At 35.7% G+C, this 57,671-nt stretch carries 54 protein-coding genes (1 of these 54 only partly in view); 46 read left to right on the forward strand and 8 right to left on the reverse strand.

From position 1 onward, the window contains the following. Positions 1-1,429 (reverse strand): hypothetical protein (locus tag B176_RS19960; RefSeq protein ID WP_193372317.1); only part of this gene is annotated, 1,429 nt, incomplete at its 3' end. 574 nt (positions 1,430-2,003) lie between these two features. Here B176_RS19960 and B176_RS19965 point away from each other — a divergent pair. From B176_RS19965 to B176_RS0118005, 40 genes are all read left to right on the forward strand, one after another. Then, positions 2,004-2,513, forward strand: a complete 510-nt coding sequence (locus B176_RS19965) for a helix-turn-helix transcriptional regulator (protein ID WP_017260197.1) — start codon at positions 2,004-2,006, stop codon at positions 2,511-2,513. Positions 2,514-2,683: 170 nt separating this feature from the next. Beyond that, positions 2,684-3,469: a polysaccharide biosynthesis/export family protein gene (locus tag B176_RS0117815; protein ID WP_017260198.1), complete on the forward strand. Its 786-nt coding sequence runs from the start codon at positions 2,684-2,686 to the stop codon at positions 3,467-3,469. A gap of 6 nt (positions 3,470-3,475) precedes the next feature. Then, positions 3,476-5,908: a GumC family protein gene (locus B176_RS19970; protein ID WP_017260199.1), complete on the forward strand. Its 2,433-nt coding sequence runs from the start codon at positions 3,476-3,478 to the stop codon at positions 5,906-5,908. Positions 5,909-6,015: 107 nt separating this feature from the next. Next, a complete protein-coding gene (gene asnB / locus B176_RS0117825) occupies positions 6,016-8,907 on the forward strand; it encodes an asparagine synthase (glutamine-hydrolyzing) (protein WP_083852758.1) in 2,892 nt (963 codons plus the stop codon). Next, a complete protein-coding gene (locus B176_RS0117830) occupies positions 8,908-9,771 on the forward strand; it encodes an ABC transporter permease (protein WP_017260201.1) in 864 nt (287 codons plus the stop codon). It abuts the gene before it with no gap. A gap of 8 nt (positions 9,772-9,779) precedes the next feature. Continuing rightward, positions 9,780-10,541 (forward strand): FkbM family methyltransferase, encoded by a 762-nt coding sequence (locus B176_RS20490; protein WP_017260202.1) that lies wholly within the window; start codon positions 9,780-9,782, stop codon positions 10,539-10,541. Positions 10,542-10,726: 185 nt separating this feature from the next. Beyond that, on the forward strand, positions 10,727-10,948 hold the full coding sequence (locus B176_RS0117840; RefSeq protein WP_017260203.1) for a hypothetical protein: 222 nt from the start codon (positions 10,727-10,729) through the stop codon (positions 10,946-10,948). Then, entirely contained in the window at positions 10,939-12,216 is a 1,278-nt protein-coding gene (locus B176_RS0117845; RefSeq protein ID WP_017260204.1) for an ABC transporter ATP-binding protein, read from the forward strand. The genes B176_RS0117840 and B176_RS0117845 overlap by 10 nt, the downstream gene beginning before the upstream one ends. Beyond that, complete coding sequence (locus B176_RS0117850) at positions 12,213-12,911, forward strand: WbqC family protein (protein ID WP_017260205.1); 699 nt, start codon at positions 12,213-12,215, stop codon at positions 12,909-12,911. Before B176_RS0117845 ends, B176_RS0117850 begins: the two co-directional genes overlap by 4 nt. After that, complete coding sequence (locus tag B176_RS0117855) at positions 12,904-13,518, forward strand: class I SAM-dependent methyltransferase (RefSeq protein WP_017260206.1); 615 nt, start codon at positions 12,904-12,906, stop codon at positions 13,516-13,518. The genes B176_RS0117850 and B176_RS0117855 overlap by 8 nt, the downstream gene beginning before the upstream one ends. 3 nt (positions 13,519-13,521) lie before the next feature. Then, the gene (locus tag B176_RS0117860) at positions 13,522-14,181 is read left to right on the forward strand and encodes an acetyltransferase (RefSeq protein ID WP_017260207.1); all 660 of its coding nucleotides are present in this window, start codon (positions 13,522-13,524) and stop codon (positions 14,179-14,181) included. A 201-nt stretch (positions 14,182-14,382) separates the two neighbouring features. Beyond that, positions 14,383-15,192 carry a phytanoyl-CoA dioxygenase family protein gene (locus B176_RS0117865; RefSeq protein WP_017260208.1) on the forward strand — a complete coding sequence of 270 codons (810 nt, stop codon included), beginning with the start codon at positions 14,383-14,385 and terminating at the stop codon, positions 15,190-15,192. Positions 15,193-15,267: 75 nt separating this feature from the next. After that, positions 15,268-16,167: a glycoside hydrolase family protein gene (locus B176_RS0117870; protein ID WP_017260209.1), complete on the forward strand. Its 900-nt coding sequence runs from the start codon at positions 15,268-15,270 to the stop codon at positions 16,165-16,167. A 1-nt stretch (position 16,168) separates the two neighbouring features. After that, the gene (gene rffA / locus B176_RS0117875) at positions 16,169-17,305 is read left to right on the forward strand and encodes a dTDP-4-amino-4,6-dideoxygalactose transaminase (protein WP_017260210.1); all 1,137 of its coding nucleotides are present in this window, start codon (positions 16,169-16,171) and stop codon (positions 17,303-17,305) included. A 1-nt stretch (position 17,306) separates the two neighbouring features. Beyond that, positions 17,307-18,443 (forward strand): glycosyltransferase family protein, encoded by a 1,137-nt coding sequence (locus B176_RS0117880; RefSeq protein ID WP_154648039.1) that lies wholly within the window; start codon positions 17,307-17,309, stop codon positions 18,441-18,443. 283 nt (positions 18,444-18,726) lie between these two features. After that, the gene (locus B176_RS0117885) at positions 18,727-19,830 is read left to right on the forward strand and encodes a glycosyltransferase (RefSeq protein ID WP_017260212.1); all 1,104 of its coding nucleotides are present in this window, start codon (positions 18,727-18,729) and stop codon (positions 19,828-19,830) included. A gap of 51 nt (positions 19,831-19,881) precedes the next feature. Then, complete coding sequence (locus tag B176_RS0117890; RefSeq protein WP_017260213.1) at positions 19,882-20,892, forward strand: glycosyltransferase family 61 protein; 1,011 nt, start codon at positions 19,882-19,884, stop codon at positions 20,890-20,892. A 112-nt stretch (positions 20,893-21,004) separates the two neighbouring features. Beyond that, positions 21,005-21,871 (forward strand): glycosyltransferase family 2 protein, encoded by an 867-nt coding sequence (locus B176_RS19980; RefSeq protein WP_154648040.1) that lies wholly within the window; start codon positions 21,005-21,007, stop codon positions 21,869-21,871. A gap of 53 nt (positions 21,872-21,924) precedes the next feature. Beyond that, positions 21,925-22,521 (forward strand): acyltransferase, encoded by a 597-nt coding sequence (locus B176_RS0117900; protein WP_017260215.1) that lies wholly within the window; start codon positions 21,925-21,927, stop codon positions 22,519-22,521. Further along, complete coding sequence (locus B176_RS21545) at positions 22,505-23,125, forward strand: acyltransferase (protein ID WP_017260216.1); 621 nt, start codon at positions 22,505-22,507, stop codon at positions 23,123-23,125. The genes B176_RS0117900 and B176_RS21545 overlap by 17 nt, the downstream gene beginning before the upstream one ends. Further along, positions 23,122-24,021 (forward strand): NAD-dependent epimerase/dehydratase family protein, encoded by a 900-nt coding sequence (locus tag B176_RS0117910; protein ID WP_017260217.1) that lies wholly within the window; start codon positions 23,122-23,124, stop codon positions 24,019-24,021. The genes B176_RS21545 and B176_RS0117910 overlap by 4 nt, the downstream gene beginning before the upstream one ends. Further along, positions 24,000-25,148, forward strand: coding sequence for a glycosyltransferase (locus B176_RS0117915; protein WP_017260218.1), 1,149 nt, complete (start codon positions 24,000-24,002; stop codon positions 25,146-25,148). The genes B176_RS0117910 and B176_RS0117915 overlap by 22 nt, the downstream gene beginning before the upstream one ends. Before the next feature lie 115 nt (positions 25,149-25,263). Further along, positions 25,264-26,151 carry a glycosyltransferase family 2 protein gene (locus B176_RS20495; protein WP_017260219.1) on the forward strand — a complete coding sequence of 296 codons (888 nt, stop codon included), beginning with the start codon at positions 25,264-25,266 and terminating at the stop codon, positions 26,149-26,151. A 168-nt stretch (positions 26,152-26,319) separates the two neighbouring features. After that, the gene (locus tag B176_RS20500; protein ID WP_083852762.1) at positions 26,320-27,174 is read left to right on the forward strand and encodes a glycosyltransferase family 2 protein; all 855 of its coding nucleotides are present in this window, start codon (positions 26,320-26,322) and stop codon (positions 27,172-27,174) included. 113 nt (positions 27,175-27,287) lie between these two features. Then, positions 27,288-27,722 carry an acyltransferase gene (locus B176_RS0117930; protein ID WP_017260221.1) on the forward strand — a complete coding sequence of 145 codons (435 nt, stop codon included), beginning with the start codon at positions 27,288-27,290 and terminating at the stop codon, positions 27,720-27,722. An 11-nt stretch (positions 27,723-27,733) separates the two neighbouring features. Then, complete coding sequence (locus tag B176_RS0117935; protein WP_017260222.1) at positions 27,734-28,642, forward strand: hypothetical protein; 909 nt, start codon at positions 27,734-27,736, stop codon at positions 28,640-28,642. Beyond that, positions 28,639-28,896, forward strand: coding sequence for a hypothetical protein (locus B176_RS0117940; RefSeq protein WP_017260223.1), 258 nt, complete (start codon positions 28,639-28,641; stop codon positions 28,894-28,896). The genes B176_RS0117935 and B176_RS0117940 overlap by 4 nt, the downstream gene beginning before the upstream one ends. A gap of 96 nt (positions 28,897-28,992) precedes the next feature. After that, positions 28,993-29,907: a glycosyltransferase family 2 protein gene (locus B176_RS0117945; protein ID WP_017260224.1), complete on the forward strand. Its 915-nt coding sequence runs from the start codon at positions 28,993-28,995 to the stop codon at positions 29,905-29,907. A gap of 9 nt (positions 29,908-29,916) precedes the next feature. Beyond that, complete coding sequence (locus B176_RS0117950; protein ID WP_017260225.1) at positions 29,917-31,017, forward strand: glycosyltransferase family 4 protein; 1,101 nt, start codon at positions 29,917-29,919, stop codon at positions 31,015-31,017. A gap of 4 nt (positions 31,018-31,021) precedes the next feature. Next, a complete protein-coding gene (locus B176_RS0117955) occupies positions 31,022-32,038 on the forward strand; it encodes a glycosyltransferase family 4 protein (protein ID WP_017260226.1) in 1,017 nt (338 codons plus the stop codon). A 6-nt stretch (positions 32,039-32,044) separates the two neighbouring features. Further along, positions 32,045-33,331: a hypothetical protein gene (locus tag B176_RS0117960; protein WP_154648041.1), complete on the forward strand. Its 1,287-nt coding sequence runs from the start codon at positions 32,045-32,047 to the stop codon at positions 33,329-33,331. Next, the gene (locus B176_RS0117965) at positions 33,332-34,621 is read left to right on the forward strand and encodes a glycosyltransferase family 4 protein (protein WP_017260228.1); all 1,290 of its coding nucleotides are present in this window, start codon (positions 33,332-33,334) and stop codon (positions 34,619-34,621) included. Next, positions 34,618-35,796 carry a glycosyltransferase family 4 protein gene (locus B176_RS0117970; RefSeq protein ID WP_017260229.1) on the forward strand — a complete coding sequence of 393 codons (1,179 nt, stop codon included), beginning with the start codon at positions 34,618-34,620 and terminating at the stop codon, positions 35,794-35,796. Before B176_RS0117965 ends, B176_RS0117970 begins: the two co-directional genes overlap by 4 nt. Before the next feature lie 23 nt (positions 35,797-35,819). Then, the gene (locus B176_RS0117975) at positions 35,820-37,115 is read left to right on the forward strand and encodes an XrtY-associated glycosyltransferase XYAG1 (RefSeq protein ID WP_017260230.1); all 1,296 of its coding nucleotides are present in this window, start codon (positions 35,820-35,822) and stop codon (positions 37,113-37,115) included. Then, a complete protein-coding gene (locus tag B176_RS0117980) occupies positions 37,102-37,725 on the forward strand; it encodes a class I SAM-dependent methyltransferase (RefSeq protein ID WP_017260231.1) in 624 nt (207 codons plus the stop codon). Before B176_RS0117975 ends, B176_RS0117980 begins: the two co-directional genes overlap by 14 nt. Further along, entirely contained in the window at positions 37,719-38,741 is a 1,023-nt protein-coding gene (locus B176_RS21650; protein ID WP_017260232.1) for an acyltransferase family protein, read from the forward strand. Before B176_RS0117980 ends, B176_RS21650 begins: the two co-directional genes overlap by 7 nt. After that, positions 38,738-39,574, forward strand: coding sequence for a glycosyltransferase family 2 protein (locus B176_RS0117990; protein WP_017260233.1), 837 nt, complete (start codon positions 38,738-38,740; stop codon positions 39,572-39,574). The genes B176_RS21650 and B176_RS0117990 overlap by 4 nt, the downstream gene beginning before the upstream one ends. Positions 39,575-39,716: 142 nt before the next feature. Next, the gene (locus B176_RS0117995; RefSeq protein WP_017260234.1) at positions 39,717-39,959 is read left to right on the forward strand and encodes a UPF0175 family protein; all 243 of its coding nucleotides are present in this window, start codon (positions 39,717-39,719) and stop codon (positions 39,957-39,959) included. Further along, positions 39,937-40,395 carry a DUF3368 domain-containing protein gene (locus tag B176_RS0118000; RefSeq protein ID WP_017260235.1) on the forward strand — a complete coding sequence of 153 codons (459 nt, stop codon included), beginning with the start codon at positions 39,937-39,939 and terminating at the stop codon, positions 40,393-40,395. The genes B176_RS0117995 and B176_RS0118000 overlap by 23 nt, the downstream gene beginning before the upstream one ends. A gap of 8 nt (positions 40,396-40,403) precedes the next feature. Beyond that, a complete protein-coding gene (locus B176_RS0118005) occupies positions 40,404-42,131 on the forward strand; it encodes a carbamoyltransferase family protein (RefSeq protein ID WP_017260236.1) in 1,728 nt (575 codons plus the stop codon). Between the two features lie 20 nt (positions 42,132-42,151). On the opposite strand, the gene B176_RS21090 is transcribed toward B176_RS0118005, so the two are convergent. The 5 genes from B176_RS21090 to htpG form a co-directional block, all read right to left on the reverse strand. After that, positions 42,152-42,511: a hypothetical protein gene (locus B176_RS21090; RefSeq protein WP_026063439.1), complete on the reverse strand. Its 360-nt coding sequence runs from the start codon at positions 42,509-42,511 to the stop codon at positions 42,152-42,154. Between the two features lie 123 nt (positions 42,512-42,634). After that, a complete protein-coding gene (locus B176_RS0118015; protein WP_017260237.1) occupies positions 42,635-43,933 on the reverse strand; it encodes a M28 family metallopeptidase in 1,299 nt (432 codons plus the stop codon). Between the two features lie 1,107 nt (positions 43,934-45,040). Beyond that, the gene (gene radA / locus B176_RS0118035) at positions 45,041-46,420 is read right to left on the reverse strand and encodes a DNA repair protein RadA (protein ID WP_017260241.1); all 1,380 of its coding nucleotides are present in this window, start codon (positions 46,418-46,420) and stop codon (positions 45,041-45,043) included. A gap of 448 nt (positions 46,421-46,868) precedes the next feature. Then, positions 46,869-47,438, reverse strand: a complete 570-nt coding sequence (locus B176_RS0118045) for a transposase (RefSeq protein ID WP_017260243.1) — start codon at positions 47,436-47,438, stop codon at positions 46,869-46,871. Positions 47,439-48,396: 958 nt separating this feature from the next. After that, positions 48,397-50,280, reverse strand: coding sequence for a molecular chaperone HtpG (gene htpG, locus B176_RS0118055; protein ID WP_026063440.1), 1,884 nt, complete (start codon positions 50,278-50,280; stop codon positions 48,397-48,399). Positions 50,281-50,714: 434 nt separating this feature from the next. Here htpG and B176_RS0118060 point away from each other — a divergent pair, with 434 nt between their 5' ends. The 6 genes from B176_RS0118060 (at position 50,715) to B176_RS0118085 (ending at position 55,644) form a co-directional block, all read left to right on the forward strand. Beyond that, entirely contained in the window at positions 50,715-51,854 is a 1,140-nt protein-coding gene (locus tag B176_RS0118060) for a putative sensor domain DACNV-containing protein (protein ID WP_017260246.1), read from the forward strand. Between the two features lie 80 nt (positions 51,855-51,934). Beyond that, a complete protein-coding gene (locus B176_RS0118065) occupies positions 51,935-52,639 on the forward strand; it encodes a peptidylprolyl isomerase (RefSeq protein ID WP_017260247.1) in 705 nt (234 codons plus the stop codon). A 45-nt stretch (positions 52,640-52,684) separates the two neighbouring features. Then, complete coding sequence (locus B176_RS0118070) at positions 52,685-53,452, forward strand: exodeoxyribonuclease III (protein ID WP_017260248.1); 768 nt, start codon at positions 52,685-52,687, stop codon at positions 53,450-53,452. Between the two features lie 59 nt (positions 53,453-53,511). Next, complete coding sequence (locus B176_RS0118075; protein ID WP_026063441.1) at positions 53,512-54,714, forward strand: sensor histidine kinase; 1,203 nt, start codon at positions 53,512-53,514, stop codon at positions 54,712-54,714. After that, on the forward strand, positions 54,695-55,216 hold the full coding sequence (locus B176_RS0118080) for a DinB family protein (protein WP_017260250.1): 522 nt from the start codon (positions 54,695-54,697) through the stop codon (positions 55,214-55,216). The genes B176_RS0118075 and B176_RS0118080 overlap by 20 nt, the downstream gene beginning before the upstream one ends. After that, positions 55,213-55,644: a hotdog fold thioesterase gene (locus B176_RS0118085; protein WP_017260251.1), complete on the forward strand. Its 432-nt coding sequence runs from the start codon at positions 55,213-55,215 to the stop codon at positions 55,642-55,644. The genes B176_RS0118080 and B176_RS0118085 overlap by 4 nt, the downstream gene beginning before the upstream one ends. Positions 55,645-56,083: 439 nt before the next feature. On the opposite strand, the gene B176_RS0118095 is transcribed toward B176_RS0118085, so the two are convergent. Both B176_RS0118095 and B176_RS0118100 read right to left on the reverse strand, forming a co-directional pair. Continuing rightward, positions 56,084-56,785: a hypothetical protein gene (locus B176_RS0118095; RefSeq protein ID WP_017260253.1), complete on the reverse strand. Its 702-nt coding sequence runs from the start codon at positions 56,783-56,785 to the stop codon at positions 56,084-56,086. 127 nt (positions 56,786-56,912) lie between these two features. Beyond that, positions 56,913-57,671, reverse strand: the 3' portion of a protein-coding gene (locus B176_RS0118100) for a TlpA disulfide reductase family protein (protein WP_017260254.1). It continues 480 nt past the right edge of the window; only the last 759 of its 1,239 coding nucleotides appear in the window; the start codon falls outside the window, past its right edge — the gene reads right to left on this strand; the stop codon is at positions 56,913-56,915.

Consider the following 57,671-nt stretch of genomic DNA (forward strand, 5'->3'; position numbering starts at 1 on the left):
GGTTGTCCCTATTTTTCGATTTGTTCGTTGAATTAAAATCTCCCCGCCTCATTGCCGGCGGAAAGGCTAGTTCCTTTTTTCCGAAAAAAGTAACCAAACTTGAGCGGAGCGGATGCATGAAAGCCTTTAAAAAACAATAAGCAAATTGAATAAACTCTCCGCTGCGCCACTTGCTACAATGACAGTGCAAGAAGTTCTTCACCTTTACCGCAACTGACAAGGCGGAATTTTTCGGTAACGAAAGGTCATTGCTATTAGGATTACTCCTTAACTGCAAACCTCCTCCTTCACCCGTCATTGTGATGAGCGAAGCGTCCGCCCTTGCGCTGGGTCGAAGCGACAATCTGTTGCTTAATAGCTTCTTGCTTGATTCACGGTTGTCCCTCTTTTTCGATTTGTTCTTTGAATTAAAATCTTCCCGCCTCATTGCCGGCGGAAAGGCTAGTAACTTTTTTTCCGCAAAAAAGTCACCAAAAAACTCTCCGCTGCGCCACTTGCTACAATGGCAGTGCAAGAAGTTCTTCACCTTTACCGCAACTGACAAGGCGGAATTTTTCGGTAACGAAAGGTCATTGCTATTAGGATTACTCCTTAACTGCAAACCTCCTCCTTCACCCGTCATTGTGATGAGCGAAGCGTCCGCCCTTGCGCTGGGTCGAAGTAACAATCCCTGTGTTAATTGCTTCTTGCTTGATTCACCGACTTCCTTAAGCCTTTTGCTTTCTGCCTTCTGCATTAAATTAAACCGAACCGCTCCTCCTTCACCCGTCATTGTGATGAGCGAAGCGTTAGCCTCTGCGCTGGGGCGAAGCGACAATCTGTTGCTTAATAGCTTCTTGCTTGATTCACGGTTGTCCCTATTTTTCGATTTGTTCTTTGAATTAAAATCTCCCCGCCTCATTGCCGGCGGAAGGGCTAGTAACTTTTTTTCCGCAAAAAAGTCACCAAAAAACTCTCCGCTGCGCCACTTGCTACAATGGCAGTGCAAGAAGTTCTTCACCTTTACCGCAACTGACAAGGCGGAATTTTTCGGTAATGAAAGGTCATTGCTATTAGGTTTACTCCTTAACTGCAAACCTCCTCCTTCACCCGTCATTGCGAAGTCCGAAGCGTCGGCCTGGTGCGAAGCGGGCTGTGGCAATCCCTGCGTTAATTGCACCGCCTTTAATCCATCGACTGCCTTTTGCTTTAAGCTTTTAGCCTTCTGCATTAAACTAAACCGCACAGCTCCTCCCTCACCCGTCATTGCGAAGCCCGAAGGGCGGGACTTGTGCAAAGCGGGCTGTGGCAATCCCTGTGTTAATTGCTTCTTGCTTGATTCATCCATTACATTTTGCTTTAAGCTTTCTGCCTTAAGCATAAAAAAGCCTTTAGCTTTCTGCTTGATTTCGCCCAAAGCAGTGGCTAGAGCATGTATTTTTTGCTTCATTTTTATGAAATTATCGTATATGAAAAAGGAAATTTAACCTGAACTGGTTGAAAAAAAAGAGTAGGGCCAGCGTAATTAACAATTTTACTAATAGCTATAAAGAACGAGCGCCTCCCTACTCCATGTCTTTAGTCTGGAGGACAAATCTTTAACGAAAATAATTGCTTTTGCCCATCATACCAATGGTACATCCATCTTAGAACGGATATGGGACTTTGCTTTTTTTGATGAGTTTGTTTCATTGCTCGTATAGATTTTACGAGTCTTTGCGGTTGAGAGCTTAACTATAGCAGGCTCTAAAAACCGTCTTGCTAGGCTTCTGACGACCTTCGACACGGAATTACAATAGAGCCCATAGTGCTATAGAGTGCACAAAATTACACAAAATATACTATGGGCATAAATCTATTGTCCCGGTCGGTTGCATTTGTCAGAATTTAGCAAGCGAGACTCTTTTATTTATGCCTATCAAATAACTATAAAAATTATTTGCTTAGACAATTATAAAGAAATCGTAACAAAATAACAAATATAAAAGTCAATTTGTTACGATTTTACGAATTCAATTTGTTGAATGACAGAACATTCAACATTTATTATTGCTAAAAACATTAAACTGGTTAGAGAATCATTGGGTTTATCTCAAAAGGACTTTGCTATTTTAGTAGGTATATCAAGATCATCTATAATAAAGATTGAAGATGGAAAAGCTAATTACAATATCGCCTTAATTAATAACGTTCTGAATTTCACTCATTTCGACTTACAGCAAGTAAGCTCGTCCAATTTTAAAGTTCCTGATTATTATAGAGAAAAGCTGATAAAGGTCTATCATAAGGACCTAACCAAAAGGATTATTTTAGAAAACCAACCTCCATTAGTTTTTTGTATAAAGAACTATTTACTTAAAACATCATTTTTAGACCAACCAAAAGAGATTAAAGAAATAGTAGTTTTCTTTAAAATTAGTAATTGGAATTTTAGTGGCAACTCGATACAAATTGCACTTAAACGAATGCCCGAATTAATTGAAATAAGAAAACACGAAAGTAAGGATAACACTAATATATATTTACGACGATAGATAAACAGCTGTTCGTCACACAAAGAAATATAAACCAACCGTAAACTACTCCAAGGCAAAGCATTTTAAAAACAGCCTGTTTTTATAACCCTCTATATATCTTTCTAAAAATTTTGGGTATTATTGCATCAAAATGGCTTTACTCATTGTAAGCTGAAACAGATATACTTATGAATGGTAATATTTACCGCTTGAAAAATCTTTCTTTTTTGTGCTTGTTAGCGGTGGTTTTGATGAGCTCTTGTAGTGTAAGAAACTCTTCCCGTATTTTACAATATCCAAAAAGTTTCAATACTGACACTTTGAAAACAGTAGCTATATTTAACGGACAAAGTAATTATTCCGAATATAGAATTAAGCCTTTCGATAAAATTAGTGTGACTAACCTCCAAGACCCTGAACTATTAGGGTCTAGAGTATTAGGTTCTCCTGGGTCTTTAAAGGCAAGTTACGAGGTAGATAATAACGGAGAAATTACTTTGCCTGGTTTAAGTAATATCAAAGTAGCGGGTCTGAATAAGCAAGAGGCAACAGAAAAAATTCAGAAATTATATGGAGAAGCATTATTTAAAAACCCAATTATTGAACTGACTATTAACAACTTATCGGTAACAATGTTAGGCGCATTTAAAACAGAAGGAAATTATGTCCTGGCAAATCAAAAGACAGATCTGATTGACCTCATTGGTCTTGCTGGAGGAATTTCCGAAGATGCCAATGTAAAAAAAATCAGGATCATTCGTGGAGACAGAGCCAATCCAGAGCTTATAATTGCGGATTTGTCAAATGTTAATACGCTGGCGAATCCAAAGCTGATATTGCAAGACGGCGACGTTATCATTGCAGAAAGAAGCAAGTTTTCAGTCTTTTCAAAAAATGTAGCCCCGATAAGTAGTATCGCCTCAGTCGGAATTTTAATACTAAACACCCTTTTAGTTATAGGGAATTTAAAGTAGTCAGGAATGGACTTGAACCAAGAAAGAAACCAAGAGATCAACCAAGAAATTGATTATATTAAAATCTTAAAGATTTTATGGAGCCGTTGGTATTGGATTGCCTCAATACTAGCTGTTTGTACGATTTGCGCTTATATTTATTTGTGGTATACCCCTCAAACTTTTAGTACTTCAGCTTCGGTAAAATTAGAACAGGAAAACAGTGAAATTTCATCTCTTTTTAAAGGTGGCTTTGGTGCAAGTGGTGGTAAATCTGTTGAATCAGAGAGTTATGTGATTAAGTCTAACATTCTAATTAATAACGCAATCAATCGTTTAGATTATCGGGTGTCGTATTTCATAGTCGGTCGCTTTCGAACTAAAGAAATGTACCCCTTTAAGCCATTTGTGGTAAAAGTCATCAAAGAAGACAGTCTGCAACGTTACACCGGCTCTTTCTTATTTAAAAAATTAGATAATCAAAAATTCCAAATTAGTGTGAAGGATGATCAATATAATCTGAGCATTAAAAAGAATTTCGGAGAAATGTTCAACCTATTAGGTTATACGATGATATTGACAGATTCATCGAAAACAGATTTTTCAGATTACTATTTCAAAATTAATCACAGCGAAGACTTCATAAACAGAGTAGCAAAAGGACTATCTGTTAGGGAGTTAGGTAAAACTACCAATATCATGCAAATAAGTGATGTTGATGAAAATCCTTATTTTGCTAAAGATATTGTGAATGCCGTCGTCAAGGAATACGTTTTTTTAGATGAGCAAACCAAAAGCCGTGGAGCCAATTCCACTATTGCTTTTATCAATTCACAACTTCGAAATATGTCTAATGAGCTTAAAACGGCTCAAAATCAATTAAAAGACTTTAAAGTTGAGAATAAAATTTCTAGTATTGGTTATTATAGTTCTTCTCGAGAGAAAAGGATGACCAATTATCAAGAACAATTGGTGAACCTAAAAAGCCAAAATATCAATTTGGATATTTTTGAGCAACAGATTAAGAATAACCAAGATAAGGTGTATCTTAATTTTAATATTGAGGGAGAAGCCGGCGCTTTTTTAAAAGGGCTCATAGATAAATTAAACATCTTATTGATTGAGCGTTCGGGTAAACTGGTTACTTACAATGAAAAATCCAATCCTATTTTAGAACTGGACAAACAGATTTATGACATTAGAGATGCCATTATCCGAAATATCAAAAGTTTTAGAGAGCGGCAGAACAAATATATCGCAAATTTAGAACAAGAGTTAAGAAGTGCAGATGCCAGCCTAGCTGTAGTACCAGGAACCGAACAAGGCTTAACTAATTTGCAACGAACTTATGATATCAATGAAAAAGTATACACCCTTCTCTCTTCAAAAAAATTAGAAGCAGAAATTACCTTATCTGCAATTTCTGCTGGAGCAAGTGTAGTTAATTTAGCTGAATTATCTTTTAAAACCGTTGAACCTCAAAAAGCCCGTGTTTATTCGTCTGCGCTATTGATTGGTATTATTTTGAGTTTGGGCTTAATTTTACTAGTAAGAATAATGAATCCTTACGTGTACGATAAGGAAACGGTAGAATCCTTAACAAGTATGCCTATTATCGGTGTGGTAAAAACTTTTCCTACTAAGTTGGACAAATCCAATAAACAGGTGCTTTCATTAGAAAAACCCAAATCAGTCTTTGCTGAATCCATCCGATCAGTACGTACAAACCTGAGCTTCCTGGCATCAGAGAAAAACTCGAAAGTCATCTGCATCACCTCCGAAATTTCTGGAGAGGGTAAATCTTTCATGACCATCAACTTGGCGAGTACACTTTCACTTATTGACAAAAAAGTGGTAATTATTGCGGCAGATTTACGTAAATCTAAAATGCATAAAGCTTTTGAGGTGGATAATGATAAAGGACTGAGTACCTATTTGGCTAATCAACATCAGATCGAAGATGTTTTACTACAAACCCATGTGGAAGGCTTAGATTTTGTTCCTTCAGGTCCCAACCCTCCAAATCCGTCCGAGTTAATTCAATCGGAAAGAATGAAAATATTGGTTGATTATTTATCTAGCAAATACGATTATGTACTGATAGATACGGCGCCAATAGGATTGGTTTCCGATTCAGTTCCATTGATTAGACAGTCCGACATTAATATATTTGTAATCCGTTCAGGTGTTTCCAGGATTGGTGCATCTACCATCCCTAATAAACTGAGTAGAGAATTTGGTCTTTCTAACATGGTGATTATATTGAATGCGTTTAGTAATGATTCCTTATACAGCCGTTACTACAGTACCAACTATGCCAACAGCTATTATGAAAGCTATTACTATTATGCAGATTACAGCGGTTATTATGGTTATGGCTATTATGATGATGTTAAACCAAGCTGGTGGAATGTGGTAGGGCAAGCTAAATACTACTTCAAAAAGAAAAAGAACAGCTAACAGGAAAAGTTAAAGGCTGAAAGCTCAAAGCTGAAGGCTAAATGAATTGATTAAACAAAATTAAAGTGGTCTTTTTACTTCCGACTTTATACTTTCAACTTTAACCCATGTGTAGAATTGCTGGGATTGTCCATCCTTTTTTCTTAAAAGACACCCTAAATCACAACATCCGAAAAATGTGCGATTTGCAGGCACATGGCGGGCCAGATGGGGAAGGCTATTTTGTAGATGAGGACGTAAATTTAGCGTTAGGACATCGTCGATTGTCCTTGATCGACTTAAGCAATGCTGGGCATCAGCCCATGGCTTACCAGCATTTACAAATCAGCTTCAATGGGGAAATCTATAATTATCAAGAGATACGTTCCGATCTTATCGCCTTAGGGCATCATTTCCAAAGCCATTCTGATACCGAAGTCATTCTTCATGCTTTTGCCGAGTGGGATACTAAATGCTTCGAACTTTTTAATGGCATGTTTGCGATTGCCATTTTTGATCAACGGACTAAAAAATTGATTCTGGCTAGAGACGTAGCTGGCATCAAACCGCTTTATTATTTCCATCAGCAAAATCAATTCATTTTTGCCAGTGAAGTAAAAGCTTTCGCAGCATCAGGGCTCTTGATTGAGGAAGACCCCAGCTGGAAAATTTATTTTTTGTCTTTCGGATTCATCCCGGAACCTCATACTACTTTAAAAAATGTACAATCCTTAGCCCCGGGTACTGTTTTGACTTACGATTTACGCAGTCATCAAATAGCTAGCGAAACCTTTGAAAAGCTCGAGTTCACTTCCAACTTGACCGATGAAAAAGAGGTTCATCAGTTGATCAACAATACCCTCAGCAGTGCGGTAAAAAGACATTTGATTTCTGATGCGCCTATTGGTGTATTTTTAAGTGGAGGAATCGACAGCAGCATCATCTCCTTACTGGCTGCGCAGAATTCCTCAACACAGATACAGACCTTGTCTGTCAGCTTTAATGAAAATGCTTATGATGAATCTTTTTATCAAAAGATCATTCAAGAGAAAATCAATAGCCGGCATACCCATTACATCATTACCAAAAAAGAATACTTAGATGCGTTGCCACAATTGCAAAATGCCTTTGACCAACCTAGTAATGACGCGGTAAATTCCTGGTTTATCTCTAGGTGTGCCAAACAAAATGGATTAAAAGCGGTGCTTTCTGGTTTAGGAGGTGATGAACTTTTCGGAGGTTATCCTTCGTTCAAACGAATCGACACTGCTATTGCGTTAAGGAAATTACCCCTCCAAGTTTTTAATATTGCTGATCACCTTTCGGATGATAAGCTTAAAAAATTACTTTTTTTAAAAGAGGAACGCACTTATGCCGATTACCTGTTTTTGAGGGGATTTTATACGCCCAAAACAATCAGCAAATTGTTAGACGCTACCGAGCGTGAAATTCATGAAGCGCTAAATAATCTGAATTATAATAGCCCCAGGAATAAAATCGCCCCTAAAAATTATGTGAGCTGGTTAGAACAAAACATCTATATGCGTTCCCAACTATTGCGCGATACCGATTACATGAGCATGCAACATGGGGTAGAAGTTCGGGTACCTTTTTTAGATAAGGATTTTTTAAAACTGGTCCATCAAATTTCGCCGGAAATTAAATTCAAAGGAGCTTTGCCCAAAGCTTTATTGGTAAACTCTTTTGCAGCTATTTTGCCTTTAGAGATTTACCAGCGTAAAAAAATGGGCTTTACCTTTCCCTTTCAGGAATGGAATAAATCGCACCCAGATATTAACAAAATTGCATTACACTCCAACAAGCAAGTTGCAAAATTGGGAACGCTGTTCTTAAAAAATAAATTGCATTGGAGCAGGTGTTATGCTTTGCTACAAATAGAAAATTTTCTCCCTCAAAAAGACGCACTTTTTTTAACCCTCAAAACCTTTAGCCATACCGGTGGGATAGAGAAAGTCAATCGCGTATTGATGAAAGCAGGGACAGATATTCAATCTAGCCATTTAATTCGTTTTCATGCTAAAAGCTTATATGACGATGCTCCTGATGAAAAATACATCACTAAGCGCCGTTTCAAAGGGTTTAAAGGAAATCTTTTACCATTCATTTTTGCTAGTGTAAAAAAAGGAATCAAATGTGATGTGGTCATGTTTAGCCATATCAATTTAGCCTTAGTGGGCTTATTGATTAAATTTTTAAACCCGAAAACCAAAATCGTTTTACAAGCGCATGGAATTGAAGTTTGGGGAAAACAAAGCTTTTTGAAGAAAGCCTTTTTAAAACAGGCTGATTTGGTATTGCCAGTAAGTGAATTCACAAAAGACAATTTGGTAGAACATCACCAGTTAAACAGCCATAAATGTGTGGTATTCCATAACAGCTTAGATCCCTTTTTTGTAACTGAACCGCAGCCGAATATCATTAAGCAATTGAAAGAAAAATACGATATTCAATTAGATGAGCGTGTGCTAGTTACCTTAACAAGACTGGTTAGCTCAGAAAAATATAAAGGTTATGATAAGGTAATTTCGGCCTTGGCGGAGTTGAAGAAAGAAGGGGGAAATTATAAATACCTTATTTTAGGAAAATATGACAACCTAGAACACCAACGCGTTACCCAATTGATTCAAAAACTCAATTTAGCCGAAGAAGTAAAGTTGTGTGGATTTATCCCCGACGCAGAAATAAGTAGTTACTTTAGCCTGGCAGATTTGTTTGTGATGCCGAGCCAAAAAGAAGGATTTGGAATTGTTTTTATTGAGGCCATGGCTTGTGGGCTACCTGTAATTGCGGGTAATTTAGATGGCTCAGTAGATGCGTTGGTAAGTGGAGAATTAGGGACATTAATTGACCCTAATGATGAACAAGCCTTAATCAATGCCATCAAAAATTACCGAAACCATCCGCTTTCTACTCAACCTATATTGTTAACGGAGAAAGTAAATGAAAATTTCGGTTATAGCCAGTACAAAAAGAATTTAGAAACATTATTGCTCAATTAAATGGAAAAGCTTGAAGAGGAAAAGTGGGATCTAGAAATTAAACCACAAAATCATTTATTTGAACTGCATTTGGCAGACGTATGGCGTTACCGCGATTTATTGGGCTTACTGGTGCGCAGAGATTTCGTTAGCTTTTATAAGCAAACCATTCTGGGCCCACTTTGGTTTTTTATCCAACCGCTTTTTACCACCATCATTTATACTTTTGTTTTTGGGAGCTTAGCGGGAATATCAACCGATGGTTTACCCCAGCCTTTGTTTTACATGGCAGGGATTACCGCTTGGAACTACTTTGCCGATTGCCTAACCAAAACAAGTACTGTTTTTAAAGACAATTCCAATATCTTTGGAAAAGTTTATTTTCCTAGATTAATTATGCCCTTAAGCATAGTGGTTTCTAATCTGGTACGTTTTGGCGTTCAAATGCTTTTATTTTTATTGTTAATGGGTGTTTATTACCTTAACGGTGCTCATTTTACAATTACGCCCTATATTTTTCTGTTCCCTCTTTTAGTTATTTTAATGGCTTTGCAAGGTTTAGGCTTAGGGATGTTGATTACTGCTATGACTACCAAGTACAGAGACTTGGCATTCTTAGTAACCTTTGGCGTACAATTGTTAATGTACGCTACTACTGTTATTTATCCATTGAGTTCCGCAATTATAAAATATCCGGAATATGCCTGGATGATCGAGTACAATCCTATGACCCCAATAATTGAAGGCTTTAGATTAGGGTTTTTAGGCGAAGGCAGTTTTACTTGGACCAGTTTGGGTTATGTTACTTTGGTAAGCTTAGCTTTAACCTTTTTCGGCTTAGTTATATTTAATAAAGTAGAAAAAACATTTGTGGACACTGTATAATTAAAAAGATGCTAAAAAAAGTAAATCAATTTATTTTAAACAGAGCTTTTGATAAAAAGCTAATACGCCATTTAGACAATAAAAACATACAGTTTGAAATCAATAAAGGGGGGCACCAAGTTTTTTTTCCTGAACCTGTAAAACTTCGCCCAAGCCCAAGCAGTGATTTCTCAGTATTCTTGCAGGTTTTTTTAGATGAGCAATATTTACCGGTAGTAAATTTTTGTTTGTTCAATAAATTGGAAATAAAAAATATCTTAGATTTAGGTGCAAATGTTGGCTTCACCTCTATTTATCTGCATAAGGCGTTTAAAAAGGCAAGTATTTATGCTGTTGAACCCGATGAAAACAACTTCAAAACGCTAAAAAGAAATACTTCATTTCTAAAAAAATTAACCACAATAAATTCAGCTGTTTGGTCACATAAAACTTTTTTAACTCCTTCTTACCAAGAAGAAAGCGATTGGGGCAAAACCTTTTTAGTTGATAAAAACAATTCGGAAAATAAAATAGAAACGGTTACTATAGATCAGCTAATCAAAGATTACAGTTTGGAAACTATAGATATATTAAAAATAGATATCGAGGGTGCAGAAAAACCGGTATTTGAAGGAGACATTTCTTTTTTAAATAAAACAAAAGTCATCGCAATAGAAATCCATGAAGATTACATTGAAAAACAGGTTATTACTGATGTTCTTTTAGCGCATAATTTTGTATTGACAGAAGCTGGAGAACTTATAATTGGTGTTAACAAAAAATTTTTATAGATAAGAATTGGTTTCGTATACTTTTTTTAGAAATGAGAATTCATTAAATATTGAATCGAGGACGTCACACCCTTCTCCTCATTTAGAGAATTCGAAAGGATTAAAAAGCATGTTGGAAATTAGGGTTGTCAGTCTGGAACGGAGGCTTAGACAAACAATTATTGAAATTTGACTAATTTAGTACCGTGGAAGTATCGATTATATATCCAAATAATAGTGAAAAGCTTCAGGCATTAAAGCTATTGCTGAAAGTTTTCAAACTACACTTTGAAGCTAAAACAAGAACACGGAATATAGATTTTTCGGAGATCGCTGGAAAACTATTATGGCAGGAAGAAGATGTAACACCACAAAAGAAAACACGAGCTGTAATGGAATTAAAAGCTAATAATCATAAATGGGGGTAGCAATTAAAGTAGAGAATCTTAGTAAAGCTTATCAATTGGGTGAGATTGGTACAGGTACGCTCTCCAACGATTTAAAACGTTGGGCTTATAAAGTACGCGGAAAAGAAGATCCCTTTTTAAAAATTGGCGAGACTAATGACCGTACCACCAAAGGCGAAAGCAATATGGTCTGGAGCTTAAAAGATATTAACTTTGAGATTGAGCAAGGCGATGCTGTGGGAATCATTGGGCGTAATGGAGCAGGCAAAAGCACCTTGTTGAAAATATTAAGCCGGGTGACTTCTCCAACTACTGGTTCTGTAAAAGTTAAAGGACGAGTGGCTAGTCTATTAGAAGTGGGCACAGGTTTTCATCCAGAATTAACTGGCCGAGAAAACATCTTTTTAAACGGTGCAATTTTAGGCATGCGTAAAGCAGAAATCAAAAAACACTTTGATGCCATTGTAGATTTTGCCGGTGTAGAACGCTATATTGACACCCCGGTAAAACGCTATTCTTCTGGAATGTATGTCCGTTTAGCATTTGCCGTTGCGGCGCACTTAGAATCTGAAATTTTGGTTGTGGATGAAGTTTTAGCAGTGGGTGATGCAGAGTTTCAGAAGAAATGTTTGGGGAAAATGAATGATGTGAGTAAGGGAGAAGGGAGAACTATTTTATTTGTAAGTCATAATTTAACTGCGGTAGAAACTTTATGCAATAATGGTATTTTGTTAAATAGTGGTTTTTTAGAAACTAGCGGAGCTGTTGAAAAAGTTGTTAAAAACTATATCAACCTAAGTTCCACCTCAACAAGATCGATTGAGTTTAATTCGATCACAAACCCTATCGGTAATTCTAAAATAAGAATATTAACCGCTTCTGTTGAACTTGCAGAGGGCGAACCGGAGTCAACTATTATAGACATTAATTCTAAAATTAATCTCAAATTCACAGTCTTAAATTTCACAAACGATTCGGTAATCTCAGTTGGATATGATTTAAAAACATTAAAGGGAGACACTATTTTTGGCTCGGGTAAAAAATTCATAATTCCATCAAATCAAGAAACCGAATTGACTTGTCATTTACCCGGTAATTTTTTGAACGATGATGTTTACAGCGTAAATATTTACTTTCACACGCAAACCATGTCTGGATTATATGCAAAAAATGAACTTTTAATATTTGAAGTTAAAGATATTGAAAGAGAGACAGGCTATCTGGGGAAAGTTAATGGATTCATAAGAACTAATTTTGCCTGGAGCGTAAAGGAGCTATCTAGACCATGAAGAAAATTTTAATAACCCAATCCAATTACATTCCTTGGAAAGGATATTTTGATGCAATAGCTTCAACGGATATTTTCGTTGTATATGATGATATGCAATACACTAAACGAGATTGGCGAAATAGAAACTTGATTAAAACTGAAAAAGGATTAAAATGGCTTTCTATTCCAGTAGAAGTAAAAGGGAAATATTTTCAGAAAGTTAATGAAACCATGATTTCCGATAAAAATTGGAATAATTCTCATTTAAATATTTTAAAAGCCAGCTACAAAAACGCTCCACATTATAAAGAGATAATCACTTGGTTGGAATCCCTATATTCTGAATGTAACTTTTTATATTTAACGGAAATTAACCTTTATTTCATAGAAAAAATAAATGAGTTTTTGGGTATTGAAACAACCATAGTACATTCAACGCATTTTAATCTACACGAGGAACGAACACAACGTTTAGTGAATATCTGTAAAGAATTAAATGGTACCGATTATTATTCTGGCCCAGCCGCTAAAACTTATATGGAAGAGGCGAAATTCAATAAGGAAAATATTGGAGTTCATTATTTCGACTACTCGAATTACCCTGAGTATCCTCAATTATATTCCCCTTTTGAACATGGAGTATCTGTTCTAGATCTTATATTTAATCAAGGTAGTAATGCTAAAAATTTCTTAAAGACAAATATAAATGGCTAGTAAAGAAATCTTAGAACAGATAGACCAGTATTATACTGGAAAAATCAAACAATACGGCGCTACGCCAAAAGGTGTGGATTGGAATGGGGAGGAATCGCAATATTTAAGATTTGAACAGCTTTGTAAAGTGTTTAAAGAAAAAGAGTTTTCGATATTAGACTATGGTTGTGGTTTTGGCTCTTTGTACAAGTTTTTAAAAAATCAGGATTACTCTTTTCAATACTCTGGATTTGATATTTCGGAAGAGATGATTAATAAAGCAAAGTTAGCTAATTCAGACGGAGTACAATGGTTTACAAAAATAAACCCCCTTCTAAAATATGATTACGCTATTGCTAGCGGCATTTTTAATGTTAAACTAGACACTAAAGAGGCTGAGTGGCTTAAGCTAATCCTTGATACATTAGAACAATTAAACCAAGCATCAACTAAAGGTTTTTCATTTAATATGCTAACTAGTTACTCAGATAAGCCGCTGATGAAAGAATATTTGTACTACGCAAAACCGGAGTTTTTCTTCGAGCATTGCAAAAAGAATTATGCAAAGAACGTAGCATTACTACATGATTATAATCTTTACGAATTTTCCATTATTGTTAAAAAATAAATTATGGCAAAAATAATAATTTTTGGAACTGGTGACATTGCCCAAATAGCTAATTACTACTTTGATATTGATACGGAACATGAGGTAGTTGCATTTACAGTAGATAAAAATTATATTACTACTGACGAATTTGAGGGAAAGCCGGTGGTAGATTTTGAACAATTGTCAGAACGTTATCCTCCTTCAGATTATCAAATATTTATTGCCACAAGCTACGCGAAGCTTAATAAGGTACGGGAAGAAAAATACAACGAAGTTAAAAAAAAAGGTTACCATTTAGTTTCCTACATCAGTTCTAAATGCTCTTATTTGTCGCAATATGAATGTGGAGATAACTGTTTTATCTTAGAGGACAATACCATACAACCTTTTGTAAAATTAGGAAACAACATTACCCTTTGGAGCGGAAACCATATCGGTCATCACTCAATTATACATGACCATAACTTTATAAGTTCTCATGTGGTTATTTCTGGGCATTGTGAAGTTCATTCAAATTGTTTTATAGGAGTTAATGCAACTTTGCATAATAACGTGGTCATATCCAAAGAGACGATACTAGCGGCAGGTGCTATTATAAGTAAAAAGACAATAGAAAAGGGGGTATATTTACCTCCTCAAACAACCTTATTTAAGAAAAAAAGTGATGAATTAAACTTTTAAAGCTACAGTAAAGCACTATAAGTATAATACTAATGCCGCTGCTATGATGGTAGTTTCTGTAAACTATATATAACATTAAATGTTTTATAGCTTAAAACAGCAAAAGATTATCAATTATGGCAACTAGATGAGTACCCTGTTTGTTTACCTAAAGTGCTCCTACCTTTTGTAAAAAAGAATGAAATATAATTTTAGTCTAAAATGGAAAAATCATACGGCGTTAATCGCCAAACTAAATTAAATAGCAAAATAGATATTCATCTTGAAGAATTACAGATTAATGGATTTACTGTACTAGAAAACGTCTTAAAAAATGATGAATTGCTAGATTGTAGATTGAAACTTGACAGTATTTACGAAACTCAAAAAGCGCAATTTGGAGCAGAAAATTTAATCAAAATTAATGAACAAAATCTAGTGAGATGCCCATTAATATATGATACTTTTTTTTTAAATATTGCAACTAATGAGAAAGTTTTAGAATTTGTAAAACTCCTAATAGGCGATTATTTTATTTTGCATTTGCAAAATGGAATAATTAATAAACCAAGCGAAGAACATCATCAGAGCTCTTGGCATAGAGATTTACCCTATCAAAATTTCGTGATTTCAAAACCATTGGCAATTGGTGCGCTGTACTGTATAGATGATTTTACAAATGAATCTGGTGGCACATTTGTTTTACCATATTCTCATAGAGTAGAATCTATTCCCACAGCGCATTATGTGGAGAAATACTGTAGGCAAATAGTGGCGAAGGCAGGGTCAGTAATTTTATTTGATTCAATGTTATTTCATAAAGCCGGATATAATTCATCAAGCTTTATAAGAAGAGCTATAAATAATGTATATGTTGTTCCAATCTTAAAACAACAAATTGATTTACCTTTCGCTTTAAATGGCAAATATTCAGATAATGAGTTTCTTTCCAAATTTTTAGGATATCAATCCAAAAGTGCCTCTAATGACACTGAATGGAGGAATAATAGATTGGAAAAACACATAATTTAAATGCAGTTTCACTATCTGTCAAATTGCGAAACTGGCATAATTAAATTGATTTTAAACTAATTCATATAAAGACTCATGTGGGAAAAGTTAGGTGTAATTTATCATCCTATAGGTGGTTGTTTTGAGAATCTTTCACACGCCGCTAATCCTCTACCTTTTCATTTAGAAGGCGATATATATCGAGTTTTTTATAGCTGTAGGGATAAGAACAACAAATCTTCAGTTGCATTTTTCGACTTTGATCTCAACAAAAAGATAGTTATAAAGGATGATCGGACACCAATATTCAAGTATGGCCATGACAATACGTTTTATTCACATGGAGTTAGTATTGGAAACATATACAATATAGGCAAATCAATGTATATGCTTTTTATGGGTTGGGAAGTCCCCAAAAACCAACATTGGAGAGGAAACATTGGGCGATTAAAATTAAATAAGACCCTTAATTTAGAATTGGATTCAGAAAAACCTTTTATGGCTTTAGATGAAATAGATCCAATTAGTCTCTCTTACCCCTTTGTTTGTTTTCATGAGGGAAATTATAAAATGTGGTACGGGTCAACGATTACTTGGGAAACAGAAAATGGAGAAATGCTACATGTAATCAAGTATGCTACATCTCCCGATGGAAATCATTGGGAAAAACATAACTTAGCAATACCATATAAAATAGGCAAATTACAAGCATTTTCTAGACCTACAGTGATTATTGACTCAAACGGATACCACATGTGGTATTCTTTTAGGTCTGGAACGGGAGAAACCTACAGAATAGGCTATGCCCAAAGCAATGATGGCTTAATCTGGAAACACAACATTAAAAAATATGGTCTTTCCGTTTCTCCGCAAGGTTGGGATTCTGAAATGGTATGTTATCCCTATGTTTTTGATCATCGCGAAACAAGATTTATGTTGTATAACGGAAATGACTATGGTAAATCTGGAATAGGTTTAGCGGTACTAAAGAGTTAAAATGGACATAGGATTTAACAAACCTTACTTAACAGGTAACGAAAATAAGTACATAACTGACGCAGTAGCTTCTGGTAAAATTTCTGGGAACGGAAAGTACACGCAGTTATGTCAGGACTTTTTTGAAAAACGGTATGGTTTTAGAAAATGCTTACTGACTACCTCTTGTACTGACGCATTGGAAATGTGTGCCATTCTGCTAAATATTAAAGATGGAGACGAAGTAATTATTCCTTCCTACACTTTTGTTTCTACTGCAAATCCTTTTTTATTGAGAGGAGCTAAAATTGTTTTTGCAGATTCGATGGATATTAATCCCAATATTGATGCTGAATTAATAGAAGTACTAATAACTCCCAAAACAAAAGCTATAGTAGTTGTACATTATGCGGGTATTGCTTGCGATATGGACAAAATAATGGCAATCTCAAAAAAGTACAACTTGTTTGTTGTAGAAGATGCCGCACAAGCTATCGATAGTTTTTACACGGGAATGGACGGTGTAAAAAAGCCTTTAGGCTCAATAGGACATCTTGCTGCTTTTTCTTTTCACGAAACTAAAAACATTATCTCTGGCGAAGGTGGTATGTTGGTAGTCAATGATGATAGGTTTGTTGCCAGAGCAGAAATTATATGGGAAAAAGGAACTAATCGGTCGGCTTTTTGGCGTGGCGAAGTTGACAAATATAATTGGGTAGATATTGGTTCTTCTTTTTTACCATCCGAAATTATAGCTGCATTTCTTTGGGCGCAGTTAGAAAACTTGGACGATATACAAAAGAAAAGAAAAGAAATTTGGGAACAATATTACTCAGGACTATTAAACTACCGTGGGAAATCTAAAGTAAAACTCCCAGTAGTTCCCGGCTATGCAACTAACAATGCTCATATGTTTTACATTGTCTTCGAAACTATCGAAAACAGAAATTTGCTTATAAAAAAACTAAAAGACAAACAAATTAACGCTGTTTTCCACTATTTATCACTTCACAATTCCCCTTTTTTCACTAATCTTCATGATGGTCGAATATTAGAAAAATCAGATAGTTATTCAAACAAATTACTTCGCCTTCCAATGTTTTATGAATTAACCACAGAAAAAATAAACAAAATAATTACTAATACTAAAACTTTCTAAATTGTATAACCCTATTCTATTCGTTGTTAGTGATTTTTATCCGGGCGGTGCACAACGCCAGATGTATGAAATAGACTTGTTTTGCAAAAGAACAGGTATTGAAATTGAAATATTATCTGTGAATAATTTAGCACAACATCCATATTTTCCCGATTTTTTCTATGATAAGCACATCAAACTAGGAACAAAAATTATTTTTCATGATCAAATTTTTCCAAGGTCGAAAAATAGTACTTTTTACAAGGTCTTAACAAGATTCAAACAAATATTAAATCTCAAAGAACCCGACAAAAAAAGAACTTTCATTAATGGCTTTAAAAAAGTTGTGTTTATGGGTGAATACATACTAAGCCCTTTCCAGTTACTAATTGATAATAGGAGCATACCAATAGTAAACATTATTATAATGTGCTCTCGCTTTCAAAGTGAGCATTATAGAAATTTAAACAAAAAAAATCAGTATAATTTCATTTCTGGTTTTGGAATAAAAGAAGAGATCGATTACGAATTTGAAGGTTTTGAAAACTTCGAGCACAATCATTTACCCTTGTCTATTGATGAAATAAATGATAATTGGAAAAAATGGAAATTCAACGATAAGAGCAATAAAAAAATCGGAATTTTCACTCGTCTTGCTAAATCAAAACCTTTAGACCCTTTTTTCTATGCCTTTCATCTTCTTCAATCAGAAGACCCAAATTTAGAACTACATATCTTTGGAGCCGGAAGCCCCGAAGATGCAGAATACACTCGTTATATAAATCATTTAGGTCTAAAAAATGTTCATTTTAGGGGACATCAAATAGACATAAAAAAAACTTTGAATATAGAAAATTTAGATTTAGTTTGGTTTCAAGGATATCTAAACCGGCCCGCGGGTTATGCTGGGTTTGACACTGCGCTAACAGGAACCCCTCAATTATTTTGGGACTTTTTCAGTGGAAAAAACTTAAGTATAAACGAAATCGATCATGTATATCCTCATTTTAAGGATATTGGTAAGTTCGCCAAAGCATCCTTTGTGATTTTGACGAAAAAACTAATTGCAGAAAAATTAGCAGAAAAACAATTTAATGACATCATAGAAAACCGATCATTAGAGCGAAACTTAGAAAACACAAAAAATTTTATTATCTAAATTTTATTATGAGGACCAATTTCATAAGCCTCTCTTTCGGGAGAGCAATCTTGATCTCAATCACATTGGCACTAATTTTTTAAATTACAGAAAAAAACCTCGTTAATCTCGGATGGAATCTATTATCTACTTAGCATGAAATTGTCTTGGATTTTGAAATTGACAATCGCCAATAAATAATATATTAAAAATTAGATGGATTTTTTTGTTAAAAATAGAATCCCTACCCATTTTACATATTGGCAAATGATTACGGGGTGTATGGGATTGCTTATAAATCAATATGAAAAACTTAGCTATTTTATCAATCAATCAGGACGCGTATTCAGAAACGTTTATCAAAATCCATAAAACTTTACCCTTTAACATTTCTTATTACTATGGCAATGTAATCCCTACTCATCTTGAAGGCAAGGGTTATCTACTCAAAAATAAATTGTATAGGTTGTATATTTCTGTAGTAGCCAAAATTAAAAAAAAAGAAACTCGTCTTTTTGCTTTAGAACGTAGCTTAAGAAAAGAAAACATTGATGTTGTATTAGCAGAATACGGAACAACTGGAGCTGAATGCTTAGCAATTGTTAAGAGCTTGAAGCTACCACTTCTTGTCTTTTTCCACGGTTATGATGCGTCCGTTACCTCTACTTTAGACTTGTATAGAGTTAAATATTTGGCATTGTTTAAGTACGCGAGTTGTGTTTTTTCGGTATCAAATGCAATGACTGAGAAGCTAGTTAGCATTGGCTGCGATAGGAAAAAGATATGCTATAATGTTTATGGTCCTAACAATTTATTTCTGGGTGTTAAGCCCAATTTCGAAAACAACAATTTTGTCGCGATAGGTCGATTCGCGGATAAAAAAGCTCCTTATTACACCATTTTAGCCTTTAATCAAGTGGTAAAAAAACACCCTGATGCCAAATTGATAATGGCAGGTGACGGGCCTTTATGGAATGTTTGTAAAAACCTAATACTTCACCTAAATCTTCAAAGAAACGTATCGTTAATTGGGATAATTAATCCACAAGAATGGGCAAAGTTATTAGGAAATTGTATTGCTTTCTTACAACATTCTGTTACCGCAGCAACAGGAGACATGGAAGGCACTCCTGTTGCTGTTTTAGAGGCCTGCGCCGCAGGAATTCCGGTAATTTCAACCTATCACGCCGGCATACCTGATATCATTGAACATGAGGAAAATGGTCTACTATGTGAAGAGCATGACGTCGACTTAATGGCCGTAAACATTATTAGAATTTTTGAAAACAGACATTTTGCTCAAGAACTTGGTAAGAACTCTAAACTGAAAATTAAAGAAAGATTCTCAATAGACCAGCATTTACAAATTATTACTACGGAAATTGAATCATCCCTAAAAAGCTGCTAATAGAAAGCTAAACTACTGAAAAGTAAGTACTATGATCTAAAATAAGAAACGATGAAAATAGACGTATTAAGTAACGAATATATTTCAATTAGGGCGCTACCCATTAATTACAAGGAAAGTGATTCGAAGATTTTCAAGAGAGAGTTCAAAAAGCTCATTCCACAAAATAACGTTTCAATACTTAAAAATGCAACTATTGTAGAGGAAACAATATTCCATAATTATTGTATTTTAGGTAATTACACCCATACTTTTAAACTTGACTGGCAGTACAAAAGTAAGGTTATTTTAAAAAGATTTATTTTCCCCCAATTAAAGGTTGAAAAAGCTATTTGGATTACAGATGATCTAAGTCCAGGGTATTTCCACTGGTTTTTAGATTGTTTACCCAGACTTTTAAACATCGATAAAACAGACAGTGATAAAAATGGGGTAATAATTTTAACGCCGGAAACTGTTGGACAAAATTTTGTAACAGATTCTTTAGACTTAATGGGCTACAAATATTTTGTAAAAACAGATAAAAAAGTAAATATAAAGTGTGAGGAGCTTTTAGTAGGCAACCATTGTGCATATACTACTGGAAATTACAACGAGCCCTTAATTAAAGAATTGAGAGACATATTTCTAAAGAAAATCAAAGTTCAAAAAAGTTCAACAAAAAAATGGGTTTATATTAGTAGAGATAAATCAACTAGGCGAAAAGCCACAAACGAGGCTGGATTGGTAAATATGTTACTAGCGCTAAACGTTGAGGTTCACTATTTTGAGGAGTACAGTTTTTTAAAACAAATGGACATCATTGCGCACACAGATTATTTAATTTCTATACATGGGGCTAGTTTGACAAATATGCTTTTTATGAGTGAGAACACACACGTAATAGAGCTACGAAATGATGTTGATACCCATAGCAATTGTTACTTTAGTTTAGCTGCGGCCTTAGATATAAATTATCATTACTTACTTAATAAAGGGAATGACGATATTCCCCATTTCGCAAATTTAATAATAGATATAGAAGCTTTAAAAAATTATATTCTTAATTTAAGAAAGGATTAACCAACCCATTTTTAGTTTCCAACTAAGCATTTACATTATGCCCGATTTAGCGCCCATCATATTATTTGTATATAACCGCCCTTGGCATACTAAGCAAACTTTACAAGCTTTGATGGCAAATAAACTAGCTAAAGACTCTATTCTGTTCATTTATTCTGACGGATTAAAAGATGATGCAACAGAGGTGCAAAAAATTGCTTTTCAAGAAACCAGGCAAGTTCTCAAAAACGAAAAATGGTGTAAAGAAGTGCATATTGTTGAAAGAGAAATTAATTTTGGACTTGCTGAAAACGTGATTACGGGAGTTACTGAAATTTTAAATAGATATGGGAAAATTATTGTGTTAGAAGATGATTTAGTGACTTCCCCATATTTTCTTGATTATTGCAATGATGGGTTAAATATTTATCAAGATAGCCAAAATGTTTATTCAATAAATGCTTATCAATTTCCAATAGATTTTGGAAATAGTAACCCTGAGGCCTTTTTGTGCCCATTAGCTACAAGTTCGTGGGGATGGGCAACTTGGAAATCAAAGTGGGATAAGCTAGATGCCTCTTTAGAATATGGAGAACTAATCCAGAGCAATAATCAACTAAAAAAAAGATTTGATTTCGGTAGTTACCAATTTTCTAATATGTTAGAAAATAAAAAGTCTTGGGCTATTAAATGGTATTATTCTGTTTTTATTAGAAATGGTTTAGGTGTGTTCACAACGGAGTCTTTAGTGAAAAACATCGGGTTTGACGGAACTGGTGAAAATTGTGGGATAGAAGAACTTGATCAATCTTTTTTTGAAAAAGGAATATCTGTTCAATTAAAGGAGAATATTCATTTGAAATATTACATGGATATGCTCAATTATTTTTCAGTGCCTAAAAAACTAAAACGTGACTTTCCGCAAAACAAGAGTAATCCTACTTTTGTAACACTAAAAAGTATCTTAAAGAAATTTTTGGTATTTTCAAAACTAAAATAAAGGTGTTGATTAAACAATTTAAAATACTGCTAAAAAGTGTACTTAGGAGACTAATGGCCTCAATTAACATTGAGAACTTTGTCGATGAGGAAAAAGTCAAACGTTGCTTAACACAGGTAACTATAGGGGACGATTCAAGGTTCTATCCTGAAGCGAAAGTTTTTAACTACAGCGACATTTTATCTAAAATTCAAATAGGAACTCATACCCATATTAGAGGAGAGTTAGTTGTTTTTCCGTCGGGTGGTGTCATAAAAATAGGAAATGACTGCTTTATTGGAGAACGTAGCAAAATATGGTCTCAAAGCAGTGTTTTAATTGGAAATAATGTGTTAATCTCTCACGATGTAAACATTCATGATACCAACTCGCATCCATTAAACAATATTGAGCGACGAGAAGATTATAGACAAATAATTAGCTCTGGATTTTCCAAAACAAACACAAATGTAATTACCAAGGCGGTTAAGATAGACGATGATGTATGGATTGGATTTAATTCGATTATTATGAAAGGTGTACATATTGGAAAAGGTTCAATTGTGGCAGCAGGGAGTGTTGTAACGAGCAATATTCCAGAGTTTACTTTGGTAGCTGGTAATCCTGCAAAACCGATAAAAAGTCTAAAAGAAAATGAAGAGTACCTTTAAAAGAATCATCAAAAAGATTTTCTTTGAAGATAAAGAAAACGACCTTAAACGCTATAAAGCAAATTTAGATGTTAATCCTAATGCTATTATAAAGTCTTTTGATCTTGATTTCAGAAGTAAGATTGAAAACAGGAAATATGTCACCATTGGATCAAACTGTTTGATCAGCGCAACTTTTACTTTTGAAACTTCAAAAGGCGAAATCAAAATTGGTAATAATATTCATATTGGCGGCGCACATTTTATTTGCAGAACAAAAATAGAAATTGAAGATGATGTAACTATGGCCTGGGGTATTACCATTTACGACCATAATTCTCACAGCATCTACTGGGAAGAAAGGAAAAATGACAATTTGCAATGTTATAAAGACTACTTAGAATTTAATGGAGATTCCATTAAAAGAAAGGACTGGTCGAATGTTGTTTCACGCCCAATTTTAATTAAATGTAAAGCCTGGGTCGGCTTTAATGTAACTATACTAAAAGGGGTAACTATTGGCGAGGGGGCGGTAATTGGAGCTGGTAGTTTTGTTGTTAAAGACGTAGAGCCGTTTACCGTTGTAGGTGGCAACCCTGCAAGACTTATAAAGAGAATAGAATGAAATTATTGATAATTGGCTCCAAAGGATTTATTGGCCAACATTTATTAGATTTTTACCGACAACAGATTGATAAAGATGTTTGGGGCTGTGATGTAAATGCTGATTTTGAGGATTCTAAATACATTTTGATGGATAATAGTAATTCTGATTTTGAAAGTGTTTTTAGGAATAACTATTTTGATGCATGTATTAATTGTTCGGGTGCAGCGAGTGTTCCCGAATCTTTGAAAAATCCGTCTCGTGATTTTTATTTGAATACGTTTAATGTTTTTAATCTATTAAATAACATTCGAATATTTTCACCGAGCTGTAAGTTCTTAAATTTATCGAGCGCAGCCGTTTACGGCAATCCCACCACACTTCCAATATCAGAAAATGCAAGCTTAGATCCAATGTCTCCTTATGGTTACCATAAAGTAATGGCAGAGAACATTTGCAAGGAGTTTAAGGAGTTTTATAAAATAGAGGCTTGCACTGTCAGAATTTTTTCCGCTTATGGAAATTCATTAAAAAAGCAATTATTTTGGGATGTTTATAAGAAAAGTAAAGACTCAAACTGTATGGAGTTTTTTGGTACAGGAAAAGAAACTAGAGACTTTATCCATATTTCAGATGTTGTGCAGGCAATTGATTTAATTTTACAAAATTCTTCTTTTGATGTTGATTGTTATAATATTGCAAACGGTAAAGAAATAGAAATTAAAACCGCTATTGAGCATTTATTAAAACATTTAGGCTGGCAAGGCGAATTCAAATTCAACAACCATAATAGAGAAGGAGATCCACTTTACTGGTGTGCAGACATCAGCAAAATAAAAAAGTTGGGATACGCTCAAAAAGTAAAAATAGAAGATGGTTTAAAAGACTATAGTGAATGGCTAAAAGAATTAGATTAGGTTTAACATATGTTTATGATGAAAACTGGATTGGAGGCACTTATTACATTGAAAACTTAGTAAAATCACTTAATACATTAGAAGATACTGAAAAACCAGAAATTGTAGCTATAGTGGTTAAAAAGAGTGATTTCTTACTGTTAGAAAAAAGCACCTCTTACCCATACTTGAAGTTCCAAATTCATTCTGGAGAAAAAAATCTATTGTTCAGATTATTTAATGTAGTAACCAGAAGGCTATTTGAAAAATCTCTCTTTTCGTTAAAAATCGCAAATCTTGACGGGGTATTTCCATATTCAAATTCCGTACAATTTGATTTAGCTAAAAAAAAAATATATTGGATACCTGATTTTCAAGATCATTTTCTGCCTAAAATGTTTTCTGCAGCAGAATTAGAAAATAGGCTAAAGTTGCAGAAAAAAATAGTGTACAGCAACTTAGATTTAGTAATAAGTAGCAGGGATGCTTTTAACCATTTAAAACAAATTTTCCCTGATTATACTGTTTCACCTCATGTTGTTCCTTTTGCTGTTTCTCTCCCACATTTACGAGATAATACAAAGATAATTGAGGTAAACCAACGAAAAATACCTGACAATTATTTTATTTGTTGCAATCAGTTTTGGGCTCATAAAAATCATTTAATTATTTTAAAGGCCATCAAACACTTGAAAGATAATGGACAGGAAGTAAATGTGATTTTTACTGGAAACGTTAGTGGAAGTTTCGAAAGTCAGGTCTATTACAAAACATTAACAGACTTTATAGAAACCCATAACTTATCAACGAATGCTATTCTACTAGGTTTCGTAGATAGAGAGATACAACTCAACTTACTTTTAAATGCCACAGCAGTTATCCAACCTTCTTTGTTTGAAGGTTGGAGTACCATTGTTGAGGACGCTAAATTCCTAAATAAGTCGCTTATAATATCTGATTTAAAAATTCATAGAGAGCAACTAGAAAAATACGAGGTTCAGTATTTCGACCCGAGTAATGAAATAGATCTTGCGACCCATCTTAATTTGACAATTGATAAAGGAAATGAATCAAAAAATATTTCCTCAAATTATCGAGAAAATTCAATTTCTTTTGCAAAAAAATTCATGGCTATCTTACAAGAATAAAACGGCCTCATAATAGTTTATAAACCAGGATATAAATATTTTGTTTTTAAAAAAATGCTCCTCATAATCCAAGAGCAGGATTTGTTCAATTTAAAATACTTATCAAATAAGTAAAATGAGTACTCCCCCTAAAATCTCCATTATTACGCCTTCTTTTAATCAGGCAGATTATCTAGAAGAAACTATCCTTTCTATAATTAATCAAGGTTACCCAAATTTAGAGTACATTATTATCGATGGAGGCAGTACAGACGGGTCTGTAGAAATTATCAAGAAACACCAACAGCATCTTAAATATTGGGTAAGTGAGCCAGACAAGGGACAAGCGGATGCCATTAATAAAGGTTTAAAACATTGTACTGGAGATATTTTTAATTGGATAAATAGTGATGATTACTTGGAGCCAGATTCATTATTTCTAATAGCCAAAAACTGGAGAAGAGGCTTTTGTTTAGGAGGAAAGGTTCGTAATTTTTTCCAGGATAGTATTGAAGATGGTGGAGTGCATCCTAATAAGATTAAGTCTTTGTCAGAATTTATTTCCTTAGAATCAAAGTATCACCAACCAGGTTTGTGGTTTGATTTGTCACAACTACAGAAAGTTCTACCAATAAATATTAATTCCAGATATTATTTTGACAGAATACTAATGATCAAGTTTTTTCTGAAAAATGGAGTTAGTATTATTGAGATTGATCTTGTTCTGGTAAACTTCAGGGTTCATCAAGATTCAAAAACAGTTTTAATACAAAATTCAGCTCAGCATGAACTTATCAGTTTTTATGAAGACCTTTTAGGCGATAAAACCTATCAACCGCATTGGAAAAACATAAAAAAAACACTTAATCAGCACATCATAGCTCACCAGCTAATTGGTGAGTGGAGAGCGAGTACAGGAGGTAAGTTGGAGAAAATTTACAGCTATTTTATAATGGGTATTAACAACATAAAGATTTTGAAAAGTAGGGTGTTTTATACCATCTTAAAAAATGAAGTATTATAACTAACAACTTGCACTGAAAGTTCATAAGTTTGTTAAAAAAGGATAGACTTCTTTCTAGTAAAAAAGTTAAAATATGCAAAACACAAAAATGATTATAACGAAATAAATATTTTTAGAAGCTGAAAGTCTTGCACTAAAGTGCATAATTTCAACTAACGGATTAGTCCAATGAAAAAGCAACCCTTAGTTTCTATTTTAATACCTATGTACAATTCTTCTGAGTTTTTAGAAGAAACTTTGCAGTGCGCTGTAAATCAAACCTATAAGAATATTGAAATTATTGTTCAAGATGATTGTTCAACAGATAATAGTGTAGAGATTGCACAAAAAATTGGGAATATTGACAGCAGAGTAAATGTATTTTCTAATTCTATGAATTTGGGGATGTGCAAAAACTGGAACTCTTTGTTTGAAAAGGCAAAAGGTGATTATATTTTGAAATTAGATGCTGACGATCTGATTAAGCCTGACATCATTTCGATTTTAATAGAGAAAGGAATCGAATCCAATGCAGATATAGTTTCTGCTGCATACGAGTTTCTATTTAAAGATTCTTCTCATAAACAAATACCCATACACAATAATTTAAATGAGGGCGTAGTCCATAACCTATTAAGTACTATTATTTTCAATAACCCTTTTCATTTGGTGTTTTCTATTCTAAGAAAAGAATTTATAGATAGCATAAAGTTAAATGATAAATATTTTATGCAAACGGAAGTAGGAGACGCAGAGTTCTTAATTAGAAGCGCTCTAAATAAAGCGAAGTTATATTTTGTTCCTATATCCTTAGGTTATTATAGAATACATGATAATAACTCATCGAATACGCCATTAAAGCAAACTAGTAGCTTTTATTTTGATGTTTTACCACTTTATCATACTACTCTTAAAAAACACCCCCATTTTAATTATACAAAAAAAATAAATATAGATACCTGGGTTTATATCAAGCAGATTTTAAAAAGAACTGCACCTTTCAACTCAAAACTTTTGTTTCAAATGATTAAATTGAGATTTTGATGGCTCGATATTCTTTTAAAAATATCCTGGGGGAGGCTCGTATTTATATCTGTAACTATATAGTTGGGTATATTCCAAGCCACACTTTGAGATTGTGGTATTATCGGAATATCATGAAGTTTCAAATCGCACAAGGGGCATCTATACATTTAGGTTGTAAATTCGGTTGTACAAAATATTTTTCTTTAGGTAAAAATTCCACCATCAATCAAAATTGTCATTTGGATAATAGAGGTGGTTTATTTTTTGGGAAAAATGTGTCTGTTTCGGCAAGATGTGCATTTATTACCGCCGACCATATAATGGAGAGTTCTACCTTTGAAGGAAGAGGAAGAGAAGTGACAGTAGATTGCTTTGTTTTTATAGGATATGGGGCCACTATTTTAGGAGGAGTAATTTTAGGTAGAGGGAGCGTGATAGCTGCTGGCGGTTTGATTAATAAAAGCACAGAAGCGTATGGTATATACGCTGGTGTGCCCGCAAAAAAAATAAAAACCAGAAGTTCGGCTTTAAATTATACGACTAATTACAAAAGATTATTTCATTAATTTTTTTTAAAATGGATTGCATTTGCACCTTATATGAAAAGCACTACGATTACGGGGTGGCAGGATTATGTAACTCGCTTTCAAAAAGTGGATTTAAAGGACTCATCATTATAGGGTATAAATTACATCTTCCGTTTTGGCTTAAACAACTTAAGAAAGCTGATGAAAATAATTATTATTTGGATGATAACATAACGTTGACTTTTGTTTGCCTTGACCATATAGACTATCATCTAGGTTATTATAAGGCAAAATTTCTACTATATTGTTTAGACCACTTTCAAGCTATTGAGACACTATCATACTTTGATCCAGATATTACTATCAAAGCGAATTGGTCCTTTTTTCGAAAGTGGATAAAAGCTGGTGTTGCATTAGCTTCAGATAACTGTTATCCTTTTCTTCACCGTAACCATCCTTGGCGAGCAGATTGGCTTACTCTATTCCCGGAAAGACAAGCCATATCCTATTTGCAAGCATATATAAACAGTGGTTTTATAGGGTTTCATAAAAAAAATAAGGGATTGGTAGAGCTCTGGGATAAAGCTTTAGAGGCTTACCTAAATAATGGCGGACAGATTCAGTCATTTGAAAGAAACGCTGAAGAAGGTTTAAAAGGTGATCAGGATTTACTTAACGCAGCACTTATGTTTTTTCCAGAAACAGAATTAAGTATAATCGGTCTTGAAGCGATGGGATTTATTCAACCCTGCTATATAATGGGCCATGCGATTAACGGAGTTAAACCTTGGAAACGTAAATTTACGGCTGATTTTTTATTGAACAATATTTCAGCTAGTTTTGCAGAAAAATTATATTTAGAGAATTGTTCCTATCCAATTAAAGTTTTCCCTTTATTTAAACAAAAATTAAAAATGGTAGATATAACCATAGCATCAGCATTAAATAGATTTTTATGATAAAAAGATTAGCTACATTGATTAAACAAAATATAACGGCTAATAAGCTAGGTCTAACATTTTTTACTGGAATAGCAAAGGAAGATGGAACAGCCTTTCTTAGTTTTACAGTGAGAGATTCCGAAATTGTGACAGGCTTAACGAAAAACTTTTTAGATAGAAATGGTTCTATTTTAATCGATAGTTTTAATTCTGTAATAAAAAAGTATGTTTTTTTTGATTTAAGAAAAATAAATTGTGAAGATACAAAATGATCTTTTAAAGGAGGATATGCGGAAGAAGTTTAACATTATTCAAGAAAGTAAAATAGATGCCTTAACAGGTATGATCTTAGTAAGGAATAACTCATTATGATTCTCTCTATTCTGATTCCAACTTATAATAGAAAGACGCAACTACTAATTGCTCTTAAATCATGTTTAGATTACCATGATAGAAATATTGAGATCATTATTGGAGATGACAGCGAAGCGTCATTAGAAAATGATTTTTTTAAACAAGTGAGTCTTCCGAGTAATTATACTATAAAATATCTACACAGACCGATTTCACTAAAACAAAATAAAAATGTAGCGTCCCTGATAAATGAAGCCTCAGGCACTTATAGCCTGATTTTGCATGATGACGACTATTTATTACCTAATTCGCTCCAAATTCTAATTAAAGCTGCAGAGTCAAGAAACGACTTAAATTGCATTTATTTCGGTAAACAAATTTTAGTCAATGATTCAGGTGAATTAATTGAACCTAATAATCTAAACAGAGATTATTTTCGTAGTGAGGAGTTCAAAGGTTTACAAAGTGATCCAGTAAAAATGGCGCTTTTGCAACAAGTTCCTTCAAACAGCTTTCTTTTTCCGACTGAATATGCAAAAAAAATTGGGTACAGAAATTATGAAACCGTTGGTGACGCTTGTGATTTTGATTTTATCATTAGATTTGTATTGAAAGAAAAAACTGAATTGTTTTTTATAAATAAAGATATATCTGCATATCGATTAAGCCCACATTCTATATCTCAATCGGCTCAAAATAATGCTATTTTCTTCAAGTATGAAGTCATGAAAGATTTAAAAATTGCAAATTCCAATTCAGAAATACTGAGAACCATCATAAAATCAGATTTAAATGTATTATGTGGCTATTATATTAGTAATAATTATAGAAATGAGTTAAGAAAGATATACTTTAGTGGTAATTACCCTGTTCTAAAAAGATTTACTCTACGAGGAATTTATCATCTTTTGAATTGCTTTATACGTTAAAAATTTGATTTGAAATTTACCATCATTACACGTTACTATCACCCTACTCCAGATGGCATCGGTCATCACAGTGGGTATTTGAATCAATATTTAATTGAGGCGGGGCATTCGGTTCAGGTAATTTATGATGATGGAATTATTTCTTTACAAGAAAAAGAAATAGGGATTCTTGTAAATAAGATTAAAAGACACCGGTCTGATTGGGTAATTTTCCAGTATAATGGGTATAGCTACAATAGGTTTGGAGCGCCTAATTGGTTGAGTAGGTTATTTAAAAAAATCACTCTTTATTCTAGTGCTAAGATCTGCTTAATCGTTCATGAAACTTTTATTCGTAAAGACAATGAATTAAAACTAAAAATCTATAGATTCCTACAAAAGAGAGCTTTAAGGGTTGCAGCAGAACATTCTAATTTTACAGTTACTACTACTCATCTTTATCAAAAACAACTTAAGGAGCTTGGCAGTAAAAGTGAAGTTCTTTTTACTCCTTCTAATTTTGAGAACTATATTATTGAACTAAAAAAATCATATAAACCAAAACAAAAATTAAGGATAGGGACTTTTGGAAATAGAGATCCTGTTTTTTTATTGAAAATAATAGAAAAACTTGAAAAAAATGGTTTGATATTCGAATTTGATTTCATTGGTAATTATCAACCGAAATATATTAAAGAGATTAAAAATTTCTCTAAAAAGTTAAAGTACACCAAGATTGAGCGGAGCGGCAAGCTTACAGATAGAAATATTGTTTTGAGAATGGAAAGGTTAGATGCTTTTATTCTTTTAGAACCTGTTAGAACAGATGGTGGTGGTGGATTGAACACAAAAAGCGGTGCTAGTGCTACTGCACTATGTATGGGTATACCGATTTTTTCCACTATTGGAGATTTTACCGACCCATCTGTTTTCAAAGAGAACGAAAATTACATTAGTCTTAACTATGTTGATTATGAAAAATCAGCCGATATTTTATTTTCATTTCTAAAAGATGATAGAGATGGTCTTAAACTTATTGGAGAATCGGGCCAAAAGATGTACCGAAAAGATTTTTCTTGGAAGGTGTATGCGAATAAATTATTTACATTAATAGATAACGCAAAAGGCTAATATCATGAAAATTCTAATTTTTACACCTGCCTTTTTACCCATGGTTGGTGGTTTAGAAAACATGGCTTATATGCTAGCCAAAGAGTGGAGTAAAGCAGGCCTAACTGTTAATTTGATTACCTACGCAAACAAAGAGGAGTTTGATGATGACAATGAGTGCTTCACAATTTTAAGAAATCCATCGAAAAAAACATATTGGGACATGTATTTAAAATCTGACTTGATCTTTTTTCTAAATATGAGTTTAAAGGGTGTATGGCCAACATTTTTTAAAAAAAAACCAGTTTTCGTCAGTCATCAAATTACCTACTACAATATAAATGGTAAAATATCAGTTTTAGAACAACTCAAGCGCCAACTTAGTAGACGTTTCACGAATATATCTTGTTCCAATTTTGTTAGAAGTACGCTCCCACAAAAAACCGGTTTTGTAATCCACAATTCTTATAATTCCGATATTTTTTCTACTGTTATCGAATTTGATAATAGGTTAAAGGATCTAGTTTTTGTTGGAAGGTTAGTATCTGATAAAGGATTAGATACGCTTATTAAAGCATTAGCAATTATAAAATCTGAAAATGGAAAAACTATTAATTTGGACATCATAGGTGATGGGCCAGAGTATGAGAATTTGAGAACACTTAGTTGCGTATTGGGTATCAGTTCTCAAGTTAAATTCTTAGGAAAAATCATAGGAATAGAATTATCTGAAAAAATCAATGAGTATAAAACAATGGTAGTTCCATCTAAATGGAAAGAACCTTTTGGATTGGTTGCGCTAGAAGGCATGGCTTGTGGTTGCAGATTAGTGGTGTCAAAACATGGAGGCTTAGTAGAAGCTGTGGGAAACTTATCTAAAGTTTTTGAAAATGGTAACGAAAAATCTTTATCAATAGCTATTTTAGAAAGTTTAAATTCACCTGTATTCGCTAAAGAAAAAATTGAAAAGCATTTAAGTGAACATACTCAAAGTTATATCGCTCAAGAATATATTTCTCTATTCAAAAACCACATACAATAAATAATTATGTTCAAAATAATTAGAGATACTTGGAGGGGTTTAAAAGACGAGAAAAGACTTCGAGTTATTCTTTACCTTTTCTTGTTTACCACCCTATCAGGTGCAATTAGAAAATGGGGAGTCGACTCTAAGCTTTTATCAAATGCTCTTCTAGGGATTCAATTAATAATTCCGTTATGCTTTCTTTTTTTTAAGAATGCCTTCCATTTTGACTATAAACAGCGAAATATCTTTGTTATTCTTCTGACTTATATATTCATACTACTTCTATTGGCCGCAAATCCATTGGGGGCAACCTTAGGCCACGGTATTTTAGGGATAATTGTTCATCTTGGGTTTTGGTTGCCGATGTTTATCTATGTAAAAGACCCCGAAGCTTTTAAATTAGAAAAGCTTATTCCTTTACTCATCATATTATGTTTCGCTCAAGTAATATTAGGATCCATACAATCAACATTACCTACAGATGCATGGTTAAATAGGTATGCTGTCACTGAAGGTGATGGTTTTGCAGATGCATTGGTAGGTGATTCAGTAAGGGTTTCAGGAACGTTTAGTTACATTAGTGGATATGGTTCATTCATGCTTTTTTACACTTTACTGGTATGCGTCCTGATTAAAATTCGCTATCAACCCTTTATACTCATACCTTTTATTTTAATTGGTTATTACGGTTGTCTAATTTCTGGCTCCAGAGGTACGGTTTATTCTTATTTAATTATTATAGGGATGTACGTTGTGACCTCCGTAAACATTAAAGCCAACAGCAAGTTAATTGGAGGTGCCTTATTAGTAATATTAGTGGGAGGCTTCTTCAATTTTATTTTGCAAGACCCACTAAATATTTACGAAAAGTTTGCAAAAAGTTCAGATAATTTTGAAGAACGAACCGAAGGAGCTGGTGATAACACCAAAGGACGCGTAACTGGAGCTGTGGATGAACTTTTATACTTAAATTTCGAACACGACATAATTGGTGTCGGTTTAGGATCAACATACCAAGGTGCAAACGCACTATTTGGTTATAATCCAAATTTAAAAGGGCAAGGTTTTGAAACGGAATTTAAACGAGTAGTTTTAGAAGGGGGATATATTCTGTTGATTTTACGATTTATCATGTTTTTTTATTTGATGCGGTTTTTAAAGGGTAGTTTCTTTTTTAAATTGACCATTATTGCGCTCTCATTATTCGTTTTTAGTATTATCTACAATACTTATAACGCTTTTTTTTTCATGCTAGGGATAGCTTTAATCGATCGCGTAAGTCGGTTAGAAAGTACTAAGGATTTATAAATGAAATTACTCATTATCCATCCCGGCATCCAACATTCGTCTCGCTTAGCTAATGGAGCGGTAATGTCGGGGCTATTTGAAAAAGTGACGTTGTTAACTAGTATCCTTTTTAAACCCAAACAGAAGCTTATAGGCTTGTTAAAAAAAAGAGTAAAACCTATAGATGCTGATGTTAGCATTGTAAACCATTACCTATATACGCTTTTATTCACTGTTAGTCGTTATTTGTACAATAAAATTGTAGTCAACCCCCAGAACCAAAGTCATAACAATCCCATTTACTTTTGGCAGCAGATTTTTGGAATATTATGCTTGCCTCGTATTTATTTTCAGCGTAAAAACACCTTAGTGGTTTGTTTTGAAACTACCGGATGGCCATTAGTAAAGTACTGCAAAAAATGGGACATTCCCGTAGTGATGGATTTCGCTTCCATCAGCCACGAAAAGGCGAAGACATTAGGAATTAACGAAACTATGTACGGTATCAAACTTAAAGTAAAAGAAAGAGCTTTTATTGATTATGCTTTTTACTGCTCTGAGTTTTGCAGGAAGAGTTTTGAGGGTTTGACATCGGCGAAGAAGGATTTTGTGTTGTATTTGGGAGCGGAGCAGTGGCAGACGCAAGAGACAAGTAGCAAGAATCAAGACACCTATGGCGTGGAAAGCTTTGGGGAGAATCAAGATTCAAGAAGCAAGAAGCAAGAGATTTGCGGAGTGGAAAGAAAGAGTATGTCCATCAAGCTTTCTTTTATTGCTAATTTAGAGTTTAGGAAAGGTTTGGATATTTTTTTGGAAAGTATTTATGCCTATGAATATCCTGTATTTTTAGAAGTGCATTTAATTGGGCGGATTAGAGAAAGCTGGGTGGCGGAGCATATGCCTAAAAACATCGTAAATCATCAGGTCAAATTAATTTATCAGCCGGCCATGAGTCAGGGTGGATTATTTGATTATTTAGCAAAGGAGCAATTTGACTTGAATGTGCAATGTAGTCGTTTCGATTCTTTTGCGATGGTGGTTCCAGAAACGATGATGCAAGGAATCCCAAATGTCGTTTCACCATTTGTGGGTGCTGGTGAAATGATTAAAAACGGAGTGGATGGTTTTATTATGAAGGACCTAGACAGCGCAAGTTTGAATAATATATTCAACCAATGGATGACTTTAGATCTTGACGAAAGGAAGTCTTTAGTACAACGAGTTTTATCAAGTTCGAAAAATATGGTCTGGGAAAATTACTATGGTAATTTAGGTATGGTTTTTAAAGAAATTTTAGCGGATATCAAATGAAGATAGCTTTCCTAGTAGAATTTCCGACGCAGTTTGAAGTGCCTTTTTATAAGTATGTAGCGGGACAGATTAAAGAACAAAAAGCAAAGGACTTCGACTCCGCTCAGTCTGACGAGGGGAACTTCGACTCCGCTCAGCCTGACAAAGAGTTTAATTTTCATGTGATTTATAACAATACCGATCAACAAGATTATCATGATTTTGAATTGGGTAAAAAGGTGGGTTGGGGTTTTAATTTATATGAAGGTTATACTTATTTTATTGCGGATAAAAACGACATCGTCAATTCTGTTTCTGCAATATTAGAAACGGAAAATTACGATTATGTAATTTTAAATGGTTATAAGAATTCTTATGCTGGGTTAACCGGGCTTTGTAAACGAAAAAACATTCGGATCGCTTTACGTATAGATTCTGTACTTTATAATTTAAGTCCGCTTAAGAAGATTTTAAAACGCATCTACTTGCCTTTTGCTTATCGTCAGTTTGACCATTTTTTTGCAGTGGGCTCAGAAACTAAAAACTTTTTGAATTGGTTAGGGATTAAAAACGATCGGATTAGTTATTTCTCTTATTCGACAGATGAGGTTTGGTTTAGCGGTAAGGCAAATGATATAGAAAAAGTGACGGCTTTAAAAGAGCAGTTGAGTATTGGTCATCAAAAGGTATTGTTAAGTGTGGCTAAATTTGTTCCTCGTGAATCTCCTTGGGATATTTTAAAAGCTTTCGGGGTTTTAAATGACCCAAATTTAGTTTTGGTTTTGGTGGGCGACGGCGAAGACCGAAAAGCTTTGGAAGCTAGGGCCAATACGCTGCCACAGCTTAAAATTATATTTACTGGATATATCCCTTACCAAGAACTCGGTTATTATTATGGCATTGCTGATGTTTTTATCCACGCCGCTAAAAATGAGCCTTGGGGCGTTTCAGTCCATGAAGCCTTAGCCTGCGGATGTACGGTAATTACTTCTGATAAGGTAGGATCTAGTACGGATTTGATTATTGAGGGGAAGAATGGTTTTACCTATCCTTTGGAGGATGCTGAAAAATTAGCTCAAACTATTAAAGCTTCACTACAACTTGATTGTAAGCTAAAAGCTAAAACAAACGAAACTATTTTGAAGAACTGGAGTTACTCAAAAATGTTAGAAGAAATTAAAAGTGTTTTTAACTAATCGAACCAAAATTTGCTCTTATCTTGAAAATCCTACACGTCACCGCATCTTACAAACCCGCATTTATTTACGGTGGGCCGATTTATTCGGTAGCTGCCTTGTGCGAAGCTTTGAATGAGACGAAAGAACAAAGAACAAAGAAGAACGACTCAGGAGAGGTTGAAAGTGAATTAGACTCGGACGAAAATGCAACTATAATCGACAATTTACCGCCGTCTGCGGAGTACGGACAAATCATCCCTTCGGTTCACGTTTACACCACTTTAGCCAACGGAAAGGAAGAACTGCCATACGCAAACGCTCATACGGAAATAGTAGAAGGCGTAGCCGTAACTTACTTTAAGCGCATCACCAAAGATCATAGCCATTTATCTCCTACCTTGTTAGCACATCTTTGGAAAAATGTTACGAAATTTGATGTGGTACACATCCATGCTTGGTGGAATTTGGTAAGTATAGGAGCAGCTATCGTTTGCTTATGCAGAGGCGTAAAACCCATTTTGTCGCCAAGAGGAATGTTAGGAGACTATACTTTAAGCAAAGGCAAATTACTTTTTCACCAGATTATCGGGAAGCGGATCTTGAAAAACTGCAATTTTCATGCAACCACCTCGATGGAAGCGAGAGAGATTCTAAAACAAGTTTTTGCTAATGAGGAGGGTATTGAGGTGGTGGATTTGATGGAGGGTGAGGAAGTTCAAAGTGAAAAGCGGAAAATGGAAAGTGGAAAGAAAAGCGCCAAAATTTTCATTATTCATAATTTGGTAAAACTGCCGGAAGAACTCCCTATAAAAAAAAGAGCTTTTGACGGGACGCTCAAAATAATCTTCTTGTCTAGAATTCATCACAAAAAGGGTATCGAATTATTGTTGCATGCGTTATGTTTGGCAGATATTTCTTTCCAATTAACCATCGTAGGGGAAGGAGAACCAGAGTATTTGAAAAGTTTAAAAGCAACGGTAAAAAAATTAAGATTGAATAATCGGATTGATTGGCTAGGGCCAATATATGGAAATGAGAAATTTCAAATTTTAGCTGAACATGATTTGTTGGTACTAACATCTTATAATGAGAATTTTGCAAATGTATTGATAGAGTCAATAGCAGTTAAGACCCCTGTTTTAGTATCTGAGATGGTTGGATTAAAAGATTGGATTTTACAAAATAGATTTGGCTCAGTATGTAAAAATGACCCTTCTAAGATTGCGGAAGTGCTTAAAGAAATTCGAGACAAAATCATTAATCAAGAACTTAAGATGGATAACTTAAACATAATAAAAGACGCAACCCTCTATTTTAAAGCATATGAGCGATTATAAAGATTACGGTTATAATTATGAAGGTGGTACAACCTGTCATACTCACTTATATCCAGATTTAAAAACACTTCTAAATTCAGATAAGAACACGTGTATATTAGATATAGGTTGCGGGAATGGTTATCTAACACAGCAACTACTTAAAGATAATTTTGATGCTTATGGCACTGATGCCTCTGAAGAGGGTATTATGATAGCTAAAAGAAGTTTTCCAAACCGATTTTACATTCAGGATATAAATTCTAACGAGTTACCCAAAGAACTAGCTGATGTGCGATTTAATACTATCGTTTCAACAGAAGTCATCGAACATCTGTACGATCCTCGGAATTTTATAAAATTTTGTTATAGAATTCTTCAAAAAGAAAAAGGAGAGATTATTTTGAGCACACCCTATCATGGGTATTTTAAAAATCTATTAATTGCCATAACTAACAAATTCGATCATCATGTGGAACCATCTTGGTTAGGAGGGCATATTAAATTTTGGTCTTATAAGTCCTTAAAAAAAATCCTCGAGGAAGAGGGGTTCAACGTAACGGGATTTAAGGGAAGTGGAAGAGTTGCTGGCTTGTGGAAATCAATGATCATCAAAGCAAAAGTATGTTAACTAAGAAACTACTAAATCTAGATTTGTTAAGAGCTTTAGCAATACTGATGGTTTTAGCATTCCATCTTACACAAATGTTTTTTGGTCACGTCATTGCCGATGGCGCTCTGTTTAATTTGGGGAAATATGGAGTCAACGTATTTTTTGTATTAAGTGGCTATTTAGTTGGCTCAATTTATTACAAAAGAGACATCGTTAGTAACACAACATTTTGGTTTAGGCGATTTATAAGAACCTATCCTCCTTATCTCGTAATGTTTTTTGTGAGTTGGCTTGGTGTATATTTAACAAGAAAAGAACCTTTTAATATCAACTATATATTTATGACTCAAAATTTTTTAGAAGAGATTCCCTTCTATTTAGTTTCATGGTCATTATGTGTAGAGGAACACTTCTATATTATTTTCACTTTAGGTGTGTTTTTTATTAGAAACCGTCAACATCAGCTAAAACTTTGGTATCTTTTAGCAATACTGCCTTTACTACTCAGGCTGTTTTTAAGCAATCCAAATTCTCCAACTTTTGGGATAAGTACTGTTGCTTCTTATCTTCAATTTGATAGTATCATTTTTGGAGTGATTGCGTCGTACTATGTTCACAAAAAAGGATTTAGATTAATAGTCCGAAGGTATTTTGTTCTAATACCAATGTTAACTTTATTAATCCTTGGTTATGTATTGGTAAAGTTTGATGGGTTATTAGTTTTCAGTTTTGGGATGACTATACTTAATGCTAATATTCTACTGATATTATTATGTTTATTGTTTCAGGAGAGTTACACAATATCCAATAATAGCTTTATTAAGCTAAATTCAAAGATTTCGTATTCAATTTACTTAGTGCATCCTTTAAGTATCCATCTGACAATTTTGTTGATGTCGAAACTCAACTCTAATAACATTTTGTTGACCCTATTTTTAGGCCTAATTCTAGTCTACGTACCTGCTGGGATTTTATATTTTTTAGTAGAAAGGCCCACACAGTACATCAAGGAGAAATATTTTAAGCTTGCATGAAAAACCTATTATCAATAGTAATCCTCACTTATAACGAAGAGAAGAATATTTCAAAATGCTTGCACAGCTTAAAAACTTTAAATGCGAATGTTTACATCGTTGACTCATTTTCAAATGACTCCACTGAGGATATAGCAAAATCTTTTGGGGTACATTTTGTCCAAAATAAGTTTGAGACCCACGTTAAGCAATGGCAGTTTGCTTTATCACTTTCAGAACTAAATACGGAATGGGTGTTGGGTTTAGATGCTGATCAAGAGTTAACTGCAGAACTTGCTAAAGAAATTAAAGAAACTTTAATAAGGCAACCCAATGAAAATGGCTTTTATCTAAATAGAAGAAACTACTTTTTAAATAAATGGATTAAACATGGAGGATATTACCCTCGGTATTTATTAAAGCTTTTTAGAAAAGATTGTGTCTATCTTGATGAAAACGAGATGATGGACCACCATTTTTATGTACGGGGTAGTACAAGAAAACTACAGTATGATATTATTGAAAATAATTTAAAGGAGGATTTGTCTTTTTGGATAAATAAGCACAATAAATACGCTTCCTTACAGGCGAAGGAGGAATTCAACAAACTTGAGATAGCTAACGGAAATTTTTTTGGAAACCAAGATGAAAAGCGTCTCTTTTTAAAAAAAATCTGGAATAAGTCTCCTCTTTTTATTAGGCCCTTTGTATATTTCATCTACCGCTACTTTATTCAACTTGGCTTTATAGATGGAAAAAAAGGTTTGATCTTTCATTTTTTACAGGCCTTTTGGTACCGATTTTTGGTGGATGCCAAGATCTATGAGATGAGGAAGCAAGAGAACGTAAATTAACGTTCTTTAAAATAAATAACGTTAAGCGAACTGTAAATTCACTTTATATGCCAACTTTGGATGTTCCGACCGTTGGTAGATAACAATCAGAGCGGTTATCACTTTTCATTAATAATAACAAAAGATTTAGTATTTTTGAACCATGAAAACGCTTAGCATAGCCTTACCCGATAATTTAGACTTAAGCACTAAAGAAGTCACTACTGCCTTAGCCGCTCAGTTATATGATATTGGAAAATTATCTTTAGGGCAAGCGGCTAATTTGGCGGGTTATTCCAAAGCAACTTTTATGGAGCTCTTATCCAATTACAAAGTTTCAGTTTTCAATTATCCAGCAGAAGAATTAGATCAAGATTTTGAAAATGCAAAAAATTATTATAGCTGATACCAGCTGTTTAATCATTCTGCACAAAATTGGACATCTAACCCTATTAAAAGATGTTTTCAAAACTGTCTACATTACCGCCATTGTTGCAAAAGAGTTCGGAGTAGAGTTGCCAGCATGGATTACTGTCACAAACCCAATTAATATAGATTTTCAAATTATTTTAAATGCTTCCGTTGACCTGGGGGAAGCAAGTGCCATTGCGCTAGCCTTTGAACACAAACATGCCCTGATTATCTTGGATGATTTGAAAGCGAGAAAGCTAGCTACAAGTTTGAACTTAGTGTTTACCGGTACATTTGGCTTCATCATCATGGCGAAAACCTTGGGTAAATTAACTTCCGTCAAAACAATCATCGATAAAATTAAACTAACGAATTTCCATATCACGCCAGAGCTAGAACAACAAATACTAGAAAAATCTGGTGAACTTTAAATAACCAAATGTACATCCTAGGAATTAACGCTTATCACGCTGATGCTTCAGCTTGCATTTACCATAACGACCAACTGATTGCCGCTGCTGAAGAAGAACGTTTTCGGAGAATTAAACATTGGGCGGGCTTCCCTACCATTGCAATCGAATTTTGTTTGAAGGAAGCAGGAATAAGCATCAGCGATGTGGATTATATCGGGATTTCCAGAGACCCAAAAGCTAACTTAGGAAAGAAAGTTTTTACCGCTTTAAAAAATAGGTTGAGTCTCAGCAACATGCTCAATCGGGCAAAAAACCTAAAAAAAGCTGCCAGTATTGAAGAGGAAATTCTTAATCATTTTAAAATTAACAAATCAGATCTTAAAGCTCAGATCATTAATGTGGAACACCACAGAAGTCATTTAGCTAGTGCATTTTTTGCATCTGATTTTGAAGAAGCTGCCATTCTTTCTATTGATGGTTTTGGGGATTATTCTTCAACCATGATCGCCACAGGAAAAGTTAATAAAATCACCGTCCTAGATACCGTTTCCTACCCACATTCTGCTGGTGTTTTCTACACCACTTTTACGCAGTATTTGGGATTTCCGCATTATGGTGATGAGTACAAAATCATGGGTTTGGCTCCTTACGGTGAAGCAAAATACGTTGAGCAGTTGAGGGACGTCCTTATTTTTAAGGATAACGGATTGTTTGAGCTAAACCTCGACTATTTTAATCACCCCAAAAAAGGAGTACAAATGGTTTGGGAAGGTGGCGTACCAAACATGGACAGTCTTTATACCCAACATCTGGTTGATAAATTTGGTCCACTCCGCGATAAAGATGAGCCGCTTTCGCAGTACCATAAAGATTTAGCAGCGTCTGTTCAGCGCATCACCGAGGAGCTGATTTTTCACATCCTCAATCACCTCCAAAAGAAAACAGGTTTAAAAAATATCTGTATCGCTGGTGGCGTAGCACAAAACTCGGTTGCCAATGGTAAGATTTTAGCAAATACCACTTTTGAGAAATTATACATTCCACCTGCGGGGCATGATGCCGGAACCTGTTTGGGTGCAGCACTTTGGATCTACAACCAAGTTTTAGATAAACCGAGGTTACCGATCACCAACCATGGTTATTTGGGAAGTCAGTTTTCTAACGAAGAAATTATTGAGGTGTTAGAGAAGCAAAATATCGAATATAAAAAACTAGAAGGCGAAGCACTTTTTAACCACGTAAGTGATTGTTTGATTAATTCGGGCGTGGTTGGCTGGTTTCAAGGCCGAGCCGAGTTTGGTCCCAGAGCTTTAGGTCATCGCTCCATTATTGCCGATCCACGTAGAATCGATGCAAAAGAGATATTAAATGCAAAAATTAAGCGTCGCGAGTCTTTTAGGCCCTTTGCACCTTCGATTTTAAAAGAATATGTCTCCGAATACTTTGAGATGGTGGACGATGTGCCATTTATGGAAAAGGTATTCCCGATCAAAAAAGAGAAACACGCCGCTATTCCAGCAGTCACCCATGCAGATGGCACTGGACGTTTACAAACGGTAGATAAAGCCGTTGAACCAAAATACTATGGTTTAATCGAGGCTTTCAGACAAAAAACTGGGGTTCCTATTTTGTTAAACACTTCTTTTAACGAAAATGAGCCTATCGTAAATACACCCGAAGAAGCTTTGGCTTGCTACCTGCGTACTAAAATGGATATGCTGGTGATGGGTGATATTGTAGTGAGTAGGGTTTAGTTGAATTAGTGATTGGTTCATTAGTGCCTGTTGAAGGATTGAATAGTTAGTAATCCATTTGGTTTAAAAAAGTTAGGCGTTCGATGAACTTTGTAGAAAGCCATTAACCAAGAGATTGTCGCTTCGCCCCTTGCACAACCTAACCCTTCGCTCATCACAATGACGGGTGAAGGAGAGGCAGTGATGTTAATGGAGGTAACAGGGCAAGAAACACCATTACGCAGAGCCACGCGATAAGGAGCGTTGGGCCGGTAAAACGCCGAGCCGGGAGTCTGGCCTTGTGGGATGAAGGATTGTTTTACCTTGCCTTTTTGAATACTTTTTTGGCTAAGAAAAAAGTATTGAGCCCCGCGGCGACGAGCGGGAAGCGTACAATTCATAGAACAACTTCCAAAAGAAGGATAACCAGTAATCAAGCAAGAAGCAATAAACAACAGATTGTTAATCGCCCCAATACACCACCGAGCGCTTCGCTCATCACAATGACGGCGGAAGGCGGGTCACTACTTTATCCCAACAACCCTACTTGGCGTATCTTCTCCATTCACGATAGATTTGGAGCTGATGGCGATCGCCTTAATTACCTCCGTAATATTGCCCACATTTAAACTTTCAAACTCATCTTTTACCGAATGGTAAAGTTTATCCGTTTCAATTTGGACGGAGGAAATGGTATGCGCTGGGACACCTAATCTTGCCAAAGTCGCGTTATCTGAGCGGTAGAAAAGATTTTGCTTTGGATAAGGATCTGGGTAAAATTTAAAGTCTGTTCCCACTAAGTTTTTTTGTAAGATTTTCCCAAAATCAGAATGTTCATAACCTGTGATGTAAGCATTATTTCTTCCGAATTTAGATTCCTTTCCAATCATCTCAATGTTGAACATGGCCACTACTTCAGTCGGATTTAACTGTTTGGAAAAATATTGTGAGCCATAACCTCCAATCTCCTCGGCGGTAAAAGCTACGAAAATCAGGGTACGTTCATTATCGTTCTTCTGAGCAAAGTATTTTGCCAACTCAATTACGGCAGTGGTACCACTGGCATCATCGTCTGCACCGTTTGCAATAGAATCCTGCCCTACCGCTTTAATAATTCCTAAATGGTCATAATGTCCGCTGAAAACCACGTATTCATTCGGTTTAGATTTGCCTGGCAATACACCCACGATATTGAACATGGAAACAGTTGAAACATGGTTAGCAAAATTGAGTTCCAGAGTATTGATAGTTGTATTACTCAGTACGTAAATAACAGTCGGAATTTCTGTTTTACCGATAGACATATTTCCGCGACTTAAATAATTTTGAGGACGCTTAAATGACGGCTTAAAACTCTCATCTACCTGCACCAATACACTTTCTTTGAGCTCAGCCACTTCGCTGTATTTCGCAAAAAAATCATCCCCCTTACTAATTTTAAATAGTTTAGGAACATTTTTAAGTGTTACTTTTTCCTGATCTGAAGAAACCAAATAATGGTCCGCACTAACTTCTGCTCCATTAATCTTAAGGCTTCCACCTACAGTCACCACGTTGCTTAACGCGAAAGATTGTCGGTAACTATCGCCATCATTAAAGTAAGCCAAGCCTGCTTTTTTAAACTCATCGGAAATAAAATCCGCTGCCTTACCTATTTCATCAGGTTTTAAAGCATTTCGCCCACGCATATCATCCGCGGAAAGCGTCTTTAACACTCTTGCGACTTCTTTTTCTGAAATATTGGGGTGCTCTGATTTTTGAGCGCTACAGGATTGAGAAAGTAATAAAATGAAGAGGATGTAAGCTGGGATTATTTTTTTCATTTTGAGAAATTGTGTTTATAAAGTTATTAAAAGGTTGATGTGAAACAATGGTTTTTGAGTGTTTTATAATGATTGGCATTCAAATTTACAGTCAATACAAGGCATGTCATGTCATCCTGAGAATTGTCACTCTGAGCGGAGTCGAAGAGGGAGTCGAAGGGAGCGAAGGGCTCTTACGACCAAGCAGGTCTGCTCAGACGACCCTTGTTTTCAGATTGTTTACTGCTTTCAAATCTTATGCTCAATATCAAAATCTTCCCGCCTCATTGCCGGCGGAAGGGCTATTACTTTTTTCATTCTTTCTTATTATACTGATGGCATTCAAGAGTGCTTCGCAATTCCCAATAGCAGGAAAGTAACAAAGAGCCGCCACTGCGCCAGTTGCTACAATGGTAGCAGTTTTATTTCTGCAACGCTACCGCAACCGCCAAGGTGGAATTTATCGGTTAGGAGCGGGAGTGCTTTAAACTTATTTTGTGGGCGTCCTTTAGTAGAACAGTATTGCAGATTGGGCCTCTGAATGTTTGGATTGGAACCCGATAAATCTTTTGCACTCCCTTTGTAAACTGACAACCGTCAGCAATCCGCAAAAGTGGTGCACAGACTTCGTGAAAGCACCACCGTTCCCGCGGCTTGGATTGCGCTTAAAAGATTTATTGCGGTGTAATGAACAAAAATTCAGAAGCCGAAGCTTTTTGGTTCTTTTTAGCAAAAAAGAACTTGAGCTTGTCGTGCTCAAGAAGGACGGAAAGGTGGTGAAATGGGCTTTTCTTTTTGAACGAACGTTTTTTCTTAATGTTAAAATCGTCCCGCCTCATTGCCGGCGGAAGGGCTATTACTTTCCCTTCAGCTGGAAAGTAACAAAGAGCCGCCACTGCGCCAGTTGCTACAATGGTAGCAGTTTTATTTCTGCAACGCTACCGCAACCGCCAAGGTGGAATTTATCGGTTAGGGATGGAAGTAGCTTAAACTTATTTTGTGGGCGCTCTTATTCTCCTCAAGACGACTAACGACTTAGCAAGCGGAACAATTAATTCTCTTTCATCTGAAAATTCCGTAATCTTTTTGCTAAAAACCTCTGTGACCTTCACGGTTAATAAAAATCCCTTACCCAAACAGCAAGCTAAACACCTCTTCTATCTTCGCTACAGTCTTAATTTCAATTTTATACTTAGATAAATCCAGACCTTTTTTATTGTAGCGAGATATAAAAATCTGTTCGAACCCTAGTTTTTCTGCCTCTGCAATTCTTTGCTCTATTCGGGTAACCGCTCTAATTTCTCCCGAAAGTCCGATTTCTGCAGCAAAGCAAACTTTATAAGGCACTGGCATATCCTCATGAGAAGAGATAATTGCTGCTGCCAACCCTAAATCAATACTTGGATCTTCTACCCTCATGCCACCTGCAATGTTCAAAAACACATCTTTTGCACCTAGTCTAAAACCACAGCGTTTCTCCAATACAGCCAAAAGCATATTCATCCGTTTGGTATCGAAACCTGTTGCAGAACGTTGCGGTGTTCCGTAGGGCGATGTACTTACTAGCGCCTGGGTTTCTATCAGCATGGGGCGCATACCTTCCATAGTTGCAGAAATGGTTACTCCGCTTAGCGGTTCTTCCCTTTGCGACAATAATATTTCTGACGGATTGGAAACTTCCCTTAAACCACTTCCCTGCATTTCATAAATCCCCAGTTCTGATGCAGCACCGAATCTGTTTTTGATTGCCCGTAAAATACGATAAACGTGATGCCTATCCCCCTCGAACTGTAAAACAGTGTCAACCATGTGTTCCAAAATCTTAGGACCTGCAATCATCCCGTCTTTGGTGATGTGACCGATTAAAAAAACTGGAGTATTAGTTTCCTTAGCGAACCGCAGCAGTTCGGCCGTACATTCTTTAACCTGCGAAACACTACCCGGTGTAGATTCTATATGTGCCGAATGTAGCGTTTGGATAGAATCAATGATGACCAAACTTGGCTCTAAAATCTCAATCTGCTTAAAAATATTTTGTGTAGAGGTTTCTGTAAGGATATAACAATCTGAAACGGGGTTGGGCAAAATCCGCTCGGCCCGCAATTTAATCTGTTGCTCACTTTCCTCACCGGAAACATATAAAATCTTGAGCTTTGGTATCGTTAAGGCCACCTGCAACATCAAAGTCGATTTTCCAATACCGGGTTCTCCACCAATAAGTACCAAAGAGCCGCCAACAATCCCTCCACCCAACACACGGTTTAATTCCTTATCGGGCGTAACCAAACGATGATCTTCGGTATAGGCAATCTCCTGTACTTTGGCCGGCTTGTTTACCCGCGATGTTGTTGGTGTACTGGTTTTCCAATCGGGTGCATTTTTAGGACCTTTATCTATAACTTCTTCTACAAATGTGTTCCATTGCTGACAAGAAGGGCATTTACCTAGCCATTTTGCCGATTCGAACCCACAGCTCTGACAGAAGTATGCAGTTTTTATTTTAGCCAATTTTTTGGAGATTTTGATGTTGGTTAAAGATAGGGTTTATTTTGTTTTCTGACATTTTGAAGGAACGGGTTTTTAATGCTCTTGGAGATTTTGGTTGCGCTTCTAAAGCAGAATAAGGTCTCCATTAAACAGGATTTCTCCAATGCTATTATTAAGCATTTCGAAGGAGGTGAAAAACATTTGCACATTGAAAATAAATCACACAAATAGAGGGCAGTTTCACTTTGTTTGTGAGAGGTCTCCTACCTCGGCATGACGGAAAACCATCCCGTCCAAGCGGGGTCTCTCGTAGAGGACCCTGCGTTTAACCCACGGTTACTGCATTCCTAGTCAATAAATATTTCTGCTAAGTTCCATTTTCCAGAGGTAGGGTTATGGTGGATATATTTTAATTTCTGCTAACCCGTCCAAGCGGGGTCTCTCACAGAGGACCCTGCGTTTCACAAAATCATCCTTCCAAATCTAAATAATGTTTCAATGATACATTGCTATGAGGTAGATTTCTTTCGTAGAAACCTGCGCTACTATGTTCATAATCAATAAATGTCTCCGCTAAGCTCCATTTTCCAGAGGTAGGGTTATGGTGGATATATTCTAATTTCTGCTGTAAAAATTTATCCGTTAAAACAGATTTGGCATCAAACGATGGTTCAAATACCCTGTGTAATTGACCGTTCTTTTTATCGTCTACCGAACAGGCATCACTTAGTTTCGTAAGGACATCTTCTCTGTTTTGTACTTTCAAACGTTTTACCATTTCATAAGCCATAAATCGTTTACCATTAGAGATTACTTTGTTTAAGTTGCTCGATGTGTTTAAATGAATAATTGCATGAACATGATTTGGCATAATCACAAATGCAGAGGTATCGATGGAATACTTTTCTTTGATTAGGCTAAGCCAGTTGTAAACTAAATCGTACGAATTGGTAATTTGAAACAGTGGAACCCAGCTGAAGCAAGTAAACGTGATGAACCAAGTTTTATCAGCGGTATCGTGAATGGTTTTAATCGACATATTTAAATATATGAATTTTTGGGTTTATCGGAAAAGGCGCAGGGTCCTCTGCGAGAGACCCTGCTTGGACGGTGAGAGTTCATACCCAACTCTGATGATTCTGGATCGAGCCATTTCTTTCGTAGTGTCCAAGCAGAGTCTCCTTTTCGGGACTCTGCGTTCTTAAGTTGCAGACCTAGTGGCATCGCGACTATTTTTCTTGACGTTTTTATTTAAGCTATAATCCAAAAATTGCTCATAAAAATCGAAATCTCAGTAACGCAGGGTCCTCCGAGAGACCTTGCTGGGACGGTGAGAGTTCATACCCAACTCTGATGATTCTGGATCGAGCCATTTCTTTCGTAGTGTCCAAGCAGAGTCTCCTTTTCGGACTCTGCGTTCTTAAGTTGCAGACCTAGTGGCATCGCGACTATTTTTACTGACGTTTCTATTTGAGCTATAATTCAAAAATTGCCCATAAAAATCGAAATCTCAGTAACGCAGGGTCCTCTGTGAGAGACCCCGCTTGGACGGTGAGAGTTCATACCCAACTCTGATGATTCTGGATCGAGCCATTTCTTTCGTAGTGTCCAAGCAGAGTCTCCTTTTCGGGACTCTGCGTTCTTAAGTTGCAGACCTAGTGGCATCGCGACTATTTTTACTGACGTTTCTATTTGAGCTATAATTCAAAAATTGCCCATAAAAATCGAAATCTCAGTAACGCAGGGTCCTCTGTGAGAGACCCTGCTGGGACGGGAAATATATGGATTTTGGGCGTACCGGAGAAGACGCAGAATCCTCTGCCAGAGACCCTGCTGGGACAAAAAACAAAAATCCCTCTCAGAGAAAAACTCCAAGAGGGACTTCAAAATTAATCAGATAGCAGGGTAAGAGCTAAAAAACCTATGTACCTATGTGGTTAAAAAACTTCAAACCATTCAGTTTAGCGCCTTACACCCTAAACCTTTTACCTCAAATCTTAAATAAGCGAAACACTTCTATTTACAAAAGCAGTCAGCTCAGCGCCGGTTAACAAACCTTGAGAAAGCAAAGCCAAATCAAAAGCTTGTTTAGCCAATGCAGACTGTTCAGCTTCATCAGTGCTAGCCAAAATTTTGTTCACAATTTTATGGTTTCCGTTAATGGCAACTTTGTAGCTATCTGGCATATTCCCATAGAAACTCATTCCACCGCCCATTGCAGCCATGTCTTTCATACGGCGCATAAACTCGTCCATAGTAACAGTTACAGGCAGTTCATCCGGACTTAAAGCTTCAACTTCTACCTGGTAAGCAGGTTTGTTGATGGCTTTCTCAAAGATTTCTTTTACCTGTTTGGTTTGGTCCTCGCTCAACACATGCTCCATCTTCTCACCTTTGTCGATCAGTTTATCGGCAGTGTTAGAATCAACACGTTTCAATTGTGTTTTGTCTAATTTCTGCTCCATCTGACTTACAAAATGGCTATCAATTTGGGTATCCATCAATAAAACATCATAACCTTTTTTGGTTGCCGATTGGATAAACCCATCTTGTTTCGCTGGATCAACAGTATATAAATAAACTAGGTTTCCGTCTTTATCAGTTTGGATATCTTTTACTTTATCACGGTACTCATCCATGGTAAAGTTTTTCTTTTCGGTGTTGGTAAACAAAGCAAAATCTTTGGCTTTATCGTAAAATTTCTCTTCGCTAATCATTCCGTATTTCACAAACAGTCCGATATCACTCCATTTTGCTTCGTAAGCCGCTCTGTCTTTTTTAAACAGTTCGCCTAATTTTTCAGCAACTTTTTTAGTGATGTAGCTGTTGATTTTCTTCACATTTCCATCAGCTTGCAAGAAACTACGAGAAACGTTCAACGGAATATCTGGTGAGTCGATCACACCATGTAACAACATCAAAAACTCAGGAACAATATCTTTTACCTCATCGGTAATAAATACTTGGCGACTGAATAATTTGATTTTATTCCTTTGGATTTCTACATCGTTTTTCAATTTAGGGAAGTATAAAACTCCGGTTAAATTGAAAGGATAATCTACATTTAAATGAATCCAGAATAATGGATCTTCTTGGTATGGATAAAGCTCTTTATAGAATTGCAGATAATCTTCGTCTGTTAATTCGGATGGAGATTGTGTCCAAATTGCTTTTGCGCCGTTAATTACATTTGGTACGTCAACAGATTTGTATTGCTTTTTACCATCCGCATCTTCACCATCCTCAACACTGTCAGTAGTAGTGCCGAAAACTAATTTTACGGTTAAAAACTTGAAATACTTATCTAAGATCGTTTGTAATTTTTGTTGGTCTAAAAACTCTTCCGACTCGCTGTTAACATGTAAAATGATATCAGTTCCTCTAGTGGTTCTAGTTCCTTCTTTAATTTCAAACTCGGTACTGCCATCACAAATCCAAGCCGCTGGCTCTGCACCGTCTTGGTAAGATAGTGTTTGAATTTCTACATGGTCAGAAACCATAAATGCAGAGTAAAAACCTAAACCAAATTTACCGATGATTTCGTTAGCGTCTTTTGCATCTTTAAACTTCTCTACAAATTCTGTAGCACCAGAAAACGCAATTTGGTTGATATATTTTTTAATCTCTTCGGCGGTCATTCCCAAACCATTATCAGAAATGGTGATGGTTTTTTTGTCCTTATCAAAAGCAACGTCAACCTGTAATTCGCCAAGTTCGCCGTTGTACTGACCTAAACCCGATAGTCTTTTTATTTTTTGGGTAGCATCTGCTGCGTTAGAAACTAATTCTCTTAAAAATATCTCGTTATCAGAGTATAAAAACTTTTTGATGATGGGGAAAATATTCTCCGTGTGAATTGAAATTGTTCCTTTTTCCTTCATGATATTATGTCTGTGTATTTTGATTTTATATTTACATACTGAGCTTATCAATGCATGTTCCAAACAAATTTTTGGTGTCAAACTGGCAGATGTTCCCAAAATATTTAAACCCTTCAACCAGGTGGCTATGTTTTGGGCATTTTAACACGCTATCCGTTTAATCTTTTTTTGTCACCCTGAGTATCGTCACTCCAAGCGGAGTCGAATGACAAAAAAAGGATATCACTCCTATCGTTAATGCGATATCTTCTTCTTCTAAAAATGGCTGCCATAACTATTGTGAAGAAAAGCGCAGGGTCGTTTGCAACAGACCCTGCCTGGACTGAGCTCTATTTTTCACCGTTACCTGTAAACCTCACACAATTATTTTGTTGTTCCAACGTAAATTAAATTAAAAACAGCCTCTTTTAAGCGCAGATAATTTATTTTTGAAAATGGGCATTACTACATACCAAGCAGCAAAATCAGCTTCGCCAATAATCGAAGCACATTTCAAAAATCTCATCAATAATGCCCTATCAAAAGGAGAGTTAGAACTTGCCAAAGCGCCCAACCATCAGGTTATCGAAGAGATTATTAACGCTGCATTCTGGGCAAGTTTACGAAAGGAAGAAGGTAATTCGCCCAAAATCTCCATTGCTTTTTTATCACCAGAACAGGCCGAGCAACCATTGTTATTTGGCGCAAAACTACCCTTAAGCGTTGCTGTGTTAACTAAACTTGCACCTGGCGTTGAAAGAGCCGGGATACACCTAGGCGTTTGGGAAGAAAATGGGCTACTGTATATTTGGGGTACTACGCTACAAATCCCAAACTATTGTTTTGTATTAGATGTTTCTGAACCAGGATTAATTGTGGTAAAGCACCGCCGTTTACAAGGTTTTGGAAAATACACTAACGTAGCCGTATTAAAAGGAGATGAGATAAAACTGATAAATAAAGATTATGGTCATTTTACAGAATGTCCTTCGTTTATAACAGCGCTTTTAAACATCGATGCGCCCTGCTCTTACAACGATGGTGTAAATGTTTTAATTCAGCTGGCAGTTTCTATGCGGGCCCATCAACACGGAGGGTTGTTGCTTGTTGTCCCTCCGCAATCGAGTTTATGGAAACGTTCTATTGTACATCCTCTACAATACCCGATATACCCAACATTTGGCTCATTGGCTACCTTGCTAAGTGAGGACCAACAAGAACATGCAAAACCATTTTGGCAAACCGAATTACGTAACGAAGTAGAAAACATAGCCGGCTTAACTGCTGTTGATGGCGCAACCGTTATTGGTAGAGACCATCATTTACACACTTTTGGCGCAAAAATAGTTAGGAGTAATGATACCACAACCGTAGAAAAAATACTTTTTCTAGAACCGCTCATGGATACCGAACCTATTGTCAAATTCATTGGAGAGATTGGGGGCACACGACATTTTGCAGCAGCTCAGTTCGTGTATGATCAGCATGATGCTTTGGCAATGGTGGCTTCCCAAGACGGTCATTTTACCGTTTTCAACTGGTCGCCTTCTATGGAGATGGTACAAGCTTACCGTATTGATACCTTGTTGATGTAATTTAAAGAGTCATCCGTCGGTGGACTGCGGACTACTTAGCTATCCAAAAAAATAAATATCTTGCAACAAATTAATACTGCATGAAAAATCTATTCTTTATTTTACTGATGTTTTTTACCGTTTCTACCTTTGCGGCGAAACCGAAAGAAACTTATATAAAAATAGAAACCAATTATGGTACGCTATACATCAAACTGTACAACGAAACACCAAAACATCATGATAACTTTATAAAACTAGCAAGAGCAGGAACGCTCGACAGCACTTTATTTCATCGTGTTATCCAAGAGTTTATGATTCAGGGAGGCGACCCAACTTCCAAAACCGCAAAAAAGGGCGATCAATTGGGTGGCGGCGATATTGGCTATACCATTCCGGCAGAATTTACACCCAATTTATTTCATAAAAGAGGTGTGTTGTCTGCGGCCAGAGACAATAATCCACAAAAAGCTTCGAGCGGCTCACAGTTTTACATTGTGCAAGGAAAAAAATATACTGATGCAGAACTGGACGGTATCGAGAAAAACCGTTTGGAAGGCAGAAAGTTTACTACAGAACAAAGAGAAGTATACAAAAACGTTGGCGGTGCAGCATTTTTGGATGGTTCGTACACCGTTTTTGGCGAAGTTGTAAAAGGAATGCAGATGGTAGATAATATCTGCACTGTAAAAGTTGACAGAAACGACAGGCCATTAACCGATATTAAAATGAGTGTTTCAATAGTAGAGAAAAAAGAATTGAAACAATTATTGAAGGATTTAAAAGCGGGGAAAGCAAAAAGCTGAAGACAGAAAGCTGAAAGCAATTTGAGTGGAATTAAAATCAAGTAAATGAAAATTATATCCTATAACGTTAACGGAATTAGAGCGGCCATCAACAAAGAATTTTTTGCTTGGTTACAAGCTACAGATGCCGATGTAGTTTGCTTACAAGAAATTAAAGCTACACCAGACCAAATTGCAGATATTGCGGTTTTAGAAACGTTGGGCTATAAACATTATTGGTTTCCGGCAGAGAAAAAAGGTTATAGCGGCACAGCAATCTTTTCTAAAATAGAGCCAGAACATGTTGAATATGGTTGTGGGATTGAGGATTACGATAGGGAAGGACGTGTAATTAGGGCCGATTTTAAAGAATGCTCTGTCATAAGCGCCTACTTTCCATCGGGCAGTAGCGGTGATTTACGCCAAGTGTTTAAATATAAATTTTTGGATGATTTTGCAGATTATATTGCAAAGCTAAAGGTTGATTTCCCTAAGCTGGTGATCTCTGGCGATTATAACATTTGCCATAGAGCGATTGACATCCACAACCCTAAATCAAATGCAAATTCATCAGGTTTTTTACCCGAAGAAAGAGCTTGGATGGATAGTTTTATTCATTTAGGTTTTGTTGATACCTTTAGGCATTTTAACGCAGATCCGCACCATTACACTTGGTGGAGTTATAGAGCTGGGGCAAGAGGAAAAAATTTAGGATGGCGTATTGATTATCACATGACAAGCGTTGAATTATTAGGGAATTTAAAAAGAGCCACTATTTTACCAGAAGCAAAACACTCGGACCATTGCCCAATATTACTAGAATTAACTTTTTAGAAAGCATGATACTTGCTACTTTAGACTTAATACTTACAACTTATCACTTTTAACTTTGAATGAGTCTTTACGAGAATAAACGTCGGTGGAAGTATTTCCTGTTGATTGGTGCAGTGTTTATTGCAACAACATCCTTATGGTACACAGATTTATTGGTTCGGGGAATTTCAAAATCTGAACGTACGAGAGCCGAGGTTTGGAGCCAGAGTTTCAAAAAAATGTTTGAAACGGATAATGAGGAAATGATGAATTATCTTTTCACGGTTAAAGACAGTTTGATTGTACCCGCCATTGTTACCGACGATAAAGATTCTATTATTACTTACACGGCGCTAGACACTACCAAAACCTATTATAAAATAGATACGGACCGAAAATACGACCCACAATACTTTTTACGGCAATTAAAAAGTATGAAAGCGCAACACGAAGCCATACCGATAGAAATGAACGGGAACGTAAAGTATGTTTATTATAAAGACAGTTTCCTGCTTACACAACTGCGTATTTTCCCTTACATACAGCTTACTATTATTGCCCTGTTTCTGATGACTGCTTACCTCATTTTCAGTTCATCTCGCCGAAGGGAACAAAACCAGGTTTGGGTGGGTTTGGCTAAAGAAACTGCGCATCAATTGGGTACGCCAATTTCCTCTTTAATGGCTTGGATAGAGCTTTTAAAAAGCAAATTTGACGCAGAAGAAGATCCCTTGATTTTGCAGATGGAAAATGACATGAAGCGCTTAGAAATTGTAGCCGACCGCTTCTCTAAAATTGGGTCGATGCCGATTTTAACCAGCCATTCTGTTTATGAAACCATTAAAGATTATGTAGATTATTTTAGTGTTAGGGTGAGTGATAAAATAAGCTTTGAGGTGAACGGCGATGAGAACCAGGAAGCCTTATTGAACATTCCACTGTTTGACTGGGTAATAGAAAATATTTTAAAAAATGCAGTAAATGCCATTGGTGGCGAGGGTAAAATATCGGTTAACATTATAGAAAATATTGCGAAAGAGCAGATATTTGTGGATATTACCGACACCGGTAAAGGGATTCCTCGCTCAAAATTTGACGCTATTTTTCAACCAGGTTTTACCACCAGAAAAAGAGGGTGGGGTTTAGGGCTATCGCTTACCAAAAGAATAATTGAAAATTACCATAAAGGACATATTTTTGTAAAAGAGTCTGAAATTGGAAAAGGAACAACATTTAGAATTATCATTAAAAGCAGTTTAAACTATGTACCAACCACTAGCTAACGAATACGCACCGTTTTACCAAGAATATATTGACTTAGCATCTGCCGGAAATCAGCCTATTTTGCGACGTTTAAAGAGTCAATTAAACAGTATCGATGATTTTCTGGCAGATATACCCGAGAAAAAATACGATTACGCTTACGCAGAAGGTAAATGGACGGTTAAGGAAGTGCTTTCACATTTGATCGATACCGAACGGGTGATGACTTACAGAGCCATGCGGATTGCCCGTAACGACCAAACCGAATTGCCAGGTTACGACCAAGATGCTTTGGTTGCAAACACCAACATGAGCAAATATGCTTATAGCGACTTGGTAGACGAATTGGTGATGTTACGTCAAGCAAATTTATTTTTCTTTAAATCTTTATCTGAAGAGGATATGAAGAAAAAAGGAAATGCTAACGGAAGTCAAATTTCTGCTGGCGCTTTACTCTTCATCATCTACGGGCATATTGAACACCATTTCAACGTATTAAAATCGCTATACCTTAAAAAATGATTTGGTTTAACGAACCCAACTTAGCCGAATTAAACGGTCGCCATACCAACCATATAGGCGCTTTTTTGGGAATCGAGTTTACCGAAATTGGACCTGATTTTTTAAAGGCAACCATGCCAGTGGATGCAAAAACACATCAACCTTTTGGGATTTTACACGGCGGTTCAAACGTGGTTTTAGCAGAATCTTTAGGGAGCGTTGCGAGTAACCTGGTTTTAAACCCAGAAAAGAACATGGGTGTGGGTTTAGAGGTAAACGCGAACCATTTACGCCCAGTAAAAGATGGTTTTGTAACGGGTATTTGTACGCCTTTACACATTGGTGGCAAAACCCATGTTTGGGATATCAAAATTTATACTGAACAAGGAAAGTTAAGCTGTGTGAGCCGATTGACAGTGGCTGTTGTGCCAGCGGTTAAAGCTGGTTAATAACATTGTCAAGCGTCAGTTTTAGAAATATTCATATTATAAGAGATGAAATTGTTCGGGTCTATCCACGCTATCAGGCCAAAGCACTGACTTTAATTGAGCTTTTATTCGCCCTTGGAATTTGCGGTACAGATGGCCAAAGTAAAAGCACTAACTCCCTAGCAAATTCCGTAGGCGAGAGTTTTTTGAATACTTTTTTGCGGAAAAAAAGTATTTGCCATTGCCCGGCACAAGGGCAGGAAAGGTTTGTGGGAAGGCAAATTGCCATTTAGAAAAACTTCCCAATAGAAGAAGAAATCAAAATTCATGATTTTGAATTGTTCTTTATTGAATGCTCTTACAAAGAATCGTAAAATAAAAATAGCCATGGGTTTCAACCCATGGCTATAAAATCCAAATTCGGGCTTTAGCCGAAATTCAAAACTTCAACTCGCAAAAGCTACTTAAACCTGTAATTCAGTCCCACAGTTACATAATCTTTATCCTGTCTGAAATCATTATTAGATAGGTTAAAACTATGCCCGATTTGCGCTTGAAATTTAAGCTTCTCAAATCCTGCTCTCAAAGTCAATGCAGGCTCAATCAAAAAATTAGAATTATTTTCTTCTAAATACGTCACCTGATTATTTCCCTGATAAACCAAATTTCCTTTCACACCGTTGTAATTCAAATTCACAAATCTGGAAGAAATCGCCGCTTCAAAGTTTTTGGATTTGTAACCGAAGTTAGGCTGGATACCGTAGCGTACCACATTCGCAGATATGTCTCCGCCATCACCTCCATTTGGTTCAAAATGATTTTTCATGCTCCCAAATCCTAAGATTGCATAAGTTTCAAAAACAAAATTCTGATTGATTGGCGTAAAATAGCCCCCTCCTACTTCAAACAACTTACCAGAACCACCATTACCGTTATCCTCTTTTGCTGGGATAAAAAAAGCGCCGTTCGCCTTTATTGCTATATTATTGGAAACACCCATTGCACCTTGAAACTCAATCTGGTTTCCATTACCGGCAAGGCTGAGGTTTTTTTCGCCTTTAGCAGAAATCAAAGGAACATTTTGCGTATTTGAACTGTAATATTTCGGACTACAAGCGCTAATTAAAAGCGCCAGTCCCGCTAGGATTGCTAAATTCTTCATTTTCGGATGGTTTTATATTTGGTTATGTTAAACTAAATACAAACTCCCTGCCAATCCAAACAATACTAAATACTTAACTTGATGTTATAATCAGTTCAAATTTTTAACTGCAGATTTCTGCAAAGTGTTAGCTTTTCACCAGCTGATCAATCAAGGTTTCAAATTCGTGGGTGAATTCCAAATAATACTTACCAGTGCCAGGACCGTTAAATCCGGTGTGAATATTATTTACATCGCCATTTTTATCAATAACAATGAGCGTAGGAAAAGCCATAACCTTGTTTAGCATTGGTAGACTTTGGGATGCTTCTTTATTGGTAAAACCCGTGATTAAAAAAGGATAGGAAGTATTAAACCTTCTTTCAACGTTCTCAATATTTGCCTTCGATTTTTCAAAGTCTTTTGTCCTTTCGTAAGCGAGGCCCAAAACTTCAACGCCCTTGCTTTTATACCGTTCGTAAAAACCTGCTAAATAAGCAGTTTCGTCCATACAGTTTGGGCACCATGAACCCAAAATTTGCAGTACAACAACTTTACCTTTAAACTTTGAATCGCTCAAGGAAACTGCTTTACCGTTCAAGTCCTTAAAAGTAAAGTCTATTTTAGCGTTTTTATCTTTCAAATAAGTGAGTGAATAAGCATCAGGAAGCGTTGCAGTTGAATCTAATTTTGCACTAAAATTTTCTACATGAGAAAAACCCGCATAAAACTTGCCATCTGTTAAAGTACTGTCTGCATTTACGGTTGCGGTAAACAAATAAGCATTTGCACCATCAAACGTGGATAAAGAAAGCTTATTGGCATCTATTACTCCTTCTAAGTACCTATAATCGCCAGTTGTTGTTAAAAAAGTACCTGTAACTTTTGATTTATTCTGCACAAATTC

The sequence above is a fragment of the Pedobacter arcticus A12 genome (genome assembly GCF_000302595.1).
Classification (GTDB): domain Bacteria; phylum Bacteroidota; class Bacteroidia; order Sphingobacteriales; family Sphingobacteriaceae; genus Pseudopedobacter; species Pseudopedobacter arcticus.

Coding starts and splice junctions, on each gene's coding strand:
- B176_RS0117945 (WP_017260224.1), top strand. CDS start 28,993: ATGATTCTCTCTATTCTGATTCCAACTTATAATAGAAAGACGCAACTA.
- B176_RS0117990 (WP_017260233.1), top strand. CDS start 38,738: ATGAAAAACCTATTATCAATAGTAATCCTCACTTATAACGAAGAGAAG.
- B176_RS0118070 (WP_017260248.1), top strand. CDS start 52,685: ATGAAAATTATATCCTATAACGTTAACGGAATTAGAGCGGCCATCAAC.
- B176_RS20500 (WP_083852762.1), top strand. CDS start 26,320: ATGAAAAAGCAACCCTTAGTTTCTATTTTAATACCTATGTACAATTCT.
- B176_RS0117830 (WP_017260201.1), top strand. CDS start 8,908: ATGGAAAAGCTTGAAGAGGAAAAGTGGGATCTAGAAATTAAACCACAA.
- htpG (WP_026063440.1), bottom strand. CDS start 50,280: ATGAAGGAAAAAGGAACAATTTCAATTCACACGGAGAATATTTTCCCC.
- B176_RS0118065 (WP_017260247.1), top strand. CDS start 51,935: ATGAAAAATCTATTCTTTATTTTACTGATGTTTTTTACCGTTTCTACC.
- B176_RS0117930 (WP_017260221.1), top strand. CDS start 27,288: ATGAAGTTTCAAATCGCACAAGGGGCATCTATACATTTAGGTTGTAAA.
- B176_RS0118080 (WP_017260250.1), top strand. CDS start 54,695: ATGTACCAACCACTAGCTAACGAATACGCACCGTTTTACCAAGAATAT.
- B176_RS0117940 (WP_017260223.1), top strand. CDS start 28,639: ATGATAAAAAGATTAGCTACATTGATTAAACAAAATATAACGGCTAAT.
- B176_RS0118085 (WP_017260251.1), top strand. CDS start 55,213: ATGATTTGGTTTAACGAACCCAACTTAGCCGAATTAAACGGTCGCCAT.
- B176_RS20490 (WP_017260202.1), top strand. CDS start 9,780: ATGCTAAAAAAAGTAAATCAATTTATTTTAAACAGAGCTTTTGATAAA.
- B176_RS19980 (WP_154648040.1), top strand. CDS start 21,005: ATGGCAAATAAACTAGCTAAAGACTCTATTCTGTTCATTTATTCTGAC.
- B176_RS19970 (WP_017260199.1), top strand. CDS start 3,476: ATGGACTTGAACCAAGAAAGAAACCAAGAGATCAACCAAGAAATTGAT.
- B176_RS21650 (WP_017260232.1), top strand. CDS start 37,719: ATGTTAACTAAGAAACTACTAAATCTAGATTTGTTAAGAGCTTTAGCA.
- B176_RS0117900 (WP_017260215.1), top strand. CDS start 21,925: ATGGCCTCAATTAACATTGAGAACTTTGTCGATGAGGAAAAAGTCAAA.
- B176_RS0118060 (WP_017260246.1), top strand. CDS start 50,715: ATGGGCATTACTACATACCAAGCAGCAAAATCAGCTTCGCCAATAATC.
- B176_RS0118095 (WP_017260253.1), bottom strand. CDS start 56,785: ATGAAGAATTTAGCAATCCTAGCGGGACTGGCGCTTTTAATTAGCGCT.
- B176_RS0117970 (WP_017260229.1), top strand. CDS start 34,618: ATGAAGATAGCTTTCCTAGTAGAATTTCCGACGCAGTTTGAAGTGCCT.
- rffA (WP_017260210.1), top strand. CDS start 16,169: ATGGACATAGGATTTAACAAACCTTACTTAACAGGTAACGAAAATAAG.
- B176_RS0118000 (WP_017260235.1), top strand. CDS start 39,937: ATGCAAAAAATTATTATAGCTGATACCAGCTGTTTAATCATTCTGCAC.
- B176_RS0117910 (WP_017260217.1), top strand. CDS start 23,122: ATGAAATTATTGATAATTGGCTCCAAAGGATTTATTGGCCAACATTTA.
- B176_RS20495 (WP_017260219.1), top strand. CDS start 25,264: ATGAGTACTCCCCCTAAAATCTCCATTATTACGCCTTCTTTTAATCAG.
- B176_RS0117855 (WP_017260206.1), top strand. CDS start 12,904: ATGGCTAGTAAAGAAATCTTAGAACAGATAGACCAGTATTATACTGGA.
- B176_RS0117965 (WP_017260228.1), top strand. CDS start 33,332: ATGAAATTACTCATTATCCATCCCGGCATCCAACATTCGTCTCGCTTA.
- B176_RS0117960 (WP_154648041.1), top strand. CDS start 32,045: ATGTTCAAAATAATTAGAGATACTTGGAGGGGTTTAAAAGACGAGAAA.
- asnB (WP_083852758.1), top strand. CDS start 6,016: ATGTGTAGAATTGCTGGGATTGTCCATCCTTTTTTCTTAAAAGACACC.
- B176_RS0117955 (WP_017260226.1), top strand. CDS start 31,022: ATGAAAATTCTAATTTTTACACCTGCCTTTTTACCCATGGTTGGTGGT.
- B176_RS0117915 (WP_017260218.1), top strand. CDS start 24,000: ATGGCTAAAAGAATTAGATTAGGTTTAACATATGTTTATGATGAAAAC.
- B176_RS0117995 (WP_017260234.1), top strand. CDS start 39,717: ATGAAAACGCTTAGCATAGCCTTACCCGATAATTTAGACTTAAGCACT.
- B176_RS21545 (WP_017260216.1), top strand. CDS start 22,505: ATGAAGAGTACCTTTAAAAGAATCATCAAAAAGATTTTCTTTGAAGAT.
- B176_RS0117890 (WP_017260213.1), top strand. CDS start 19,882: ATGAAAATAGACGTATTAAGTAACGAATATATTTCAATTAGGGCGCTA.
- B176_RS0117885 (WP_017260212.1), top strand. CDS start 18,727: ATGAAAAACTTAGCTATTTTATCAATCAATCAGGACGCGTATTCAGAA.
- B176_RS0118045 (WP_017260243.1), bottom strand. CDS start 47,438: ATGTCGATTAAAACCATTCACGATACCGCTGATAAAACTTGGTTCATC.
- B176_RS0118015 (WP_017260237.1), bottom strand. CDS start 43,933: ATGAAAAAAATAATCCCAGCTTACATCCTCTTCATTTTATTACTTTCT.
- B176_RS0117815 (WP_017260198.1), top strand. CDS start 2,684: ATGAATGGTAATATTTACCGCTTGAAAAATCTTTCTTTTTTGTGCTTG.
- B176_RS0117980 (WP_017260231.1), top strand. CDS start 37,102: ATGAGCGATTATAAAGATTACGGTTATAATTATGAAGGTGGTACAACC.
- B176_RS0117865 (WP_017260208.1), top strand. CDS start 14,383: ATGGAAAAATCATACGGCGTTAATCGCCAAACTAAATTAAATAGCAAA.
- B176_RS0117870 (WP_017260209.1), top strand. CDS start 15,268: ATGTGGGAAAAGTTAGGTGTAATTTATCATCCTATAGGTGGTTGTTTT.
- B176_RS0117935 (WP_017260222.1), top strand. CDS start 27,734: ATGGATTGCATTTGCACCTTATATGAAAAGCACTACGATTACGGGGTG.
- B176_RS0117850 (WP_017260205.1), top strand. CDS start 12,213: ATGAAGAAAATTTTAATAACCCAATCCAATTACATTCCTTGGAAAGGA.
- B176_RS0118005 (WP_017260236.1), top strand. CDS start 40,404: ATGTACATCCTAGGAATTAACGCTTATCACGCTGATGCTTCAGCTTGC.
- B176_RS0117845 (WP_017260204.1), top strand. CDS start 10,939: ATGGGGGTAGCAATTAAAGTAGAGAATCTTAGTAAAGCTTATCAATTG.
- B176_RS19965 (WP_017260197.1), top strand. CDS start 2,004: ATGACAGAACATTCAACATTTATTATTGCTAAAAACATTAAACTGGTT.
- B176_RS21090 (WP_026063439.1), bottom strand. CDS start 42,511: ATGAATTGTACGCTTCCCGCTCGTCGCCGCGGGGCTCAATACTTTTTT.
- B176_RS0118075 (WP_026063441.1), top strand. CDS start 53,512: ATGAGTCTTTACGAGAATAAACGTCGGTGGAAGTATTTCCTGTTGATT.
- B176_RS0117860 (WP_017260207.1), top strand. CDS start 13,522: ATGGCAAAAATAATAATTTTTGGAACTGGTGACATTGCCCAAATAGCT.